Origin of the sequence: Desulfomicrobium baculatum DSM 4028 (genome assembly GCF_000023225.1) — a bacterium.
GTDB classification, from domain to species: domain Bacteria; phylum Desulfobacterota; class Desulfovibrionia; order Desulfovibrionales; family Desulfomicrobiaceae; genus Desulfomicrobium; species Desulfomicrobium baculatum.
Genome location: NC_013173.1, coordinates 708,250 through 764,784 on the forward strand (window position 1 = coordinate 708,250; position 56,535 = coordinate 764,784).

Sequence of the window (56,535 nt, forward strand, 5' to 3'; positions counted from 1 at the left end):
TCGTCTTCCAGCATGATTCCGAGCGTGCTTTGATCGGAGGTGGTGACAGTGTCGCTTACATACAGGACGTCCCCAATCCCGGCCGCAATGACATCACCCGCGCGCAGTATTTGTCCGCTCCCTTCGGTGGTCTTGATGAAGCCCGCCACGTCTGGTTCCGCGTGGGCGGTGCCTGTGTGCAGAATGAAACTCAGGACGAGAAGCATGAAGAGATGCATGTGTTTCCTCCGGGGGTGCAGGGTGTCAACAATTCTTTAAACATATCCTACTCTTTGATATTGTTCAAGCAATGCGTGCAGGAGCGTGCGCGTCGTTGTCGCCGGGCGGTGATGATGACGGCTGATGGCCGATGGCCGTGATGCCGCATTTCGCTGGTGAACGCTTGATTCTTGATCCTGCGCGTGCGCCGATTTTCAAGGCTGCGGGGCCGGCGGGCAGACTCCTTGCATTGATTCCGCGCCGGGTCTAAAAACCTTGATCCGCGCGGGTTCTTGTCGCCGGAATCATCCGGCAGCCCGCAATTATTCCGTGGATGGTCGCGATAAAGCCAGCATAGGCATATTTGGTGGAACGCAGTGCCTATCCGGCGGGATTAAAGAGGATATTCCGCCGCTCAGACCTGCGTACTTTGACAGAAGCTCCACGCTTTGAGTAGGGCAGAGCCCAAATCATCCTTGACCGAGGTCTTCATGCCCAAACCTTGTGATATTCTGCGTACGGTTTTTGGTTACGACGGGTTCGTCGGACCGCAGGAAGCCATTATCAAAACCCTGCTGGCCGGTCGCGACGCCGTGGTGCTCATGCCCACCGGCGGGGGAAAGTCCCTGTGCTACCAGATTCCGGCCCTGATCCGGCCCGGCACCGCAGTGGTCGTGTCGCCGCTCATCGCGCTCATGCGCGACCAGGTGCAGAGCCTGACCCAGAACGGGGTGCGCGCCGCCTATCTCAACTCCTCGCTTTCGGCGGCCGAGGCCCGTAGCGTGGAGGCCGAGCTGCTGGCCGGACGGCTGGACCTGATTTATGTCGCCCCGGAGCGACTGTTCCTGCCCGGTTTTCTGGAACAGCTCGGGCGCATCCCGCTGGCGCTTTTCGCCATTGACGAGGCGCACTGCGTGTCCCAATGGGGCCACGATTTTCGGCCGGAGTACACCCGCCTCGGGATGATTGCCGAGCGTTTTCCGGATGTGCCGCGTCTGGCCCTGACCGCAACGGCGGATGATTTGACCCGGGCGGACATCATCCGGCAGCTGCGTCTGGAATCGGCGCAGGTCTTTGCCTCGGGCTTTGACCGGCCGGGCATCCGCTATCTCGTCGCCCTGAAGGATCACCCGGAGCAGCAGCTCGCGAATTTCCTGCGCTCGCAGTCTCCCGGCGAGGCGGGCATCGTCTACCGCATGTCCCGCAAGAAGGTCGAGGCCACGGCCGCGAGCCTGTGCAAGCAGGGTTTTGCGGCCCTGCCCTATCATGCCGGGCTGGATCCGGCCACGCGCGAGCGCAACCAGGAGCGTTTCATGCGCGAGGACGGGGTGATCATGGTCGCCACCGTGGCTTTCGGCATGGGCGTGGACAAGCCCAACGTGCGTTTCGTGGTCCATCTCGATCCGCCCACCAGCCTTGAGGCCTATCATCAGGAGACGGGCCGCGCCGGGCGCGACGGTTTGCCCGCCGTGGCCCTCATGACCTACGGCCTGGGCGACATCGCCATGCTGCGCCGACTGGTGGCCATGGACGCGGGATCATCCCGTCTCCCCGTCGATATCGGAGAAGGGCGCGGCGAAAGCCGGGCGCGGCACGAGCGGCTCAAGCAGCAAAAACTGACCTCTCTCTTGGGGTACTGCGAGACCACCAACTGCCGGCGGCAGGTGCTGCTGCGCTATTTCGGGGAAGACCTGCCCCGGCCCTGCGGCAACTGCGACATCTGCCTGAATCCCGTTGAATCCTGGGACGGGACGGTAGCGGCCCAGAAGGCTCTGTCCACCATTTACCGGGTCAAGGAAGGTTTTGGCGCAGGGCATCTGGCCGATGTGCTGGTCGGCAAGCAGACGCGGGCCGTTGAGCGCTGGAGCCATGAGACGGTCTCGACGTTCGGCATCGGCACGGAGCTCTCCCGGCCGGAGTGGCTGAGTGTCTACCGCCAACTGGTGGCTGCGGGTCTGGCCGACGTGGACATGGAGGGGTATGGAGCCTTGAAGCTCAATGCCCAAAGCTGGGAAGTCATGAAGGGCGGGCGGACTGTCGCGCTGCGCCGCGACCCGGTCCCGGTGAAGGGGGGACAAAAGTCGCCTGTGTCCAAGGTGGCGGAGGTGTCCTCGCCCGAGGCCCGCGAACTCTGGGAAAGTCTGCGCGCATTGCGGCTGGAGATTTCCCGCGAACAGGGCGTGCCGCCCTACGCGGTTTTTTCGGATCGGACTCTTTTGGAGATGGTGCGCTACAGGCCGCGAGGCGTCGAGGATCTGCTTGGCATCAGCGGGGTGGGGCGGATGAAGCTTACGGCCTATGGGGAGCGTTTTGCCGAGGTTCTGCAACGCCATGAGTCCGAACACGGCCGTCCGAATGACGTGCCGGATGCTCCCGCGCCGCGCGTGCAGAAGACAACGTCCGGGGCGCAGGTCCTGTCTGTCACGGAACAGACCAGCCTGGAGCTGTTTCGGGAAAACGGGACCGTCGAGGCGGTGGCCGGGGCCAGGGGGCTGAAGCCTGCCACCATTTACGGGCATCTGGTCAAGGCCATCGCCCAGGGACATGTCTCGGCGGCGGAGGTTACGGGGCTGACCCGCGGCCAACTCTCCCGCATCGAGGAGAGCATCGGGTCCATGCGGCTGCGCGGCGCGGCCTCTCTTGGCGCGGTGATCGAGGCGCTTGACGGAGAGTTCAGCTTTGAAATCCTGCGTTGCGTCCAGGCCCAGATGCTGCGCGAGCACGCGGAGCAGGCATGAAAATCTATCTTGTCGGCGGGGCCGTGCGTGATCAGGTGCGGGGCCAGGAACCCGTGGATCTTGATTTCGTGGCCATCGGCGGGGACGAAAGGGAACTGCGGCAACGGGTGCCGGGCCTGACCAGGGTCGGCCAGGGCATCCCGGTCTTTGTGCGCGGGTCCCGCCAGTACACCCTTTCGGATTTTTCGAGCATCGAGGACGATCTTTGTTCCCGTGATTTGACCATAAACGCCCTGGCCAGGGACGAGTCCGGCGAGATTGTGGCCCATCCCCGGGCGCTTTCGGACCTGCATGAAAAGATTCTGCGCCCCGTGGCCCCGGCCAATTTTCTGGCCGATCCCCTGCGGGCGATCCGCGCGGCCCGTTTTGCCGCTGCATTTCCCGATTTCGCGGTGCATGCGCAGCTCGTGGAGGCCATGCGCGGCGTCACGGTCGAAGCGCTCGCTCAGGTGGCGGCGGAAAGAGTCGGACAGGAGGTCTTGAAGGCCTGCGCCGCCTCTGTGCCGGGAAATTTTCTGCGCGTGCTGCAGGCCGGGGACAAGCTCGCGCCGTGGCTGGCCGAGTTCAGGGACGCGCACGCGATTCCGGCCGGTCCGCCCCGGTTTCACGATGCGAGCGTGCTGGAGCATACCGCCAGGGTCATGGACCGGTGCGCCGGAGACGGCCTTGGGGTCTGGATGGCGCTGTGCCACGACCTGGGCAAGACCGTGACGGCCCCCGAACTTCTGCCCCATCATCACGGGCACGAGGCGGTCGGTCCGGACATGGCCCAAAGCCTGGCTCGGCGCTTGCGTCTTCCGAACCGCCATGGCGCGGCCGGGCGTCTGGCCGCGCGCTGGCACATGGCCGCCGGATGTTATGACGGCCTAAAACCTTCGACGCGGGTGCGCCTGCTGCTGGAACTCGACAAGGCCGGGATAATGGAGAGTTTTTTTCGGATGGTGGCGGCGGACCAGGGCGGCGAGCAGCTGGAGCGGGCGCGGCGCGAACTGGAGCTGATCACGTCCGTGCGCCTGCCCGAGAAGCATCGTGATCTGGGGCCCAAAAGCGCGGAGATCCTTTTGATGATGCGTTGCGAGGCGCTTTCCGCCGAGTCCTGAAGGGGCTGGGCTGTGACGGGACAGGATGGTCGGACATGCCGGGACGAGTCCCGCAGGAGGTTTTATGAGGCGGTCTGTTTCAAGCGCTGCGGCAGTGCTGGCTCTTGTTTTTTGTCTTTTTGCGCTGACGGCCGGTGCCGCCTCCGATGGACTGTCGAAGGTCCCGCAATCGCGCGGCGCGGCGGATGACGTTCTGATCTATGAGCGTCAGGGCTGGATCTGGAGCTGCGATGGCGAGGGCGGGAATCAGAAGCGGCTGATCCGGGGCGCACGACCCGGGTCATGCGCGGACGGTCGGCTGATCGCCTTTTTCCGGCCGAGCGAGGGCAAAAATCCCGAGGAAATGTCCGATTTGTGGATTTATGATGCAAAGAGCGCAGCTGAGAGGAAGATCGCGTCTGCGCTTTTCGCCGCGTCTTCTCCGGTCTGGTCCGGGCAGGGCGCCTGGGTCGCCTTTTTGGCCCGCGACGCTCGCTCGCTGACCAGAATCGTGGTCCTGGCGGCCGACGGTTCAGGACTGCGCGTCCCTTTGCGCGAAGGCGACGAGGGCGCGGGGTTTCTCTGCGCCCTGTCCATCACGCCGCAGGACTCCCTTTTGGTGCACGACATGAGCAACGCCTACTGGGTGGACCCTGCCGGCGGCGTGCTCAAAAGCGTGCCGCTGGAGAAGATCATGGGTTCACTGGCCACAGGCGTCACCAGTTCGGACACGTTTTCGGTCTGCCCGGCGGACGAGACGGTGCTTGTCTTCAGCCATGCGGTTCGCGGAACAGCCCGTTTCGAGAAGATCATGCACGAGCCAAGCTCCGCTCTGTCCCTGCATGACAGCTGGGTCGGGGTTGGAAAAAACATGCAGATCACGCCGCAGGACGTTACCGCTTTCGATCCGGTCTGGTCCCGGGACGGCAAGCGGATCTATTTTATCGGCTACAAGGATACGCAGGCCGCCGATGCGGAGTTGTTCCGGGTGTTGCGGGTCGATCGTTTCGGTTCGGGACTCAAAGAGCTGGTGCCGGGGGAGGGTGTCGCGGTGGGCGCCGGGTCTGCGGGCGCGCGTTGACGGGGAATCAGGATTTGACCCGTCCCCTGCTGGACGCGAAGCACAAAAGGATTCCCGCCGCCAGCAGGGCGATTTTGCCAAGGTCGAAGGTCGTGTCTTTTTCGAGCGCGTTCACGTAGGGCAGCGCAGGCAGATAGTAGACGCCGCTTTTGCCCTTGGACATGCCCGCGCTCATGGCGCTGCCGATGGTCTTGGTGTTGCCGGCAATGATCCGTCCGTCGGGAAGGGGGAACTCATAGCCGACGGAGTAGCTGTAGCGGTTGGGTCTGGGGTCCTGGCGGTCGCCGAGTTCACGGCGGATGACCGTTATTTCGCCGCTCGCCCGTGCGCCGATGAAAGGCAGAAGGGGAATGACCGTGCCGTAGATCGTCAGGAGCAGCCCCACCGCAAAGACGACGACGCGGGGAAGAAGGGGGCTTTTCTGCTGTGCTTTGGGCATGCCGTTATTTGCCGTACGCAGGTTTATTTCTGGTACGCCCTGGGCATGGGCAGGTTCCATTTTTCATAGATCGGAGCCAGCTTGCCTTGATTTGCCAGGCTGCGCATGCCCTGCTCGAAGGTCGCGCGCAGCTTCTGCCCGCGCTCGGAGGTGGAAAAGACAGGGAAATATTGCCGGAATCCTATGGATTCGATGCTGAAGTCGTTTCGGTCAAGGGGTGTTTTGAGGGACTCTACGCTTTCCAAGATGAGGTTGCGGTCATCGATGTAAAAATCCGCTCCTCCCCGTACGACCCGTTCCAGGGCTTCGACGCCGGTAGTGGTTTCGCCATACTGGAAGGGAACGGGAAAATCTTTTGGGCTGTAATACCCGAGCCGCCACACAGCCCGCCTGTTCGCCATGGAGGTCACGCCATCCCAGTAGGGGAAGGCGGCTTTGCGGAAGAACGCATGGAACTCGCCCTCATACATGGGCTCAGCGGCCAGTTGCAGCCCGTCCACGGGCTCCGAGCTGCATGTGTAGATGTCGACGGTGCCTTCGCGGACCATGATCAGTCCTCGCTTGGCCGGTACTTCCAGATGGCGGACCTTATTTCCACCGGGTTCGTAGATTGCCCGCAGCAGGTCGTGATAGAGACCCTGGCCGTCGAAGCTGGTGAATCCCTGCCAATACGGGGAAGCGCTCAGCACCTCCTCCGCGCGGATGGACACGGGAAGCAGAAGCATAATGAAGCTGGCAAGCAGCACTATATGCGGATTTCGGTGGCTGATCATGGACAATTCACCTATCGCACCCTGTCTTCATGAACAAGCACAATCTTGGGTTTTTCACGGTCAGAAGCCCCGGCGGACTTGCGTCCGTGGCCCGGACGTGTTTTGTCTTGCCTCGGGCCACAAGGAATGCACCGGCCTTTGCGGCCGGGCGAAAGGCAGGATCGCGTATTTTTCATCGTTCAATCCACAGCCAATTCACGGCGGGATGCCATGCAGGATATATTGGATAGATCACGACAAATAGTCTCACTTCTAGATTTGACTTCGCTGACCGGTGTCGAGACCGATGCCGCCATAAGGGCGCTTTGCGCCAGAGCGTCGGGACCCTGCGGCCAGGTCGCGGCGATCTGCGTGTTCGCCCGGCACCTGCCTCTGGCGAAGAGTTGCCTTGCCCGGCTTGGCGCGGAGAGGGTCGCGCTGGCCACGGTGGTGAATTTTCCCGAGGGCGAGCTGGACCCCACAGGCAGTGTGCACGAGATCGAAGCGGCGCTGGCCCTGGGGGCCATGGAAGTGGACCTCGTCTTTCCGTACCGGGCGTTTCTGAGCGGCCTCGAAGAGCGTGTGGGCGCGTACCTGGACGCCTGCCGCCGGGCCTGCCCGGTGCTTCTCAAGATCATTCTTGAAACGGGAGAGCTCGGGACCCGGGAGGCGATCAGGGCGGCCAGCCTGCTGGCCGTGGAGCGGGGAGCGGATTTTCTGAAGACCTCCACAGGCAAATCGGCGGTTCACGCCACCCCGGAGGCGGCGCGGATCATGCTCGACGTCATCGCAGAGCGCGGCGGCACGGTTGGCTTCAAGGCCTCGGGCGGACTGCGCACCATGGATGACGCATTGGTGTATCTGCGGCTGGCGGAGGAGATCATGGGCCGGGACTGGATCAGCCCGCGTACGCTGCGTTTCGGGGCAAGCAGCCTGCTGGACGATGTGCTGGCCAGGGCCGTGGCGGAGCGCCGATGAGGCGGCTCTGCCTGCTGGTGCTTGATTCCCTGGGCGTGGGCGGAGCCCCGGATGCCGAGCTGTTTAATGATCGAGGCGCGGATACGTTGGGGCACATCGCCAAGGCCTGTGTCCAAGGGGTGGCCGACGACGGGCGCAAGGGACCGCTGAGGCTTCCGGTGCTGTCTTCGTTAGGCCTGGGGCTGGCCGCCGGGTTGTCCACGGGAACGGTTCCTCCCGGTCTTGGAATATGCGGGCAGGTTCGTGGCAGATATGGGTGCGCTTCGGAAATAAGCCGGGGCAAGGACACTCCGAGCGGGCATTTCGAAATGACTGGAGCGCCGGTGCTTTTTGACTGGGGCTATTTCGCACCGGACACGAATTCCATCCCCCAGGCTTTGTTGGACGAGTTGGCGGCCCGCGCCGTCCTGCCCGGGGTACTGGGCAACTGCAAGGCTTCGGGCACCGAAATTTTGACGCGGCTTGGCGAGGAGCATCTGCGCAGCGGTCGGCCCATCGTCTATACGTCGGTGGATTCCGTGCTGCAGATCGCGGCGCATGAAGAAGCCTTCGGCTTGGAGCGCCTGCTGGCTGTTTGCGCCATTGCCAGGGAGCTTGCGGACAAATACCGCATCGCCAGGATCATCGCGCGGCCTTTTGTCGGCAAGGACGCGGCCACGTTCGTGCGGACCGGCAACCGTCGAGATTTTTCCATTCCGGCTCCTTCGCCCACGATTCTCGATCTCTTGACGGACGGGGGCGGTACAGTCTTGTGCGTTGGCAAGGTCGGGGATATTTTCGCTCATCGCGGGGTGAGCAGGACTATCCGGGCGCATGGCCACGACCGCCTTCTGGACGCGACTCTGGAAGCCTGGGACAGTGCCGGGGACAGGACTCTGGTCATGACGAATTTCGTTGATTTTGATTCGGTTCATGGTCATCGTCGGGACGTGGCCGGGTATGCACGTGCATTGGAGGCCCTGGATGCCCGTTTGCCCGAGTTGCTGTCGCGGCTGATGCCCGGCGACGTGTGCATCCTGACCGCCGATCACGGCTGCGACCCGACCTGGCCCGGCACGGACCATACGCGGGAGCGGGTCCCGGTTCTGGTTTTTGGTCCGGGCCTTGCCGCCGGATGCATGGGCGTCCGCGATTCGCTGAGCGATATCGGGGCCTCGGTGGCGCATTTTTTTGGCATGACTGGAACCGGACATGGCCGGTCTTTTTTTGCTCAGGATGAGCTCTCAAATCTTCCTTAAGGAATACTCATGACCCCTGATTGCGGCCAAGGACCGACAAATGTAGCCGAACGGATCATGCCCGCGCTGATCAGAATTCTGGTCTGGGGCGGCGTGTTCGCGGTGGTATTCATCCTGCGTTCCTTTTTTCTGCTCCTTTTTTTGACGTTTGTTTTCGGGTATATCCAGAATCGCGGCGTGAACAGGCTGCAGGAGCTGATCCCGAATCGACCGCTCAGGGTCGTGTTGGTGGCGAGCATTTTTTTGGGCGTGCTCATCACCGTGGGCGTGTTTCTGGTGCCTCGGGCCAAGGATCAGACCGTCCTCTTCGTCACGCAGCTTCCTCAGTATGTGGAGCGCCTGGACCAGGAGCTGGGCGCGCTGGGTGAACGTTATCCCATGATTGCCAACGCCATACCCGAGCTTGGGGCTTTTGCGGATCACTCCGCGCCGGGCAACGGCAAATCCAGGGTCGCCGCTCTGGTGCAACAGATTTTCAGCATGGGCGACCCGCCCGACGGGCAGCACAAGGTCAATCAGCTGCTTGATCTGGTGCGCGGCGTGGGAGGCAGGATCGCGGCCATCGCCTCGGCCTTTCTCTTGGCACTGCTTTTCTCTTTTCTCATAGTGCTCGACCTGCCCCGTCTTTCAGCCAGCGTGTGTTCCCTTGAAAATTCAAAGCTTGGTTTCGTTTATCGCGAGGTGGCTGGCAGCATCAGGGATTTCGCCACTGTCCTGGGCAAAGCCCTGGAGGCGCAGTTCGTCATCGCTCTGGTCAACGCCGCTCTCACGGCCATCGGCGTGTCCTTGCTCGGCCTGGGTTCATCCATGGCTTTTTTGACCGTGATCGTCTTCTTGTGCAGCTTCATTCCCGTCCTGGGTGTTTTCATCAGCTCTGTGCCGATCTGCCTCATCGCCTTGCAGGATTCGGGGCTGACGACCATGATACTGGGCATTGTCATGATCACGGTCATTCACCTGCTTGAAGGGTATGTGCTGAACCCGAGGATCTACGGTTCCTACATGCGCATAAACCCCGTCATCGTGCTCGTCATTTTGACTGTCGGAGCCAAACTTTTTCATATCTGGGGGCTGGTGCTGGGCGTGCCCATCTGCACCTATATTTTCGGACACGTCATTCAGCACAAAGAGACGGTGGCGGCGGCGCCCCTTCCGTGCCCCCGTGACGACGATACGGAATGAAGCCCGGTTGTTCCGGCGCAAGCCGTAGGCCGGGATTTTGCCGGAAGTCGCGAATTCACCGCAAGAATGTAAATGTTTTTGATGGAGCCAAGAGTGGAAAATGAACTGAGTATCGTCATTGTCGAGGAGCCCTGCCTGTCGCGCAATGTTCTCGTCAAGGCGCTTGGGGCCTGGGGGTACTCGTGCGAGATCACCGAGGACGAGGATACGGCCTGGAAAGCCGCCCTGGCTGCGTCTGCTCCGGTGCTGATCCTGGCCGACTGGCACGCGGACTTCATGGGATGTGATGAGTTTTTCTGGCGGGTGCGCAGCACGCAGGCCCTGCAAGGAGTCTATCTCCTGGGCGCGGTGCCGCGAGGGGCGGTGGGAGCGATCAGGCAATGCATCTCTTCCGGGGCCGACGATTTCGTGTATCGTCCCTACGACCTCGATGAAGTGCGCGTGCGTCTGCATCTGGCCTCCAAGATCATGGGCCTGACCCCGGGCGGCGGCGTTTTTCCAGACTGAGCCGCCGCCCTTCGCGTTTTTTCCTTGTGGCGGAATCCGCCGGCCCAAGGCCGGCGGGTTCCGCTTCTTTTTTTACAGCGTCGTGGACCAGTAAAGCGCATTTTTCTGGATCGCCATGTTCATCTCGGGTTGCACGAATTCGTTTGGCCCTTCGACAAAGGGCAGATATTCGATGCTCGCCTCTCCTGGGCGCAATGATCCGCCCTGGATTTTGGGAAAGAGGTTCTTGCGGGCCGGGGCCAGGCGGCCAAGGACCACGGGCAGGGCCTGAAAGGCCTCTGTCCTGTGCAGGGTCACGGGATGCAGGGGCGTGCGGGGCAGGACCTCAAGCGTTGGAGCCTCCGGTTGGTACAGACTGACCTGGGCGCTCAGGTTCAGAAAAAGTCCGGGCCTGATCTTGAAGGCCGGTACGCGAAAGGAAAAAGCCGTTGATTCCATCCAGGGCAGGAGTGCCCGCGGCAGGTTGGTCAGCCGGATCAGGTCGGCCCAGGTCTGCAGCCGGAACCCCTTGGCCTGGACGCGCAGGTTCCAGAAGGGCAGGTAGATGTCCGGCTTCTCCTGGGTGTGCAGAAAATGCGGGGTGATGGGCTGTCCGCCCTCGGGGCCGGCCTCCCACGCCGTGTCGCAGTGCGGGCAGGTCTGCACCAGGCTTTGGCGGTCTCCGATCAGGTCCCAGCCGCATTTGGGGCAGAGGGTCGAGGCGAACTTGAGATGGCTGCCGGCCTGTTGCGCGTCCGCCACGTCGATGCAGGCCGGTCCCAGATGCTCGCCGGTGATGGCGTCCACAAGCTCATGGCTTTGAAAGACGGGCTGATAGATCAGCGAGAGACTGTCGCCCACGCAGGCCGTGAGCTTGGGGCCCGGCTGGGCCGGCATGCCGGGGAGGGCGCGCAGGAGAAGCGACCTGAAACCCGAACTGGGTATGGTCGGGGGCAGGAAGAGGCCTTCGCTTTCCGGTTCCACGAAGGACAGGCTCATGGCCTGGGTGCGTAGGCCAAGGGAGGGCGGCAGGGCCGGATTGGTCACGGCCAGGAGGCTCGAATCGAGAATCTTGTGCTGCGTGACGTCTGGCCCGAGCACAAAGGCGTTGCCCCGGAATCTCCAGTACGGGATATGGATGAGCATGCCCGGATGGGCGATGCGAGGCTTCAGGCGATATTCGAACGGTCCGCTGGAGTGGATGAACAGGCGGACCTGACAAAACGGACAGGAAAAAATCCTGTCCGTTTCCTCTAAAGCCACCGGAGCGCCGCATTGCGGGCATTGATGGGAGAGATGCGCGGTCATGGTCAGGCCATGCGCTCCCCGCAATGGTTGCAGAACGTGGACGAGGCCAGGTTTTCCTGGCCGCAGGACGGACATTTCGCCGTCTCGCGTACGCTGCCCGCCTGTCTGCCGCAGCGGGGACAGAAACGCGTGCCCGGAGCCAGATTTTTCCCGCAGCCTTTGCACTGCTCAAAAACGACCAGCTGGTGCCCGCAGGAGGGGCAGAATTTGTCGTCCTGGCGGATCGACTGGCTGCATTCCGGACACGTGAGGGCGTTTGTCTGCGCGGCCGATGCGGGCTGCCCAGTCAGCTGCATGGCCTGAGCCATGAGCGAGGGCATCATGAAGCCCACCCCGAGCCCCATGGACTCGCCCGCGCCGCCAGGGTTCGCGGCCGCCTTTTCCATGGCCGATGCAGCTTTGAGCTGCATCAGCTTGTTCATGTCGTCGAACATGCCGAGCTTGGTCTTGTCGTCCATGGCCTTCTGGACTTCGGGCGGCGGAGTGATGGCATTGATGAAGAGCTGGTTCAGGGACAGCCCGAAATGGCGGAAGTCGTGCTGCAGTCGTTCACGCAGGCCTGCGGACCATGCTTCGTAGCGGCTGGGCAGGTTCAGGATGGTGTCCATGTTTTCGCCCAGGTAATCATTGAACCTGGAGACGATGACCTTGCCCAGATAGTCGCTGAGGTCGGTCACGGAAAAAGAGGCCATGGTGCCCACAAGCGAGTTGATGAAGAGCAGGGGCTGCACGATCTGGATGTTGAACATGCCGTAGGCGCGCAGGCGGATCAGTCCAAGCTCCGAGTCCTTGAAGGCCACCGGCTCCCGGGTGCCCCACTTGAGGTTGGGGAAGACCTTGGTGTTCACCATGTAGGCTTCCGCCCGAAGCGGGCTCTCAAGACCCCAGGGAATGCCCATGATCTTGTTCAGGATGGGAATGTTGGCGGTTTTTAAGGTGTGCCTGCCCGGTCCGAAGACATGCACGGCCTTGCCGTTGTAGAAGAATATGCCGGCCTGGGATTCGCGCACGACCATCTGCGCGCCGTACTTGATCTCGCCGGAGCCTTCCTGGGGGAAGCGCCGGGCGAACTCCTGACCGCTGTCGTCAAACCATTCGATGAGTTCCAGAAAGAAAAGATTGTCGACTCCCATTCGTCCTCCATGGCCCGATAATTTGTCCAAAGGGCTATAGGACGATTCACTTGCAATTACAACTTGGGGCACTTACTGAACATGGCTTGTCACATGAAACGGAGGGATCCCATGCATCGCAGCAAGGAAATCATGGCTGCTCGCGATATCGAGCGCACACTTGACCGTCTCGCCTGCCAGATTCTGGAACAGATCACGGATCACGAGTCCATCGCCCTGGTCGGTATCCAGCGGCGCGGCGCAGACCTCGCCTGCAGGCTGTGCGGCCTTTTGTCGGAGCGCACCCGGCGGGCCATTCCCTGCGGAGAACTGGACATCAATCTGTACCGCGATGACTGGACCTCCTCCACGGCGACTCCGAACATCAACGCCACTCGCATCGATTTTTCCGTGGAAGGCAAGACCATCATCCTCATCGACGACGTGCTGTTCACCGGCCGCACCATCCGCTGCGCGCTGGAGGCCATCCTGGATTTCGGCAGGCCGGAGGCGGTGAAGCTGCTGGTCCTGGTCGACCGTGGCCACCGCGAGCTGCCCATTCAGGCTGATTTTGTCGGCAAGACCGTGGCCACGGAGCGAGATTCGCAGGTCAACGTCTTCCTGCAGGAGCGCGACGGCAAGGACCAGGTCGTGCTGAGCTGATTTTTTTTGCGTCAAAAAGCAAAGGCCGCCTCCCCATTGGGGACAGCGGCCTTTTTTCATGTCGTGCGCTAAAGGATCAGATCAGTTTCTTGTCCGCCAGGAACCCGCGCAGGGTTTCGCTGTTGGCCGGGCTCATGGGGGTCAGCGGGAGGCGCATCTCAAGGTTGATGCGGCCCATGAGGGAGAGGGCCGTCTTGACCGGAATGGGGTTGGTTTCAATGAACATCATGCGGGAGAACGACGCCAGCAGGTAGTGCATCTCCCGCGCTTTGGGCAGATCGGCCGCAAACCAGGCGGAGCAGAGCGCGCTCATCTTGTCGGGCAGAATGTTCGAGACCACCGAGATGACGCCGCAGCCGCCCACGGACAAAAGGGGCAGCACCGTGAAGTCGTCGCCGGAGAGCACCTGGAAGTCGGGTCCGCAGAATTCCAGGACCTGCGACACCTGATTCAGATCGCCTGTGGCTTCCTTGATGCCGACCACGTCAGGGATGTCCTTGTTCAGCCTGGCCACCGTGGGCGGAAGTAGGTTGACACTGGTGCGGCCCGGAACGTTGTACAGGATGAAGGGCATGGACACTTCTTCGGCGATGCGCTTGAAGTGCTGGTAAAGGCCTTCCTGGGTCGGCTTGTTGTAGTAGGGCGTGATGAGCAGCGCGCCGTCGGCTCCCGCTTCCTTGGCGAAGCGGGTCAGTTCCACCGCCTCGGCAGTGTTGTTCGATCCGGCTCCGGCCAGGACCGGCACCCGGCCCTTGACCTGGTCCACGCAAATTCGGATCACCCGTTTGTGTTCGTCGTGGCTCATGGTGGCGGACTCTCCGGTGGTGCCGCAAGGCACTACGCCGTTGATCCCGCTTTGGATCTGCCATTCGATCAGTTTTCGATAGGCTTCTTCGTCAAGCTGGCCGTTTGAAAACGGGGTGACCAGGGCTGTAAACGCTCCTTTGAATTGCATCGTTTCCTCCCGGATTGGGGCTGTGGTTGATACGCTGGCCGTCTGAAGCCTTAGAGGCCCAAGGCGGCGGGGCAGAACTCGCCCTTGTAGACGAGTTGGGCTTTGCCGCGCAGGAAAATATCCGAGCCGTGAACGCTGATCTCAAGCACCTCGCCACCCGAAGTGGTCACTTTGGCCTTGGATTCGCACAGACCCAGCGCGTGGGCCACGGCCACGGAGGCCGCAGCGCCCGTGCCGCAGGCATAGGTTTCGCTCTCCACGCCGCGTTCGTAGGTGCGCAGCAGAAGCTCGCCTCGGCTGACGACCTGGATGAAGTTGGCGTTGGTTCCGGCCGGGGCGAAGTGGTCGTGATAGCGGACCTTGGCTCCAAGCCCTTTCACGTCGATGCTCTTGACGTCGGGCGTGACTATGACCGCGTGCGGGACGCCGGTGTTGGCGAAATGGGCTGCAAAGGTTCGGTCGTCCAGATCAAGGGTGAAGTTCAGGGCCATGTCCCGCGCCGGGGTCAGCTGCACGTCCACTTCGCCTGCCTCGGGGAAGACTTGTGCGTGCACCGTGCCCGCATCGGTGAGCATGAGGTGTTTGGCCGGGGCCATGCCCAGCATGTAGGCCAGGAGGGTGGCGCAGCGCGACCCGTTGCCGCACATCTCGGCCCTGGAGCCGTCGGCATTGAAAAAGTGCCAACGCGTTGCGGCCTGCCCGGAGTCGTCAATTTCCAGAAATATGATGCCGTCGGCGCCGATGCTGAAAGCGTGAGGGCACAGCGTTTTGGCCCAGCGGGGCATGTCCTCGGGGGAGATGGTCTTGGCGCGGTTGTCGATGACGATGAAGTCGTTGCCGCTGCCTTGCATCTTGTAAAAAAACTGGGTCGGGCCGGTGAAAATGGTCATGAGTGTTCCCTGAAAAAATGTATTATGAGTGTCGAATTATGGGGAATTGCGCCAAAATGCAAGAAATTGGCTAGGGGTTGAAGATGGCGTTGATTGTCGGGTCCGCGGCGACCGTTCCGCCAAGGGGCACAGACTCGGTGAAAACCGTCGTTTGCGGTTCCCAGACCATCTTTGTGCCGGGCGCCGGCAGCGTGGGGATGGTCACACTGAGGATGCTTCTGCCTTTGGTGAAGGCCCGCGTCCAGAGCAGCGAGTTGTCGCGCAGGTAGAGCGCTGTATAGCCCGGGCCCTGCCCCGATCCGAGAATGATGTCGAAAGCCGCGCCGTGGCGGTCAATGAAGTCCTGCTCCCGGTTCGCTCCCCAGGTGCTGACCCCGATGATCAGATTGTGCTTGCCGTTCGTGCGCAGCGATTCGGCGAAATCGGCGGCCTTCCTTTCAATGTCCGGGTCGGGCTGGCCGCTGTCCGGGAAAAGGACAAAGGCCAGGCTGCCGTCCGGCACGTTCTTGACGACCAGCTTCGGCTCGCCCAAAGGGCCGCTCCACACCGGCCCGGCTTCCAAGCCTGCATGTTCAAAGACCGTTGCGTCGTTGGGAGCGCGCAGCGCGATGTCGTAGCCGAGCAGGTCGTAGGCTTTCTTGAGCTTGAAAATGATGGAAGGGTGCCTGTCCCTCTCCAGGCCGAAAGGGGAAAACTCGTATCCGCCGCTGACAATGATGGTGTTTGCACCTTCGCGTGCGGCTTTGAAACTGGTGGCCCGCCGGGCCAACCCCCCGTAGGTTTTCCCCCCTCAGCTGGGACAGGGATCGAATTCACCCAGGCTGTTGGCGGTAAAGAGGATGGTTGTTTCAGCCCCGGCCAGGGCCGGCGAAAGGAGGCCAAGGGCCAGGACAAGCCAGAGCGCGGCATGGACGCGTATGTGCACGGGAGCCTCTTCAGATCAGGGGTTTGAGGATTGGGCTGCGGGAGATGAGATCTTTGAGCCGGGTTCGGCGGTCCATGATCTTTTTTGCGATTTCGCGGATGTCCTGGGCAGCCTGACAGCCGGGCGCGAATTTCAGCAGCGGGACCTGATGCCGGACGGACTCCGTGACCATGGGGTCGCGGTGCACCACGCCAAGCAGGCTGATGGGCAGGTTCAGGAAATGCCCGCAGGCCTGGGCCAGGCGCTCGTAGGCGTTTTTGGCCTCTTTGTGCGATTCGGCCATGTTTACGATGACCTGGAAATTCTTGATCTGATGCTGGGTGAAAAGCACCTTGATCAGGGCATAGCTGTCGGTCAGGGACGTGGGTTCAGGGGTGATGACCACGATCCGCTCCTGAGGCATGGCCGCGAATGAAAGCACCGTCGGGCTGATGCCGGCGCCCAGATCAAGGACCAGGAAGTTGTAGCGTCTGAACAGGGCGTCGAGCTTGCCCAGCAGCAAACTCTGCACGTCCTCGTCCATCTCCACCAGCTCGGCCACTCCGGAGGCGGAAGGCAGCAGGACGAGTCCGTCTCCGGCCAGGGGGATGACCACGTTTTCGGCCGAGGCATCACCGAGCAGATCCTGCAGGTTTTTTTCAGGGGAGAGGCCAAGGAGCACGTCCAGGTTGGCCAGTCCCAGGTCGGCGTCCAGCAGGATAAGGGAATTGCCGAGGTCATGCAGGGCAAAGCAGAGGTTCAGGGCGAGATTGGTCTTGCCTACGCCGCCTTTGCCGCTGGCAACGGCGATGCTGAGTGTCGTATTGGCTTCTGTCATATCGGTCCTTGTTCTACTCCGCGCCTGAAGAAGGGTCGGAGAATGAGGAAAAAAGAAAGCGTTTTTCGTTCTGGTGCACCAGTGACTGTTCCTCGCCATAGCCGAGGTCCAGGATGGGCGAGGTCTCGATCCTGTTCTTTCCGGTCCGCTTGGCGCGGTACAAGGCCTTGTCCGCCTCGGCCAGCAGCTTGACCGGATCAGGGGTCAGTTTGCCCCGATAGCTTGCCACACCCATGGACATGGTCATGGTGAGCCGTGCGTCGCCGCACGTGATTCTGGTCGCCTGAATGATCGACTGGATGCGCTGCAGCAGCTTCAAGGCCCGGGCCAGTCCCGTGCCGGGCAGCAGCAGGGCGAACTCCTCGCCACCGATGCGGGCCGCCGTGTCGATCATTCTCATTTCGTTAAGCAAGATTGACGCCACGGTTTTGATGACATCGTCTCCGCAGGGGTGTCCGTAGGTGTCGTTGACGGCCTTGAAGTTGTCCAGGTCCATGATGCACAGCGTCAGTGGCGTCTTGAAGCGCGAAGAGCGTTCGACCTCCATGACCATGGTCTGGTCGAATCCCCGGCGGTTGGCCAGGCCGGTCAATGGATCCAGGCCCTGCAAGACGGTCAGGTGCTCGATGTGTTCCTTGAGCCGCACCAGCGCCGGAAATTTGTCGCCGTGCAGGGGCACGACGACCCAATTCCCCAGATTCTTCTGGCGCAGCCGTTCGGGCCAGGACGGATCGGAGCGGATCAATCGAACCAGGGCGGCCACCCCGGAAATGACCGGGGAAAGCCGCAATTCCTGTTCCAGGACCTCAAGTTCGCCCAGCAGCGCCTCGTCAGGAGGAAGATTATGATTTGCCATGCAGGTACAAAAGATAATTGTGTATGAATGCGTCAATGTTGCCGTCGAGCACCGAGTCGACGTTGCTGGTGTCCGTGCCTGTGCGGTGGTCCTTGACCAGACGGTAGGGCTGCAGGGTGTAGGTCCTGATCTGGGAACCGAACGCGATGGCTCCCTTGGCAACATATTCGGCCTGCCGTTCGCTTGCGATTTTTTGCAGCTCGAGTTCGTAAAGGCGGGCTTTCAGGACTTTCATGGCCGCCTCCTTGTTCTTGTGCTGGGATTTTTCGTTCTGGCACTGGGCCACCAGCCCGGTGGGAATGTGCGTCACGCGCACCGCCGAGTCTGTCGTGTTCACGGACTGTCCTCCTGGTCCGCTGGAGCGGAAGATGTCGACGCGGACGTCCTCGTCCCGGATCTCGATTTCGATGTCCTGGCCTGCGTCGGGATATACGTCGACGGAGGCGAAGGAGGTGTGTCGCCGTCCGCTGGAGTCGAAGGGCGAAATGCGGATCAGGCGATGGGTCCCTTTTTCGCCTTTGAGCTGGCCGTAGGCATAGGGTCCGTGGATGTGCAGGGTCACGCTCTTGATGCCCGCCTCGTCGCCAGGCAGCAGGTCCAGAAGCTCGACCTTGAAGCCCACGCGTTCGGCGAACCGGCGGTACATGCGCAGCAGCATTTCGGCCCAGTCCTGGGACTCGGTGCCTCCGGCGCCGGGATGAATTTCGAGGATGGCCTCGCTCACATCCTCCGGATCGCTGAGCAGGGTCCGCATCTGGGCGGCTTCGAGCTTGGCGCTCATTTCCTCCAGGGCTTCCTCCAGGGCCTGCAGCATCTCCTGGGTCTGTTCGGTGGAGGCCATCTCGACCCATTCCAGCGCGTTGTCCCTGGCTTGCAGGAGGGCTTCCCACTCATCGACCCGGCTTTCAAGCTGGGTCTTCTCCTGCAGCACCGGGGTCAGCAGTTCGGGCTTGTCCCATGCTCCGGGCGATGAGATCTGCTTTTCGATCTCATTCAGGCGTTCCTTGTTCCTGCGCAGGTCAAAGCCGCCTCCAGAAGTCGGTGAAGCGTTCGTCCAGTTGCGCGGCCTGGGCCTTAAGTTCTGAATATTGCAGCATGATGTTCTCGGTTACGTGTGATTTTTTCGACCTGTCCGCCAAAGAATCCCGAGGAGGGCAGACGCCAGCATGGGAAAGGTCATGTGAATGAAAAAGAAATGTTCGTGGTAAAAGGTCGTCTCTGTCAAGAGCGGTATGGCTGGGTCGTGCGCGATCTTGGTCGTGAAGAGGGCTGTTGGCCCGCGCAGGCTGCCATCGGGTCCGATAAAGGCGCTCACCCCGGAGTTGGTGGCGCGGATAATGGCCCGGTTCTGTTCCACGGCGCGCAGAATGGAGAGATGCAGGTGCTGCCACGGCGCCGACGAGCGGCCGAACCATGCGTCGTTGCTGATATTGACGAGCACGTTGGCACCGAGTTCGACTTGCTTCTGGGCCAGTTCCGGAAAGATTGCTTCATAGCAGATAAGAAGGCCCATGGCCAGCGGGCCGGTTTTGAGCGGCTCGGTGTTGCGGCCGGGCTTGAATTCGAATTGTCCGGGCACCAGCTTGGTGATGAAGGGCAGCCATTTGCCCAAGGGCACGTATTCGCCGAACGGGACAAGGTGCTCCTTGTCATAAAAGGCCAGGGACTCCCCGTTTGCGCTCAGCAGGTAGGCGCGGTTGTGTAGGACATACTGGGGCGCTCCGGGTCCGTCGGGAATGGAGTAGGCGGGCGCTCCGGCCAGGACCGGCACCTGCATCCGCGACACGCCCAGGCGCATGCCCGTGGTCAGGTCGGAAGGGTCCTGAAAATAGAAGGGCATGGCTGTTTCCGGCCAGACGACAAGGTCCGGCGCGTTTTCGGCGACGGCCTTGAACGAAAGGTCAAGGTACGTCCCGAGGATGCCCGCCTGCATGCCCTCATCCCATTTGAGGCTTTGATCGATATTGCCTTGGATCATGGATACCGAGGCCGTGGCCGCCGGGATCTGGGGGGAGCGCGTCAGCGCGGGCAGCAGGCACAGGCCGGCCAGGGGCAGCACGGCCAGACGCGTAAAACCCCTGCCAAGGACAAGGCAATGGCTCATGCCGACCAGCAGCGCGGACAGCCCGAAGCCGCCGATCCAGGCTGCCAGGCCCAGGGTTTGAGGCCAGGGCGCCATGGCCTGGGCCAGGGTCAACCATGAGAAGCCGGTCAGAAAGTGGTTGCGGAGCAGTTCCAGGCTGGCCCACAAGAGGCCCGAGGCGAGCATGGCCAAAAGATGGGAGATCCGGTGCCTGATCAGGTGCATGCCCATGCAGAACAGGCCGGCGTAGGCGGCGAGCAGGGCGCCGACCAGGACCGGGCAAGGCAGGGCCAGCGCCCAGGGCAGCCCACCGTGATCGTGGACGGGGATTGCCAGCCAGTAAAGGCTGGCGGCATAGCCGGGCAGCGCGGTCAGAAATCCGTTTTTGAAGGCCTGGGCAAAGCTTTGAGCCCGCAGCGTCGTCAGGATAAGCGCCGCGGGCAGAAGCAGGATGGCCAAGGGAAAGTGCAGAAGCGGGTTGGCGAAGCCGAACCAGGCCCCAACCAGGGCCATGCCCATGGGGCCGAAACGGTGCAAAGAATCAGGACGCTGGTTTGGAGACAATAACCCATTGGATCTGTTTGACATCGGCTTCCTTGATGAGAAACGTGTAGCCCTGCAGTTCCAGGGATTCGTCGGTCTCGGGAACACGGCCGAGCTGTTCGCTGATATACCCGCCCACGGTTTCGACCTGCTCAGATTCCAGCAGGATGCCGCATTCCTCGTGCAGGTCCTCGAGGATGGTCCGTCCGGAAACGAGGAACGAACCTTCGTCTATGGGCTGGATGTCCTCGGGGCGTATGGGATCGTATTCGTCCTCGATGTCGCCGACGATTTCTTCCAGAACGTCTTCCAGCGTGACCAGGCCCGCCGTTCCACCATACTCGTCCAGTACAATGGCCATGTGCTGTTTGTTGCTCTGGAAATCAAGCAGGATGTTTTTGACGTTCTTGGTTTCCGGGATGAAATATGGCGGCCGCAGGACGGAAGCCAGGTCCGTCGGGGCCTCTTCGTCGCCGACAAAAAAGCGCAGCAATTCTTTGCAGTGCAGTACGCCTACTATCTGATCCTTGGTTTCCTTGTAGATGGGCAGTCGTGAGTGCCCGCTTTCAAAGAATTTTCTGGCGACTTCCGTGATTGTTTCGTCGATTTCGGCACAGACGATGTCCGTGCGTGGAACCATGATTTCGTATGCTTGTTTGTCATCAAGCTGCAGAACGTTTAAAAGCATGGACATTTCGTCGTTCTGCAGTTCACCGCCGTCCTTGGCCTCTTGTATGGCTTCTTCCAGATGGCATTCGCCTCTGCGTGAAAAAAAGCGTCGAAGTGTGGTCCAAAGTCGACTGTCAGGGCCCTCGTCCATAGATACGTTGTCCTCCAAGGGAAGGTTTACAGGTTAAAAACGCATGCTCGTCTAAACAATTTCCCGTTCCCGGTAAAGCTCCAGGTGGCGCTTGAAAACCCAGGTCACCAGATCGTCGATGCCGCGTTCGGGATCGATCTTGACCCAGTCGATGGTTTCCGAGCCGTCGGTCGAGCAGCACTCCACGAACTCATAGCCAAGCATCATGACCCCCAGGGCAGGGTCCTGGAGCTTGGTGCGCAGCCTGGCCGCCATGAAGTACGGCGGAAATTCCATGTCGTCTGTCTGTTCAAGCTCCAGGCGCATGAACAGGACCGGATTTCTGGCCACGAAATCATCCAGCCCGTCATAGAGGTGCGGGTCGAAGGAGAGTTTGATGCCTCCGCCGGAAAGGTCAAGCACCTTTAATTTGCTGGGGTCTTCACGGATGTAGACGGCCAGGGGTTCGGGCCAGTTTTTCGGGTCGGTTTCGAAATGAAAGCTCCCGTCCTCGGTTGCCGGCCAGATGCGAAAATCTTTAATGTCCTTGGGGGGCAGTTCCAGCCTGAGATGCTTGCGTTTCTGGCCCAGTTCGACCTTGGCGGGGATGCCGAGGATAACATAGGAGATGTCTCCTTTTTTCCACACGCCGGTCACCTGGGAAACGAAAGTATAGTAGTAGGGTTGCTTGTTTTCCCGGGGGATGCGGAAATAGCAGACCATGAGTTTGCCTACCCAGGCATCGGAGGGATTCACGCCGATGGGCATCTCCAGGGTGATGCCCGTGTCCGCCAGCTCGAAAAGCGTGCACGAGATGGTCTGGCGGGAGGTGGTTATGGGGTGAAAGCTCATGTCGATGCGGCTACGCAGGACCATGGCCTGTTCCAGAATGGAGGAGATGTCCCTCGGCACGACGGTGGCTCCGGACTGCCGGTTCCAGGGCGCGCCCCCCCCAAAGCGTTTCCAGATGAGGTAGGCAAGGATGACCGCCCCGACCAGGACCGCCGTGGTCACGATGCGGCTTTCTTCAGGCTGGTGTCCGCCGGAATTGAAGAAGGCCAGGGATATCTGCCGTAGCGGATTATCAGAGGCCTGAAATGAAAACAGGTCGATCATCTTCTGTCTCGCTCAAGGTTGTTCCGGTCGGGTGAATGACTGCCGCCTCGCATGCGGGATTGTCCGCTGAGTGCTTCGCAGAGGCGAAAAAGGGGCCGTGTTCCGGCGCATTGCCGCGCGGCCCTTTTTTACGGTTGCGCAGGCCTTTTTGCATGTCCGGATATGCGAAAAAAAGCAAGAATTGAAGCAAACCGGTTCAGGAATCAAAGGGTTGTGCGCGGTCCGCCACGAAAAAACGCATGGGTTCAGGAGCAGCCTAGAGCAGGGCAGGCATTGCTCCGGGGGTGTTTTGGTCCAGCGCCCCGCACTCAAGCAGCTCGTCCAGTTCTTTGAGAAGCCTGCCTTTGTCCCGGGGCAGCCTGCCGGAAAGGGGCAGGATATTGGAGCTGTGATCGGCCCGGAACACCGTTCTGACAAGATCAAGGTCCAGCAGGATGTCGCGCAGTTCGCGCACGGACTGCTCCTCCGTGAGCTGCCTGAAACGTTTGTCCGCGATGCTGCGTGCAAGCGCGGTGTCCCTGATGGGAACCAGACGCAGGCAGGACAGGAGGGCGGGCTGCATGGCGTTCAGCGCTTCCGCGGTCTGCCGGGCATGCAGCGCGGACAGTTCCTGCCCGCCGATGCCGATGAGCACCATGACCGACACGGACAGGCCCGCGCTTTGGGCGCGGATGCAGCCCGCGATCATTTCGCGGACCGTGCCGCCTTTGGCCATGCGGCGAAGAACCTCCTCCGAGCCGCTCTCAAGGCCGAGATACAGCGTGTGCAGGCCGTTCTTGCGCAGCCGCGCCAGGTCCGCATCGCTTTTTCCCGCCAGGGCCTGCCCGGAGGCATAGCAGTTGACCCGTGCGAGTCTCGGAAAGGCCGTGCGCGCCTGCGTCAGGATCATTTCCAGCAGCTGGGCGGGAAGGGCCAGCGCATCACCGTCGGCCAGGAAAATCCGCCGTGCCTCGGGGTGCTGCGCGGCAGCCAGGGCGACGCGCCGGCTTATGGTCTCCTGGTCGTGCACGCGGTAGGGAATGCCCCTGTACATGGCGCAAAAAGCGCAGGAATTGTGCGGGCACCCATCGGCCACCCGGATGAGCACGCTGCCGGCTTCCGCCGGAGGGCGGAACATGGTGTGCGCGCCGGTCATGTCTGCCGCGGTCCGGGTAGTGAGCGCAGAAACCGTTCCAGGTCCCGGCGGGAGATGGGCTTGGGCAGGTGCCCGTTCATGCCGGCGGCCATGAAGCGATCGCTGTCGGAGGAGAATGCGTGGGCGGTCATGGCCACGATGGGAGTCTTTCCGCCCTCGGATTCGGGCCAGGAGCGGATGATGCGGGTCGCTTCCAATCCGTCCATTTCAGGCATCTGGATGTCCATGAGCACCAGGTCGAAAGATTCGCTGCGCATGAATTCAAGCACTTCCTGTCCGGTTGTGGCCAGGGTGGGCTCGTGGTTCATGGCTTCCAGAAATTTCATGGCGATGAGGCTGTTGACGGGGTTGTCTTCGGCCACGAGCACCTTCAAGGCAGACATGGGCGGCTCTGTTTCGGATTGGATTGGCGGCTCGTGCCGGGGCGGCTGCTGCGTCGCGGGGTGCAAGGGCAGGCAAACGGCAAAGAGCGATCCGTGCGGGCTCGATTCAAAGGCGAGGGACCCGCCCAGCAGTACGACAAGCTGCTGCGTGATGCTGAGGCCCAGGCCCGAGCCCTCGAATTTTCGGGTCTGGGTCGAGTCGGCCTGCGCAAAGGGCGCGAACAGGCCGGTCTGGGCCTGGTCGGGAATGCCTACGCCCGTGTCTTCCACCTCGATGTAGATGCGGTGCGCGCCGGATCTGGCCGGAGTCAGGCTGGAAACGCGGATCTCGACCTTGCCCCGCAGGGTGAATTTGACCGCGTTGCCGATGAGGTTGGTCAGGATCTGCCGGATGCGCACGCTGTCTCCGAGCAGGAATGGGGGAACATTCTCATCGACCGTGCTGCGCAGTGCAAGGCCCCGGTCCAGGACCACGGCCTGGAAGCTGTCCGTCAATTCTTCCATGAGCTCACGAATGTTGAAAGGCTCTTCCACCACGGGCATGCGAGAGGCTTCGAGCCGGGAGAGGTCGAGAATGTCGTTCAGAAGACGCAGCAGGCTGCGCGAGGAGCGCATGGCCGTCTGCAGATATTTTTGCATGACTGCCGGGTCGGAGTTGTCCATGGCCAGCTCGAGCATGCCCATGATTCCGTTCATGGGCGTGCGGATTTCATGGCTCATGTTGGCCAGGAATTGGGTCTTTGCCTGGGTCGCGCTTTCGGCCTGCTCTTTGGCCTGGGACAGCCGCGATTCGGCGATGCGCCTTTCTTCGACTTCCTCGCTCAGCTTGGTGAACGCATCCAGGAGTCCGCGCCGCATTTTTTCCAGTGACGCGGTGACCTGATCCAGCTCGTCGTCACGGTATCTTTTGCAAAGCGCGATGGGTTGTTCCAGGTTGGCGGGGGAGATGTCGCGGACCCGGGCGGCCAGGGCGTGCAGATGCATGCCCACCTGGCGGTGGAAAAGAAAAAGCAGGGCCGAGGCCATGAGCAGCGCGACAATGGCCTCGCCAAAGAGAATTTCCAGGAATTCGCGGCCGACCTGATCCCTGATCCCATCCAGCGAGGCCACAAGCACCAGTTTGCCCAGTTCATACGGCTGATCGTTGAAGGAAAAGGTGAGGTCGAATTCGCGTCGTATGGATCTTTTGGCGTCGACACGGCCCGCAGCGGCGATGGTCTTGCCGGATTGGACAATGGTTGCGTGCACGAAGTTCGGCCGCGCGACGAGTCCGTGCAGCTGGATGTCCAGCAAGGTGGTGTCGAGTTGCCACAGGCTCGCGGAGATGCTTTTGAGGTCGCCGGAGGCCACCAGGTCAAGGGATTCGTGTACGGCGGCAATGTTGCTCTTGTATTTGAAATGGAGCTGGACGGCGGCCAGGATTGTGCTGGCCGCCAGACTCAAAAGTCCCATTGAGATGATCAGGCGCAGGCTGAGGCTGCGGCGGGTAGAAAACATTCGAATCCTTGAAGTAGTGCTCCAACAGGTGGAAACGTCGGCCTGGCCGGGATGCGTCTCTTCAGAGACGGTGCACGCTAGCGTTTCATGTTTTTTTTGACAAGAGCGCAATTTTTGCCCTGCTCTCTCTTTTGCCAACAGGCCTGCGTGCTGGTAAGGCTGCTGGTCATGAAACACGGCATGCGGCTTGGCGACTATCTCGACCTTGAATGGTTCCTGGAAAAGGACAGGATTCTGGCTCCCGGAGAAATCCTGGACCGGGATCGAAAAATCGGCCTGGCGGCCAAAGCCGAGGCCGTGCCTTTGAAGCTGCACGCCGCATACTGGCTGGAACATCGCCGGCGCGCGGACGCCGGGGGGCTGCCTTCGCGTTCGCTACGCTCGGTCCTGGTCGTACTGCGCCTTGTGTTCGGGTTTGGCGGCCTGCTGGCGGGCATATCCCTGGTGCGTGCGCTGCTCCTGTATTCGGGCGTTCAGCCGGTCAATGTCTCCGTTTTTCTGCTGCTGGCGGTCTTTCCCCAGGCCGGGCTCAGCCTCCTTGCCGCAGGGCTCCTGGCATTGAGAAGGCTGCGCCGGAACGAATTTCACATTCCGCTTCACTTCGTGTTCGATTTTATTTGGCGCAGACCAGGCAAACTTTCGCCCCAGGCCGGATTTATCCGCGCTCTTTTTCTGCAGCGGGGCTGGCCGGCGCGGATGCTGGGTTGGGAGAGCCTGCGAATCATGCATCTGGGCGGCGTTTGCGTGGCTTTCGGCTCTGCGTCGGGGCTTGCGCTCAGTGTCGCGGTCACGGATCTGGCATTCGGCTGGCAGTCGACCCTGCAGGTCGGGGCGCAGGGCATGCATAGCCTCGTCTCGACTCTGTCCGCGCCGTGGTCCTGGCTGCCTGCGACGTGGGGGTTGGTGCCGACCCTGGTCCAGATCGAGGGCAGCCGCATCATCTTGAAGGATGGCATCGAGGCCCTGGCCAGCGCGGACCTTATCGCCTGGTGGCCATTTTTGTGCATGTGTCTGATGGTTTACGCCCTGCTGCCCAGATTTCTCTTGCTGGTGTCGGCCCACTGGATGCTGCGTCGCGCGGAGCAGCGGTTTGTCCATCCTGACCTTGGGCGCATCCTTGATCGCATGCAGGCGCCGCTGCTCGGCTCGGCCAGGGCAGGAGAGACCCCGTCCGCGCCCTTGCCCCTTGGCGTCAAGCCGGCCGCGGGCGCGGAGCAATCCGGCCTGCAGCCCCAGGGCAATGTCGGCTGCGTGCTGGTTTTGCCGCCGGAGCTTGTGGGCCGGATCGGAGATGATCTTCTCTTTGACCTGACCCGGCGGGTCTGTGGGTATCCCGCTGGGCGCATCATTTCCGCTACCCTTGATCCGGATGATGTCCGGCAGGTGCTGGAAGACTGCGCCGGGCTGGACTGGGCCGGCGGGTTTGAGCGTTTCGTGGTGCTTGTCGAGGCCTGGCAGCCGCCCATCCGGGAGAACCTGCAGGCCCTCACGCTGCTTGGGCAGGCGGACGGGCGGCGCCTGATTCTTGTTTTTTGCGGCCGCCCGTCCGGCGGAAACTGGCTGACCGCCCCCGATGACGCCGAGCGGGAGGTCTGGACCGATGCCATCGCGCGTCTGGCACCGCTGCGCGTCGATATTTTTGGAGCAACCACATGAAGTCCATGCCCGTTTTTGCCGTTATCGGTCATCCCAACGAAGGAAAATCCTCCGTGGTGGCCACCCTGGTCGAGAACGACCAGATCCGCATCAGCCCTCGGCCGGGCGAGACCGTGGAGTCCATGACCTACCCGGTCAGCATCGACGGACAGGACGTCATCGCCTTCGTGGACACCCCCGGTTTTCAGAACCCCGTGCAGACCCTGGGCTGGATGCGAAAATTCCGGGGGCCGGAAAGCGAGGTTTTCGCGGCGTTTCTGGCGGAATTCAGGGACGATCCGGGCATGGCTCACGAGTGCGAATTGCTGACTCCGGTGCGGGACGGGGCCGGGATCATCTATGTGCTCGACGCCTCACGGCCTCTGCGCCAGGTCGACAAGGCCGAGATGGAGATTCTGCGCCTGACCGGCAGGCCGCGCATGGCCATCCTCAACTGCAAGACCGGCGAGGAGCAGTTTCTGGAGGAATGGAAGACCGAGCTGCGCAAGCATTTCAACATGGTGCGGACCTTCAACGCCTTGCGTGCGACCTTTGCCGAGCGCATGCGCCTGCTCGAAAGCCTGCGCGCGCTGGAACAGGACTGGGAGGACGCGCTGGGGCTGGTGGTGGATGCCTTTGTGCGCGATTGGCAGCGCAGGAACGCGGAGTGCGCTGCCCTGGTCTGTGATTTCCTGCGGCGGGTGCTCGGCATGGTCGAGACGGCGCAGCTTGCCGATCCGGAGCGCAGGGCCGAAGTGGAGGCCCGCCTGGTCACGCGTCTGGAGGAGAGGATCCGGCGGGAGGAGGAGCTGCTGCTCGAGCGGGTCTGCCAGCAGTTTCGCCATGACAGCCGTTCCTTTGTGCTGCCGCAGCAGTCGGTCCTGCGTCAGGATCTTTTTTCCCGCACCACCTGGACTGTTTTTGGCCTGAGCAAGGGCAAACTCGTGGCTGCGGCCGTAGCCGCCGGAGGAGCGGCGGGAGTTGCGCTGGATCTGGCCACGCTGGGCAGCAGCCTGGGGCTTTTTGCCGCAGTGGGCGGAGCCACCGCCGGCCTCGCGGCCCTGCTTCAGGGAGAGCGGCTGGTGCGTGGCAAGGTGCTGGGGCTGGGCATCGGACGACGCAGCGTGCAGGTCGGTCCGCTGGACACCGTGCAGTGGATCTTTGTTCTGCTGGACCGCTTTCTGCTGCATTATTGGTACGTGATCCACTGGTCCCATGCCTGGCGGGGTGAGGATTTCGTGCCGGCGACCATCGACGAGGGTGGCAAGCAGGGCTTCAGCAGCATCTGGAGCCGGGAGGCGCGGGGCCTTTGCGCAGAATTCTTCAAGGTCAGCACCGCAGGCGATGACTCCAGGGCCATGACTCTTGAAATGGACCTGCGCCGCTTTCTGGAAGAGGAGCTGGAACGGATGTCCAGGCTTTAGGGGGCTTGCCTGTGCTGCTGGGCGGCCCAGAGGTGCAGGGACAGGACCAGGACGGCGGCGGTCTCGAAGCGCAGGATGTTCGGACCAAGCCCCACCGGGGCAAAGCCGTGCTCCCGGAAAAGATCGGCTTCCTTTCGTTCCAGGCCGCCTTCCGGCCCCAGTACCGCGATGCTGCCCCGGCGATGGGCCAGCAGCGTGGGGTCGACGAACCCGTTCTCTTCCTGTTCCCAGCACAGCACCTTGGATCCGAGATCAACGGCGGCGCTGATGACGTCGGCGGGTCCTGCAAAGGTCCGGATTTGGGGCAGCCGGCTCGCGCCGCACTGCTTGGCCGCAGCCGTGAGCTGCCTTTCCCATCCGTCCTTGCCTTCTTGGGGCACCTCGCCCTGGGAGCGGGCCGCCTGCCATAGCCAGACCTCCGCCGCGCCGAGTTCCACCGCTTTTTCCAGCAAAAAACCCCGCCGCAGCCCCTTGGACCAGCCCACGGCCAGGATCAGCGGGCAGGCCGGGGCGGGGGCTGTCTGCTCCGACAGGCGCTGGAGACTGGCGCTTTTCTTGGACAGATCCCGGATGCAAAAAATACCCCATCGGCCCCGGCCGTCAAAAAGGCGAACCGATTCCCCTGCCTTGGCGCGCAGTACGCGGGTCAGGTGGTGGAACTCTTCCCCTTCGAGGGAAAAAGGCTCCCGCCACAGGGCGGGAGCCAGATAAAAGGAATTGAGACGCGCCACCTAGGCCAGCTTCCTGCGGGCCGTGCCCGCGGTGTAGAAGGGCATGTCCACGCGGACGGCTTCAAGGGTGGTCCGGGGCCCCTTGATCGTAAACGACTCCGTGTCGGCCATGTCCGCGCGCACAAAGGCCATGGCCACGCAATAGCCGAGGCTGGGCGCGATGGAGCCGCTGGTGACCATGCCGACCTTCTCCTCGCCGGCATAAACCTCGTCGTAATGGCGGGCGCTGCGGCGGCCGTCGATACACAGGCCGATCAGCTTCTCGCGCACGCTGCCAAGGCCTGATTTGCCGATGTAATCGGCCTCGCTCTTGAGCATGCCTCCGTAGCCTGCCTCCACCGGGGTGTGGTCCATGTCCAGGTCCTGGCCGTAGAGGGGCAGCCCCACCTCAAGGCGCAGGGTGTCGCGCGCGCCAAGGCCTGCCGGGCGGACAGCTTCATCGGCCATCAGCTTCTCCCACAGCACCTCGGCCTTGCCCCAGGGCAGGTAGAATTCGCAGCCCAGTTCGCCCGTGTAGCCCGTGCGGCTGACAATGACCTTGAATCCTTCGAATTCCACTTCACGGAATCCGAAATAGCCAAGGCTGTTCCAGTCCGCGGGCATGATGCGGGCCAGCACGTCAAATGATTCCGGTCCCTGCAGGTCGATCTTGGCGATGTCGAAGCTCTGGTTGACCAGGGTCAGGTTTGCCGGGAGGTGACTTTTGATCCAGGCGAAATCGGAATCGATGCATGCGCCATTGACCACGAGCATGTATTTTTCCGTGTCCAGCCGGTAGACGATGAGGTCGTCGAGCACGCCGCCCTTTTCGTTCAGGAGGAAGCCGTAGCGGCACTTCCCCGGAGCAAGCGTGGCCAGGTTGTGGGTCACGACAGAGGCCAGGGCTTCGGTCGCGCCGTGCCCTTCGAGCAGGAACTCTCCCATGTGGGAGATGTCGAAGATGGACGCCTGACTTCTGGTGTGTTTGTGCTCTTCAAGGATGCCGACATATTGGACAGGCATGTCCCAGCCCGCGAAAGGGACCATTCTGGCCCCGTTGTTCTTGTGCCAGGCATGAAGAGGGGTGGTCAGCAATTCGGACATAGGTGTTTCCCGCTGTTAAATGGTGATGAGTTACGCTTCGGCTTTTGTCTTGCGTATGGCTTTGAGTTCGTCAACCAGAGAGACCAGCCTGCGGTACAGTTTTCTGATCATCATCCCGTTTTTGGTCAGTTGATCTTCTTTTGGGGTCATGTAGGCCTTGATCAGATAGCGGTCGTTGAGCATGGACTCGGAAAAAAAGATGGCCTTTGTGACCAGCGGCTCGAAATAATGGGCGAATTCAAATCTGAGGTCGGCCAGGACCGCGGTGCTCAGGCGCAGCATTTCCAGGTAGGAGATTTTTTTTCCTTTGTAGATACGGTCCTTCAAGTCTTCGAATTCTTTGATTTTTCTGGCCTGCTTGATGTAGCTGAACGTGGTCCAGACCTCGTGGTAGAGTTCGTGGTGCTCGCTGAATTCTTCGGCAAGGCTTGGGTCGCCCAGGTACCCGTCCAGCACGCGCACGATCTCGGCATAGAATTCATCCGAATATCCGATCATGCGCCGCTGATGTTTGCCGAGCCACGAGTGCAGGAACTTGAGGCGCTTTTCGTGGGTCTCGGTGTTCTCGACGATGTCGTTTTTCTTGTAGACCACCCGGCCGACAAACTCCCCGCGCACGATATCGTTGAGTTTGAGGCTCATGGTGTAGGTGTCTTTGAGCAGGTTGACGGAGGTGCAGACCTCCCCGGTCAGGGGGTGGATGATCTCTTGCCTCCAGACGGACAGGGCGCGGTCCTGGCGGACGTTGTTGGCGTCGAACTTGTGCTGGCGGTAGACCACCCGCAGGATGACGGTGCGCCGCTTGCGGTCGAAGAAGTAGCCCCCTTTGTCCAGATAATCGAGGACGTCCATGCCGCGAATTTCCACGGGAACCAGGGCGACTTTCTCCACCCGCGGATAGGCGTGTCCGGATTGAGTACTGAAAATGGAGGTCAGGGTCCGGTCCGATTGGCCAAGAGCCTTGACCAGGAATTTTTCTCCCATCTTGTGCAGGCGCCTGGCAAAAATGGCGGCCGAGGTCTTGCGTTCCGAAGAGATGGGGTAGCCGTACAATTCCATGAGAAACTGGTACACGAATTCGCGGTTGTTTTCGTAAACGAGATTGTCGTTGGGCTTGAATTTGCGGCTCCTGAGCCCGAAACGCTTCAGTTCCGTGTCCAGGTCCGAGGGCAGGGACGCATAGATTCCGGAGAGGTAGAACTGTCCGTCGCAGTCCAGCGAAAGGACATGGGCGCGGTCCATGCGGCTTAAAAAACCGATGAGCAAGGAATAGGAGGAGATGTCTGAGATCTGGTGATCCCTGGTCGCCTCCTTGAATTCCTCGCGCATTTCCTTGGACATGTGGGCCAGAAAACAGGCCAGGTTCTTGCTGTGCAACGAGGCTTCCAGCACGCAGCTGTTCCCCAGCACCCGGCAATCAGGGTCGCGGCAGGTATGCAGCAGGTCGAACTGGAAAATCTCATTGAAGTAGTCCAGGGATCGCCCGAGGGCGACCATGGAAAACCCCGGAAGCTCCGGGAATTCAGTCAAGGAGGGCTCAAACGAGGGCAAAAGGTCTCTGGCGTCGACCATGGGATAGCCCTTGATCTCGGTGTAAGGCTTGAGCAGGCAGAATTTGATATGGATGAAATCCAGCAGACGACGAAGGTCATCCAGGTCACGCAATGGCGATTTCGGCAGCAGATGCCCGTTTTTCAGGGCTTTGAAGGCCGGGATTTTGGAGAACGCGTTTTGCCATTTCATGCGGATGCCAACTATCTCATTGTGTTTGTTACGGTAGTGTGTAGACTATTTTTCATGTTTTGCGTTGCCAGTAAACAGGATTTTCAGCTTGAGCTGCCGGCCCTTCCGGAGGTTGAAGAGCTTTCCCCTTGCCTGTATGTTGGAGTCTTTGCGATGAAGCGTGTTGTAAACCATAGGCACGCCGTGCGAGCGTTTATCCCATGACCATGAAATATCCTTCCCTGGACAGATTGCTGGAGAGCATCGGTAGCGTTTTTGACGCCTATTCGGTGGTTCTCTTTTGCCGCAATTCCGCCGGGACCTTTGATCTGACCACCTCGTTCAGTCTCGGGGATTCCATCCGCAAGGGCACGAAGATCGAGCAGGGCCAGGGCCTGGTGGGCTGGATTCTCAAGAACAACTCGCCGCTTGTCGTCGAAAAATTCGACGAGAAGAACACTTTTCTGGGCTACTATGGCGCAGAACAGGACGAGCAGATCAAGGTTTTCGTGGGCTGCCCCCTGCCCGGCGGGAGGGGTGCCCTGTGCATGGACAGCAAGAAGACCTACGCCTTCACCTCCAAGGATCAGCGTCTGTTATCCCTCTTTGCCGTGGTCGTGGCCGCCATCATCGAAGATGTGGGCGAGGGCGGGGTCTCCAGCCGCGAACAGGCCCTGTATCGTGTGCTGCAGCAGGTGTACGCCTTGCGTGAGGCGCATCCCAAATGGACGGACTTTTTGAACCGCTATCTGGCGCTTCTGGCCGGGGCCAGCGGTTACGAATACGCCTTCCTCGTGGTCAGCGACGAATGGGGAAACAACTACCTCCTTGAAGGCAGCAACAAGCCCTTCATGCCCGAAAACGTCTCCGCGCGGCAGTCATTCAGCACGGGCAGCGGACTTTTGGGCTGGGTATTCAAGAAGAACCAGTCGGTCTTTTTCGGCGACGGCAAGAGCGAGCTGGGGCGCACGCCTCTTTTTGGCCGCGATATCCCGGGCCCGGTCTTGAACACGCTCATGGCCTTCCCCTTGAAAGTGCATACCCGTTGCCGGGGCGTTCTGGTCTTCGGGGATCGCGAAAGCCGCGTCATCAGCGCTGAAATCAAGGATTTTGCCAACATGGCCGCGGATTATCTGGCTCTTTTTCTGGAGAATCTGTATCTGAGGAACAAGGTCAGGCGTTTTGCTCCTCCAAGCGTTACCGACCCGGGCGACGCCCCCGATTTCGACAATTCCGATTACCACCCTTAAGTCAGGCAGGGCGAATATGTTTTTCAGCAAGCTTTTCGGTTTTCTGGGCAAAAATCTGGCCATGGACCTCGGCACGGCCAACACGCTCCTGTACTCTCCCAAGGACGGGATCGTGCTCAATGAGCCTTCGGTGGTGGCCCTCGACATCCGCAACGACGCCATTCTGGCCGTGGGCCGGGAAGCCAAGGAATATCTCGGCCGCACCCCGGAACGCATCCGCGCCGTGCGCCCCCTGAAGGATGGAGTCATCGCCGATTTCGAGGTCACCAAGGTCATGATCGCCTATTTCATCAAGAAGGTCATAACCGGCATGCGCATCGTCAAGCCGCGCATGGTCATCTGCGTGCCTGCGGGGATAACCCAAGTGGAGAAGAGGGCGGTCATCGAGTCGGCGCTGCAGGCCGGCGCGCGGGAGGTCAAACTCATTGAAGAGCCCATGGCGGCGGCCATCGGCGCGGGTCTGCCCATCCACGAGCCCAGGGGGAACATGGTGGTCGACATCGGCGGCGGCACCACCGAGGTGGCGGTCATTTCGCTTTCCGCCGTGGCCTATTCCGAATCCGTGCGCATTGCCGGGGATGAGCTCAACGACGCCATCCAGCGTTACGTGCAGGATGAATTCCAGCTTCTGATCGGCGAGAACATGGCCGAGGCGGCCAAGATCCATATCGCCTCCGCCGTGCCCCTGCCCGAACCCCTGCAGTACCGGGTGGCGGGCAAGAACCTGGTCGACGGCAACCCCAAATCCATCATCCTGAACGACTCCCATGTGCGCGAGGCCATCAAGGAGCCTGTGGCGGCCATCGTCGCGGCCGTGCGCAGGGCCCTGGAAAAGACTCCGCCCGAGCTGGTCGCGGACATCGCCACCAACGGCCTGCTCCTGGCCGGCGGCGGGGCGCTTTTAAAAGGCCTGGACAAGCTCATCACGCAGCAGAGTTCGCTCATGGTGCATATCGACGACGATCCCTTGACCACCGTGGTGCGTGGGACAGGGCGGTCTCTTGAGGACGAGGCGTGTTTTTCGAAGGTCTACATCAACTAGCTTCGGTCCGGGTGATGCAGGCGGGCGTTCCATACGGTCAGAAGCGCCGGGGAGAGCTGGTCCGGGTAGGATGCGGCCAAGGCGCCAAGTTCGTCCGGGTCCACGGCCAAAAAAGAGAGGTCCTGCAGCAGGAGCCGGGTGTCTTGGCTTGAAAGCCCGGCGGAAAAGACCTCCACGATTTCGTTGCCCGTTCCCGCCCCTTCGGTCAGGGTCAGCGCATGCCGCAGATTTCCGGTCAGGTCGGCCGCAACGGGGGGCAGATGCCGTTCGGCGGCCTCCTCTGCGGCCTCTTTGGCCCCGATGTGCCCGCAGCCCACGATGTCCCAGCGCCCCGGGTACAGGGGATGGCTTTTGCTCAACCTGCGCAGCATGAGGCGGCCTTTGACATCCGTCAGCATGAGCAGAAAACCCCTGTGCTTTAGTCCCTGCAGATGGACCTGCTCCGAAGCCATGATGGCCAGGGGCAGGTTGTTTTCGTCCACGACGTAGATTTTTTCCAGGCCTGTTTCCAATGACATGAATTTCCGCTGTTACGAGGTGTGAATGGTTGAGCCGGGTCTTGAGCTGCGTCTCTTGGGTCCGAAAGATGCTTCGGCGCTGGCCGCCCTGGAAGCCCAGGTCTTTGCCGACGCCTGGGACGCGGAGCATTTCCGGGCGCTGCTGGGGCAGGACCGTTTTGTGGCCGTGGGGGCTTTTGACCATGCCGGGTTGTGCGCGTATCTGACAGCGTACAGTGTGGCGGGTGAGCTTGAAATAGTCAACGTGGCGGTGGCCGCCGAGCTGCGCGGGCAAGGAATCGGCCGGTCGCTGCTGCTTTTTTTTCTGGAGCAGGGGCGATTGCGCGGCGCAGCCCGCGCTGTTCTTGAGGTCCGCAGCGGCAACGCTGCTGCCAGGGCTCTTTACGCGAGCTGCGGTTTTGTGCAGGTGGGGGTGCGCAGGGCGTATTACGCCGACAGTGGCGAGGATGCCCTGGTGCTGGAGTGGACGCCGTGCCCAGACTGATTAAAGATCCGCAGGCGTATTTTCGCGCCCTGGTCCCGGACCGGCCGCAAGGCGATCTGCTGCTGGCAGCGGCGGCCGCCCAGCGCGGGGTGCCGGTCATCGGGCCGGTCATGGGCAGCCTGCTTGCGCTTTTGTGCCGGGTCATGGGCGCGGTGCGCGTGCTCGAGCTGGGCTCGGCCGTGGGGTATTCCACGGCCTTTCTGGCCCGGGCCATGCGGGACACGGGCGGCTTTGCCTTGAGCGTGGACATGCACGAGGCACACTGCCGGGAGGCCCGCGCCAACCTTGCGTCTTTCGGGCTTGGCGAGCGTTGCGCCGTGCTGTGCGCCGACGCCCGTGCTCTGCCTTTTGGGCGCGCAGGCTTTGATCTGGTTTTTCTGGATGTGGACCAGCGTTACTATGCAGAGCTTGAGTCCGTCTGTTATCGCCTGCTGCGGCCCGGTGGGCTGCTGGTCGCGGACAACACCGCCTTTGCCGACGCCGATGCCTTCAACATGCTGATTCAGGACGGCGGGCGCTGGGACGCGGTCAATATTTACGCATTTTTACCGAATCATGCGCCGGAACAGGACGGAATCTGTCTGGCGCGCAAGAAACAAACAGGAGAAGCAAAAAATGATAGTCATGGAAACTTCCAAAGGGACGATGAAGATTGAACTTTTCGCGGACAAGGCCCCTGTGACCTGCGAGAACTTCCTTCATTACGTGCGCGAAGGCTTTTACGACGGCACGATCTTTCATCGCGTCATCCCCAACTTCATGATCCAGGGCGGCGGGATGACCGAGACCATGAGTGAGAAAAAGACGGGCAAGCCGATCAAGAACGAAGCCGACAATGGACTCAAAAACCAGCGCGGCACCCTGGCCATGGCCCGCACCCAGGCTGTGGACAGCGCGACCTCCCAGTTCTTCATCAATCTGCGCGACAACGTGTTTCTGGATCACGGTTCGCGGGATTTCGGCTATTGCGTGTTCGCCCAGGTGGTCGAAGGGATCGAGGTCATGGACGAGATCGCGGGCGTGCCCACGGGCAGCTTCGGATTTCACCAGGACGTGCCCAAGGAGCCGGTTATCATCACCCGCGTCAGCGTAGAGGAATAACAGGTGGTGCGGCTTGCGACCGCGTTTCCCTTTTCCTCGGGACATGTGCAGACCCTTTTTCCGCCTTTCTTCCGCCCCATGGCGGACGCGTGCTACGAGCGGGAGCGCTTTGAGACATCGGACGGCGATTTCGTGGATCTGGACTGGTCCCGGGGAGACGGGAGCGAAGGCCTTGCGTTCATCTTGCACGGCCTGGAAGGACACTCCAGGCGCAAGTACGTGCTCGGAATGGTCAAGGCTGCGCGCGAGCACGGACTTGACGCCGTGGCCATGAACTTCAGGGGCTGCAGCGGGGAGCCGAATCGCAAGGTGGCCATGTACCATTCGGGTTGGACCCGCGACCTGCATGAGGTCCTGCTCATGATTGCGTCCATGGGATGCTACCGGAGCGTGGACCTAGTCGGATTCAGCCTCGGGGGAAACGTCGTTCTCAAGTATCTCGGGGAGGATGCATTGATCATTCCCCAAATTGTGCGCGGGGCCGCGGCCATATCCGTGCCGTGCGACCTGGAGGATTCGGCCCGGGCTCTGGCGCGTCCCCAGTGCGCACTCTATACCCGCTATCTGCTTGACCAGTTGCGAAAGAAGATTATTGAAAAGAGTCGGCTTTTTCCGGGAGCGCTTGACGTGAAGGGCGTGGAGAAACTGCGCACCTTTCGCCAGTTTGACGACCGCTTCACGGCTCCCCTGCACGGATTCCGCGACGCGCTGGACTACTGGCGCCGCTCCAGTTCGCGGCAATATCTGTCCGGGATCGATCGGCGGACCTGTATCATCAATGCCGCCAACGATCCTTTCCTGGGGCCGGGCTGCTTTCCTCATGACGAGGTCCGCGCCAACGAAAGCCTCACCCTGTTTACTCCCCCGACCGGCGGGCATGTGGGTTTCGTGGGTTCGGGCCGGGGCGGGATGTACTGGTCGGAATGGATGACCATGCGATTTTTGCTGCAACGGCCCGCCGCGCGCGTGCAGGAATGAGGCTCCGGTTGCACCTGCGTGGACAGATGTGCAGCCTCTTGCGCGTCGCCGTTCTGTGCAAGATTTTTTTCCTTTCCGATCAGGGGATTGGCTCTGGCATGATCGATGCTTTTTTCAAGCTGTCACTACGATACGGAGGTCTCTCATGAAATATGCACTTCGACTCTTTACCATTATGTTCGTGTTTCTGGCCTCGGCCTCCATGGCTGCGCAGTTGCCGGATTTCACGGAGCTCGCGGAAAAGTCGGGCCAGGCGGTGGTTAACATCAGTACGGTCAAGCTCGTGAAAAATCAGGGCAACATGCAGCAGTTTTTCCCGAGGGGGCCACAGGGACAGCACCCGTTCGGAGATTTTTTCGACCAGTTCGAGCGTTTTTTCGGAGAGCAGGGGCAAGGAACTCCGCGTGAACAGCGTTCTCTGGGATCGGGTTTCGTCTTCTCCGCCGACGGGTACATCGTCACCAACAATCACGTCATCGAGGGCGCGGATTCCATCAAGGTCAACCTCCAGGTCGACAAGAACGGAGACCGTTCCTACGACGCCGAGGTCATCGGGACGGACAAGGAGACGGATCTGGCGCTGCTGAAGATCAAGGCCGACAAGCCGTTGCCGTACCTCGCCTTTGGTGACTCCGACGTGCTCAAGGTCGGGCAATGGGTCATGGCCATCGGCAACCCCTTTGGCCTTGATCATACCGTCACGGCCGGAATTGTCAGCGCCAAGGGGCGCACCATCGGCGCCGGTCCCTACGACAACTTCATCCAGACCGACGCCTCCATCAACCCCGGCAACAGCGGTGGTCCGCTCATCGACCTGGACGGAAAGGTCATCGGCATCAATACGGCCATCGTTGCTTCGGGTCAGGGCATCGGTTTTGCCATCCCCAGCGATCTGGCCAGACAGGTCATTGAGCAGCTCAAGGAATACAAGAGCGTGAAGCGCGGCTGGCTCGGCGTGTCCATCCAGAATGTGGACGAGAACTCCGCCAAGGCCTTGGGCCTTGACCAGGCCAGCGGCGCCCTGGTCTCGTCCGTGACTGTCGGAGACCCGGCGGAAAAGGCCGGAATCAAGGCAGGAGACGTCATTGTCGCGGTGGATGGAGTGTCGGTGGCCGACGCCGGCGATCTGACCCGCAAGATCGGCGACCTCTTGCCCGGCGTGAAGATCACGCTTTCGGTCTGGCGCGAAGGCAAGACCGTCACGATCCCTCTGGTTCTGGGTGAGCGCAGCGCGGAGAAGGTCGCTCAGGGCCGGCCCGGCGCTCCTGGCAGCCAGGGCGAGGATGTCCTGGGCCTGAGCGTTCGGCCCGTGGCCGAGGCCGAGGCGAAGGCGCTGGAACTCGACCGGGCCCAGGGGCTTCTGGTGGTTGAAGTGAGCGAGGGATCCCCGGCTGCGCAAAACGACTTGAGCGCAGGGGATGTCATCCTTGAAGCCAACGGCAAGGCCGTGAACACGGTCAAGGCCCTCAAGGACGTGATCGAAGGCGATGGCAAGGAAAAGGGCGTCGTCATGCTGCTGGTCAAGCGCCAGGGTCGCAACGTGTTCCGCACCGTGCCCCTTTCCTAGTTCGGACGCGCAGGGAGTTTTGCTACGATGAGCACGGTCTGGAAGCTGCACGCCGGGTGCAAGGTCAACCTCTATCTGGACATCGTCGGGGTGCGGGAAGATGGCTATCATGAGATTGAGAGCCTCTTCTATCCGCTCCCCGCTCCCTGCGACATCCTGAATGTGGGGCTGACTCGCGGCCAGGGTCTGCGCCTGACCTGCACGGCCGCGGTACTGGAAACCGAGGAGAACATCCTGGCCAGGGCATACTCCGGATTTGCCGGGGCCACGGGCTTTGCTCCGGGCGTGTCGGTGCACCTCGATAAGAATATCCCCATGGGCGCAGGGCTTGGCGGCGGCAGCAGCGATGCGGCCGCTTTCCTGTCCTGGCTCAATGCCCGGGCCGGCGAGCTGGCCCTGTCCACGACCGAGCTGGCCAGGCTCGCGTTGACCCTGGGGGCCGATGTGCCCTTTTTTTTAGGCAAGGAGCCGGCCTGGGTCACGGGAATCGGCGAAAAGATCACGCCGGTGTCCTGCGATTTGGCGGACTACACGATGCTGGTGGTCAGCCCCGGGGTGCACGTCGACACGAGATGGGCCTACAGGCGCTGGGACGAGATGTTTGAAAGCGCAAGGGTGCGTCCAAGAAAAGAGTTGACACCCGAAAACAGCCCTATTATGAGTCTTTGCTTCACGAAACCGCCCAAGCTTTGGAATGGATTTGAAGAAGTTGTTTTTCATGAATTTCCAACGCTTTACGAGGTTAAAAAACACATACTGAATCACTTTCCGGACGCCTGCGTCATGAGTGGAAGCGGTTCGAGTTTTGTGGCTCTTTTTTCTTCTCCGCAGAGTGCTGTCCGATGTGCCGGCGACATGCGGGCCAGGGGACACGCCTGCTTCGCGAGCAGATCTGGAGAGCCGCTTGTCATGGACTCGTGAAGGGTGAAGGTCGGGCTGCGGGTCTGAAAACCCGGCGCTCTTTTTCTTTTACTTGAGGAAGCCGCGGGCCGAACAGGCCGGGCGACCTATGTTGGGGCGTCGCCAAGCTGGCAAGGCAACGGATTTTGGTTCCGTCATCCGGAGGTTCGAATCCTCCCGCCCCAGCCATTTTTTATCAAAGGACAGATTATGCCACGCATGGGCGAGCTGAAAATCGTCACGGGAACCGCCAATCCGGCTTTGGCTGCCCGCATTTGTGACCATCTGGGCTGCAAGTTGACTCATTCTCTGGTCGACAAGTTCAGCGACGGAGAGATCCGCGTCGAGATGGGCGATAACGTTCGGGGTGACGATGTGTACGTGGTGCAATCCACCTGCGCTCCGGTCAATCACAACCTCATGGAACTCTGTCTGATGCTCGACGCTTTGAAGCGTGCTAGCGCAGGCCGGGTCACGGCGGTGGTGCCGTATTTCGGCTACGCGCGTCAGGACCGGAAAGTCGTGCCCAGGGCGCCGATCAGCGCCAAGCTGGTGGCCGATTTCATCACCGTTGCCGGTGTCGATCGCGTGTTGACCATTGATCTGCATTCAGGACAGATCCAGGGCTTTTTCAACAAGCCCGTGGACAACCTGTACGCGGCCCAGGTACTGCTTGAATATATCCGCAAGCTCGGCGACAACCTGATCATCGTTTCGCCCGATGCGGGCGGCACGGAGCGCGCCAGGGCTTATGCCAAGCGACTTGGCGTGGGACTGGCCATCGTGGACAAGCGCCGCGAAGGTCCCAACAAGGCCCACGCCATGCAGCTCATCGGCGACGTCAAAGGCAAGATCGCGGTTGTCCTCGACGACATGATCGATACCGCCGGCACCATGACCGAAGCCGGCAACATGCTGGCGGAAAACGGCGCCGAGGATGTCGTGGCTTGCGCTTCCCATGCGGTCCTGTCCGGACCCGCCGTGGAGCGGCTGAACAATTCGGCTTTTTCGCAGGTCATCGTGACCGACACCATTCCGCTCAACGCCCAGGCTCTGAGCAGTGACAAATTCAAGGTAATTTCCGTTGGCAGTCTTATTGCCAAGGCTATACATAATATCCATTCCGAATCTTCCGTCAGTGTCCTGTTCAGCTAAGTCCGAACAGAACACGTGATTGATTTTTTAGTTGATGAATAAAGGAGAAAAGCATGTCTGAAGTCACAAGTTTGCAGTTAACGCCTCGTGAAGAAAGGGGAAAAGGCCCTTGCTCCCGTTTGCGTTCCAATGGTTTGGTTCCCGGCGTGTTCTACAATGCCAAGGGTGAAAACATCTCCTTTGTTGTAGAGAACCTGGCTTTGGGCAAGGCTTTCGAGAAGGTCCGCTACTCAAAGATGATTGAGTTGCAAATCGAAGTCGATGGTCAGTTGCAGACGCGCAACGCCCTGTTCAAGAAGCTTGTGAAGCACCCGGTCAAGCGTCGCTATGACCACGTGGACTTCATCGGCATCGATCTTGACAAGGAAGTGCAGGTCACCATTCCCGTCGAGACCGTCGGCCGCGCCAAGGGCGTCGTGCTGGGCGGCAAGCTCGAAATTCTGGAGGAGCGGGTCATGGTGCGTTGTCTGCCTACCGCCATTCCCGATTCCGTCGTTGTCGAGGTGACCGAGCTCGAGATCGGTGGCAAGGTGCTTGTCGATCAGCTCGTTCTGCCCGAAGGGGTCAAGGCCGTTTACGATCGCAACTTCCCCGTCATCGCGATTCAGACCGCTCGTGGCGCCAAGACCGGCGAAGAAGAATAGTCTGACATTCCTGGGGGCCTTGCCTAGGCAGGGCCCTCTTTTCTTTTTCGTCCATCCTCTTTTCTGACGGTTCCCCATGACATATGAAGGCCTGATAGTAGGTCTGGGCAATCCGGGCACAAAGTACGCCCGGACCCGGCACAATTTCGGTTTCATGCTCGCGGATCATCTGCTCGAGCACTGGGCCGGTCAGCCCGGGACTGCCTGTACCGCCCGTAGCGGGCGCTTGAACGCACAGCTGTGGGACGTCAGCGAAGACTACGGGGCGCGGCGCTGGATCGTCGCCAAGCCGTTGACCTTCATGAACCTGAGCGGTCAGGTCGTGGGGGAACTCAGCAGAAAAAACGAGATTCCCGCGGACCGCATTCTCGTCGCCCACGACGAACTCGATCTCGCGCTCGGCACGGTGCGTCTCAAGTTTTCAGGCGGACTGGCCGGTCACAATGGACTCAAATCCGTGGCCGCGCATCTGGGTACCCGGGATTTCGCCCGGATTCGTCTGGGGATCGGGCGCCCGGAGGGCAGCGAGGCCATGGCCGATTACGTGCTGCGCTCCTTTATGCCGGCCGAATGGGAGCAGGTCGCCCAGGCTCTGGGCATCGCGCGCGACGCGGTACTGCATTATTGCAGTGAAGGTTTGACAGCGGCCACAAGCCGTCTTCACTCTCGCTGACGCTTGGATCCATCACAGGTCCTAGTGGACGCCGTCTTGATTTTGATCTATAGTCATCTTCCTTTGCAGCTCGATTACGTATTTCTGGAGGTCACTTGTGTTTTCAGTTGATGAACTTGTCGTCTATCCCGCTCAGGGGGTCGGTAAGGTCGAAAGGATTGAGACCCAGGAGATCGGCGGCGTTGCCACTGAACTGATCATCGTGCGTATATTAAGCAATAACGTCACCTTGATGGTTCCCGTGAAAAACGCCCGCAATGTCGGACTGCGTGGTGTCTATACTCCTGAGCAGGCAGATGAGATTCGCGTCTACCTCCAAGACAGAACCGATTTTACAGGTTATTCCGGCCAGAACTGGAATCGTCGCTATCGCGAGTATTCCGAAAAACTTAAAAGCAGCGATTTGCGTGATGTCGCATACGTGCTTAAAGAACTCATCCTCATCGGCAAGGACAAGGAACTGTCCTTTGGCGAACGACGTTTGCTGGAGCAGGCCATGGGGCTCATCTCCCTTGAGCTGTCCTTTGCCTTGAAGCAGGATCAGGCCGAGGTGAAGAAGTCCATTGAAGACTTGTTTGCCGATATTCTGCATGCCAAGGACGCAGAAAATGAAGCCGAGGTTGATTAGGGGGCCCTTGGCCCCTTGTTTTTTATTCTGTGATCAGCTAAATATTCAATTCATTCCTGCCTGACACTACAAGTCCGTAAGCAGATGATCATATTTTCCTTTTGATCCCTTGAAGGGCTTCATATTCATACCAGAGTATTCCAATATTCCATTATTTTTTTTGAATTTTGCATTGTAGATGCTTTTTCCTTTTTGTCTGCTCCATTCCAGCGGTCTCAGGTCCCAGCCATTTCATTGTTATGAGGGTTTGTTATGAATCTTTCTGAGTTGAAAACCAAGTCCATGTCCGAACTTATGGACATTGCCGGCGAGTATCAGATTGAAAATATGAGCGGTCTGCGCAAGCAGGAGCTTATTTTCGCCCTGCTTCAGGCCTGCGCTTCCCAAAACGGTTCCATTTTCGGCGAGGGCGTACTCGAAATCCTGCCCGACGGCTTTGGTTTTCTGCGCTCGCCCATGTACAGCTACATGCCGGGCCCGGACGATATTTACGTCTCGCCCTCGCAGATCAGGCGTTTCGGACTGCGCACCGGTGACGTCATCTCCGGCCAGATCCGTCCGCCCAAGGAAGGGGAGCGTTACTTCGCGCTGCTGCGGGTCAAGGAGATCTGCTTCCGCGAACCCGAGGAAGCCAAGCGCATTGTTCTTTTCGACAACCTCACCCCCATCTATCCCGACGAGCAGTTCCGGCTGGAAAACGGTGACAAGAACTACTCCGCCCGCATCCTCGACCTCATGACCCCCATAGGCAAGGGCCAGCGCGCTCTGATTGTTGCCCCGCCGCGCACCGGCAAGACCATGCTGATGCAGTCCATCGCCAACTCCATCAGCGTCAACCACCCCGACGCCTATCTCATCGTGCTGCTGATCGACGAGCGACCCGAGGAAGTCACGGACATGGAGCGCACGGTCAGGGCCGAGGTTATCAGCTCCACCTTTGACGAACCGCCGCAGCGGCATGTGCAGGTGGCCGAGATGGTGCTCGAAAAGGCCAAGCGCCTGGTTGAGCGCAAGGTCGACGTGGTGGTTCTGCTTGACTCCATCACCCGTTTGGGCCGTGCCTACAATGCGACCACCCCTTCTTCGGGCCGGGTTCTGTCCGGCGGTCTGGACGCCAACGCCCTGCAGCGGCCCAAACGCTTTTTCGGCGCGGCCCGCAACATCGAAGAGGGCGGCAGCCTGACCATCATCTCCACCGCCCTGGTCGATACCGGCTCGCGCATGGACGAGGTCATCTTCGAGGAATTCAAGGGCACGGGCAACTCGGACATCTATCTTGATCGTCATCTGTCCGACAAGCGCGTCTTCCCGGCCATCGATCTCAATCGTTCCGGCACCCGCAAGGAAGAGCTGCTGCTTGCGCCCGATGTTTTGAACAAGGTTTGGATCCTGCGCCGTATCATGGCCTCCATGAATTCCGTGGACAGCATGGATTTTCTGTTGGACAAAATGCGCGGCACCAAGAGCAACAAGGATTTTCTGGACATGATGAATTCCTGAAGAGGAGGTTGAATGGCTGCCTTGCCCCGCATGGAATGTCCGCGCGACGCTGATTTTGATTTGTGGCTTGAGCTGCTTGCCATCAAGCCGTCGGAACAGCTTCTGGATGCCTTGGGCGATTTTTTGCAAGAATACCTGAATGCTTCAGGTCTGAAGGCGTATGTCATGGGACTGTCCGGTGGGATCGATTCATCCTTCCTCGCGGCCTTGCTCTATCATCGACGCATTCCATACCTTGGCTTTTGTCTGCCCATCGCCACCAACACCCCCGAAGAGACCGCCCGGGGACTGAGCGTGGCCCGGGCCTACGGCAACCCTCCCCAGGGCGCTTCGTTTGCGCATCTTCAGGATTTCACCGCGCTCTATCAAAAGATCTCAAGCACCTTCGCAGGCATCTGTCCCAATTCCACCCCGGTGGCCGAAGGCAATCTGAAAGCCCGCACCCGCATGCTCTTTCTCTATCATATGGCCCAGATTCATGGCGGATGTGTCCTCTCCACGGACCAGCTTGACGAACTGCTGACAGGCTTCTGGACCCTGCATGGCGATGTGGGAGATGTCAGCCCCATTCAGCTTATACCCAAGAGCGTCGAATACGACCTAGCCCGCATGCTCTGCGCGCGGCTGTCCGATCCCGCGCCCCTGCAGGCGGCCATAGAGGCCGTGCCCACGGATGGGCTCGGCATCAGCCGGTCCGATCTGGACCAGCTTGGGGCCGAGTCCTATGCCCAGGTCGAAGACCTCTTCCGGGAATATTTTCAGTTGCGTCTGAGGGAGCACGATTCCGCGCTTTCCGAGGCCGAAGCGCTGCGCCGGGCGGAGCTTGAACAGACCGGGCCAGTGCGGCGTTTCCTGCTCAGCGGCTTCAAGAGGGGCGGAGCGGTGCTGGTGGATCCACGGAGGGCCGTGTCGTGATTTGTGTCCGGGGCATGCGCGTGCGGGCGATAGTCCTTGCCTGCCTGATCGCCCTGGTGTTTCCCGGTTCGACCTTTTCAAGTTTTGGCGAATTCACCATTCGCGACGAACTGGAGCTTGCGCGCAAGTTCGATCTGGTCATCGAGACCCGCTTTCCCGTGATCCAGGACACCCGGATCACCGGTTACGTGGAGTCTCTGGTCGATCGTCTCGTCGCCGCCATGCCTCCTCAGCCCTTTCCCATCAAGACGACTGTTGTCCGAAATGTCGCCCTGAATGCTTTTGCCTCGGCGGCAGGGCATATCACGATTTTCACGGGACTGATCGCCAACATGGACAGCGAGGACGAACTTGCCAGCGTCATCGCCCATGAGCTGGCCCATGTCTCCGAGCGGCACATCGCCAAATCCATTGAAAAGAGCCAGTTGGTCGGGGCCGGGTCCCTGCTCGGGATTCTGGCGGGCGTGCTGGTCGGCTCCCAGGGAGGCGGCGATGGCGCCGGAGCCCTGGTGCTTGGGTCCGTGGCCGGGGCAAGGGCCATGCAACTGAAATACACCCGCGAAAACGAGAAGGACGCGGACCAATACGGGCTCGGCTACCTCGTCGATGCGGGCTTTTCTCCGTCGGGCATGACCAGCGCCTTCAACAAAATCCGGAAATTGCAGTGGCTTGGCGGCGGGGGGGATGTCCCCTCGTATCTGTCCACGCATCCGGGCATGGATGACCGCGTGGTCTATATGCAGGAGCGCATCGCCCGCTTGCCGGAGAACGTGCGGGATCGCTCTTCCGACAATGCGTCTTTCGAGCGTGTCAAGCTGCTGGTACAGGCCTGGTATACGGATCCGAGCACCGCCAAAGCCATATTCACGTCCGCTGAAAAATCCGCATGCCCGGTTGTGCTGGGTGAAGCCATCGCCCTCAGCAGGCTGCACCAGATTGAGGCGGCCAAGGCCCGCTTTGAAGATGCGCTGGCCTGCAATCCCCGTGAGCCGTTATGGATGCGTGAATATGGGCGATTCGCTTTCGAGTACGGAAACCTCGAAACCGCAGTCAAATATTTGCAGGAAGTTGTGCTGCGCGACCCGGACGATCTTTTTGCGCTCTTTTTTTATGCGCGGGCCGTGGCCGAGCAGGGGAATCATGCCGCCAGCGTTTCAGCCATGGAGAGAGTGCTGAGGGCCGTCCCCCGCGATGCCGAAGTTCTGGAGTACCTGGCCCGCTATCAGGCGGCCACTGGTCGCGCTTTCGAGGCGCACTTGAATTTCGCCAAGTCCTTTGCGTATAAGAGAAAATTCAGCAAATACGACTTTCATATGCAAAAATCCGAAGTGTTGGCCCAATCTGCCCCGCAGCAGGAGCAACTGCGCGCGGTGCGCGAGGAAATAGCCGAGTTTCGGGAGATTTTGGGGATCTAGTCCGCTTTGACCTTGTATTTCAGGTCGTGCCAGTGTAGCAAAACCGCGAGTTTTCGCGACAATTCGTAATGGAGGAACACCATGTTTTTTGAAAATCTCGCCCATGCCATGGGACAGGCCCCCGCGGCCGGAGGTCAGCCCGGCAATCCGCTGATGACCTTTATGCCCCTTATCTTGATGTTCGTGATCTTTTATTTTCTGCTTATCCGTCCGCAGCAGAAAAAACAGAAAGAGCACAAGCAGATGCTTGAGAACCTGACCCGTGGCGACCGCGTGGTCACCGCCGGTGGACTTTACGGCCGCGTGGTCGAGGCCAAGGAAGATGTCCTGACCATTGACCTCGGCAACGACATGCACGTGCAGGTCGGTCGTGGTTTCATTTCCGGTCTTGTCCCCGCCGACGGTGGCGTCAGCAAGGCCAAGGACAAGAAAAAGTAGCCTTTTCATACGGCATACGATAAGGCAGGCCTGTTTCCGTAACCGGGAACAGGCCTTGTTTTGTGTGCGCGCCCGGGGCTTTGGGCGCCGGACGTCATTGTGATTTTGGCAACATTCAACCTGTTTGATTTGGATAAGGATGATGCTCATGGGTAGTTTACGCTGGAGGGCATTGCTTGCCGCGTTCGTGATTTTTTTGGCCTTGATACATGTCCTGCCCTCAATACCTTCGGTTCGGAATTCCTCGCTGGGGGCGCTGCTGCCGGGCGATGAAATCGGCCTTGGTCTTGACCTCAAAGGCGGGATCCATCTGACTCTGGGCGTCGACCTTGATGCCGCCCTGTCCAATGCCGTCACCAGCATTGGACAGGATCTGCGTCTTGAAGCCAGGGAAAAGAAAATTCTGGTCCTGCGTCCGCGTCTGCTGGACAGCCGCAGGCTTGAATTCACGCTGCTCAAGCAGGAACAGCGCGCAGAACTCGATGAGCTGCTTGGCAGCCGGTTTGCCACCATGCAGATCATATCCGCCGAGGATGGCGGAAATGGGCAGCTGCGCTACGTGCTCGGCGTCACCCCGGACTATGTGAAGTATCTCCAGGATCTGACCATGGATCAGGCCCTCAAAACCATCCGCAACCGCATCGACCAGTTCGGCGTGGCCGAACCCGATATCCGCAAGCAGCAGGGCAACCGCATCATCGTGCAGTTGCCTGGTCTTGACGATCCCAAGCGGGCCATCAACATCATCGGCCGCACCGCGCATCTGGAATTCAAGCTGGTCGACGACGGCGCCGATGTCCAGGCCGCCGTGGCCGGAACGGTTCCGGCGGAGAGCGAGCTGGCCTACATGCAGGACAAGCGGGGCGTCTCCGAAGTCAAAACGCCCATCGTGCTCAAATCCGAGGTCGTGCTGACCGGCGAGTACATCACCGACGCCAACGTGCAGTTCGATTCCTACGGACAGGCGTACGTGGGCATGAATTTCAATGCACGCGGCTCCCGTATTTTCGAAGAAGTGACCGGCGCGAATATCAAAAAGCGTCTGGCCATCGTCCTTGACGGCACGGTGCACTCGGCCCCCGTCATCCAGGACCGCATCGGCGGCGGCCGCGCATCCATCACCGGCCAGTTCACCACCGAAGAGGCGCATGACCTGGCCGTGGTGCTCAGGGCCGGTTCCCTGCCCGCTCCGGTGAACATTCTCGAAGAACGCTCGGTCGGTCCTTCCCTCGGACAGGAATCCATCGATAAAGGCATGATGGCCGCATTGATCGGCGGCCTGATGGTGGTGGTCTTCATGTCGATTTATTATCGCCGGGCCGGCCTCATTGCGGCTTTTGAGATCATCCTCGACGTTTTTCTCATCCTGGCCGGCCTTGCGGCATTTGGCGCCACGCTGACCCTGCCCGGCATCGCGGGCATTATCCTGACGCTCGGCATGGCGGTTGATGCCAACGTGCTCATCTACGAACGCATCCGTGAAGAACTCCGGCACGGCGAATCCGTGGCCGCAGCGATCAACAACGGCTTCAGCCGGGCGACCCAGACCATTATCGACTCCAACGTGACCACGATCATCGCCGCAGTCATCCTGTACCAGTTTGGCACGGGCCCGGTGCGCGGCTTCGCCGTCACCCTGACGCTCGGTATTCTGGCCTCCATGTTCACGGCCATCTTCGTGTCCCGTATCTTCTTCGACTCCTGGCTGGCCAGACGGCAGCCCGGCACCCAACCGAGCATTTAAGGAGCAGATCATGTCCTTTGAAATTATCAAACGCGACACAAACATCGACTTTGTCGGGATGCGTAAGTACGCGTATGTCCTTTCCGCCGCGCTGCTTCTGGCCGGGTTTCTGTCCCTTCTCGTCAAGGGCGGTCCACAATACGGCATCGATTTCGCCGGCGGCTTCAATGTTCAGGTCAAATTCAGTCAGTCCGTCGAACTGGACAAAATCCGCATGGCTCTCGACAGCCCTGCCCTGACGGGTCTTGTGGTCCAGGATTTCGGCGATGTCGGGGACAATGAGGTCCTGTTGCGCGCGTCCTTTTCCGAGCAGAGCGCCAATGAGGTCCGTGAAGCCGTTGAAAGCGGGCTTGAATCCGCCTTTCCCGGGGTGACCCATGAAATTCAGCGCCTGGAAATGGTCGGCCCCAAGGTGGGCGCAGATCTGCGGGAGAAAGCCCTGGAGGCTATCTTCTATGCGGTTCTGCTCATTGCCACCTACATATCCGGTCGTTTCGAGCAGAAGTGGATGGTCGCAGGCCTCATGGCCGCAGGCCTGGCTTCGGTCGTCTACGTTCTTGATCTGCTCAATGCGCCCACAAGCCTGTCCGTGATCGTGGCGACCATCGCCGCCCTGGTATTGTGTGTTGTGTTGCGGCTCAAATATGCTCTTGGGGCCATCGTAGCCCTCATCCATGACGTCATGATCCCGCTGGGGCTTTTCTCCTTGCTCAACAAGGATGTCGACCTGACCATCATCGCGGCACTCTTGACCATTGTCGGCTACTCCCTGAACGACACCATCATCATCTACGACCGCATCCGCGAAAATATCCGGGCCAAGGTTTCGCCGTCCCTTGACGTCGTCATCAACAAGTCGGTCAACCAGACCATGTCCCGCACGCTCATCACTGCCGGCACGACCTTTGTGGCGGTGTTTTCCCTGTATATCTTCGGTGGCGGGGTCATTCATGATTTTGCCTTGACCATGCTGGTCGGCGTGGTCGCCGGAACCTATTCGTCCGTTTTCGTGGGCGCTCCGATCCTGGCCTTCTTCAAGCCCCGCATCGATCTCGAAGAGCGTGTGGAACAGGCTGCGGCTTAATTGGGTTCTTATCCTTTTGGCTCGTAACAGGCGCTCTTCGGAGCGCCTTTTTTTTATATCGTAATTTCGGGTTGTTGTGATTTATCTTAAGCAAGCTGTCGGCAGGGGCGTGGTTTGCGAGCGTATCGTTTGTGAAATTATGAACATAATGACGGGGTTTGGGAGGGGGATTTACGAGAAAATCAGGTGAAAAATGTGACAAAAGGAGCAAAGCCGGCGCTGAAAATTCTAGATTTGCCTTTTTCCTCGAAACAGTGATAGGCGAAGCGATCTTTAGAAACGAGCTTTGTCTGGGGTTGAAATCCGATAACTACTCGGAAAATTTCAGTTTAGTGTCATTTTTTTACAATGGGAGAAAGGGAGGATTTATGTCAAAACGTTTTCGTGTCCTGGTCTTGTCCGCTCTGTTTGTACTCGTGAGCGTTGTCGGCCCCCTCTGGGCTCAGGAAGCCGCCGCGCCGGCCGCGACGCAGACAGAAGTAGCCGCACAGGCCGCTGCAGCTCCTGAAGCGCCCAAGGCTGCCGCCACCGGTTCCAAGTTGGAGAAGGCTATCGCCATGGCTCCCGTTGGCACTGAAGCCGGCCAGATCGATCCGGCCAAGCCCGCAGGATTTCTCGGCATCCCCGGGGCTCCCCAGATCAATCCCATCATTGCGCTGCTGTGGGCGGTGTGGGTAGGCTGGATTTTCTCCACTGTCGGCGCTTTCGGCGGCGTCATGGCCGGTGTCGGCCATGTGACGGTTTTCGGCCTGGGTGCCTACGCCAAGGGCTTCAAGTCCACCGCGCCCGACCTGAACAAGACCGTGACCGACTCCATCCGCGCTTCCAACCAGTTCCTGGTAGGTCTGTCCGCACTTATTTCTTCCATCAACTATGGGAAGATGGGACGCCTTGTGTTGCCGCTGGGCCTGGCTCTGGGCGCAGGCTCCCTGCTCGGCGCCTGGGGTTCCGCGACCCTGTCCGCCGGCAAGGTGTCTTTCTCCGCATACCAGGGATGGTTCGGTTTCTTCGTTCTGGCTCTGGGCTGCTACCTGTTCTGGGAGACCTCTCCTGCCGGTCAGGCCAAAAAGGTCAAGGCCAAGCAGGCCGCCCAGGCTTTTGAAGCCGCTGTGAAGGCCCAGAAGACCGGCGGCGGCCCCGCCCCGACCGGCGTCAAGATTCTCGGTATCACCTTTTCCAAGGTTCAGTTCACGTTCTGCGGCGTCGAGTTCAGCTTCAATCCCGTTCTGCCCGTGGTCGGCGGCGTCGTCATCTCCGCTCTGGCGGCCTTCCTGGGTGTCGGCGGCGGCTTTCTGCTGGTGCCCTTCCTGACCAGCATCACCCAGCTGCCCATGTACCTGGCTGCCGGCACCTCCGCCCTGGCCGTTCTGGTCAGCATGATCACCAGTATCCTGACCCTCATGACCAAGGGTACCCCCGTTGATTGGGTCCTGATCGGTACGGAAATGGTTGGCGTCGCCATCGGCTCCATTGTCGGCCCGCATACGTCCAAGTATTTTTCCGACAAGCTGCTGAAGCGTCTGTTCATCGTCCTTGCCTTCTATGTGGGCATTGACTATGTTTTGAAGGGTTTCTTTAACATCCGTGTTATCGAAATGCTGTTCGGCTAGGCGCCACATACTCAAAACGAACTCACCCAATGGCCCCGGCTTTGTCGGGGCCATTTTTGTTGCATGGAAACATTACGTAATATTCTCTTGATGATGGACCCCCTGTTCATTTGGGGATTTCGCCTGTTCGACCACCCCTGGGGCGGCTTTATGGCCGGCCTGGCCGTGCTGAGTCTGCTCTGCGTGGTCACGGGGGATTTCACATCGCATCTGGCCCGCAGGCTCAACCGCAAGGTGTACGGCAAATACCGTGATGAGATGGTCCGCCAGCACAACCTCTCCGTGGAGGCTTTGAAGCATTCCGACAAGGATGCATACAAGGCCGTCAACAGACAGGCGCACGAGGCCTTCGGAAAGTATTTTTTCAGCCAGGCCGGGGCGTTTACCCTGTCCATCTGGCCGCTGCCTTTCGCCATGGCCTGGCTGGACATCCGTTTCGGGGGCATTCCGATAACGTTGCCTTTCTCGGTGCCGGGCGTCGGAGACAGCGTTTTTTATCCGTTTTTCTTTTTTCCCATATACATTGCCTTGCGGATTCTCTACGGGAGAATAATGTGCCGTTTTCCATTCTATCAGCGCATCCTGGGCTGGAGCAAGCACGGTAACGACACGCAGATGGTTCCCTTCATGGATTTGCTCAAGCCTTCGGCTGGCGAATCCCCCGGGAAAGCGGAAGGGGATCTGCCGCCCGCGAGCGAGCACAAGGATGCACCGCGAACATGATCGCGCCGCGTCGCGGCAGCGCTCCGGCATGGGCCGCGTTCTCGCGGAAACGCCGCCTGGTGGATGTGGCGAAGGGAGATAGATGATGCGACAGTCAGGACTTTTTTCGCACTGGAGTTTCGAGTCGTTCGCACCCGGATCGATCCCCCGGCCCAAATACAATGCCTTTTGCCGGATACATCGTCAGGCCGGCATCTGTTTCGAGCTCCTGGCCCACTTCGAGGACTTGTCCATGGGCGGCTCCGTGGTCGACTGGTGCCGGGTTTCGGGATTGGCGAATCAACTGAGCGCCGCCATCCGCGATCTTGTGGACCAGTTGCAGGTCATGAACCCGGTGGAATTCATGGACGCCCACGACTGGGTCGCGAAACTCAGTTTTTATACCCGCCTGTCCACCGAACACGCGCCCACGCCCGCCAACCCTCCGTATCTGCTGCCGCTGGATTCGCCGGAGGGCAGCGCCTCCTTTTCCTGGATTTCAAAGCATATTGGCCCTTCGCAAGCCGGTCCGGTTCTCGTGCTCACGCCATCGCTGTACCAGTATTTCATCGAAGCCAACGACATGCGTCACGGGCTTGACGAATTGCTGCGCCTGTTGGACCTGACAAACGTTGACGCCACCGACGAGCTTGGCGGCCGTGCACGCGATCTGATTCGCGGGGGATCGCTGCCGCAACGGCTGCTCACCGAAATGGAGATTGCGGCTGTGGAGCTTGCCCCGGGCGGGAAGTTTCTGGAGATTAGGGTTTTTGCCGGCAACGGGGCCGATGCCGTCATGATTGGCGAGTACGGGGGAGTGCGCCCCCTGGAGTTCATCGCGGCGTGGCTCGAAGCCGTGGCCTGCAAATTTTCGCCCTCTGCGCTGGCCTTGCGCCTTTCCCAGGGGCTCGCCGACGAGGAACACCTGTTGACCGTGGCCGTCTTTCCTGCGGCCACGGTCTCGGACACAAAAAACTGCGCCCTGTGGGAAGGCGTCCCCGATGCCACGGCTCTGGTAGCGCGACTGGATCAGATTCTGCCCCGCGTCACCACGCTGCATGTCTTCAAGGCGCAGGGCGAGGCCTTGCGTCCAGAGCATTGCCGCTCCCTGCACGATCTGATCTGCTTGTGCATGGAACGCGGGCTGGCCCAGATTTTCGCCTTTGCCGGGGAACCCGCCCGCGGCCTGGCCGGGATCAAGCAGTTGCGCCTGGAGATTCCCGTGGTCATCAACATCTTCAATCTGGGCGGGGGGCTTTTCCCGTCGGCGGCGGAACGGGCCGTGATCTCCATGGAGGACGTCCGTTCCATTCCCGCCTGGTCCCTGCTCCTGGGGCTGGTCTGTCCGGCCGTGTCCTGGTCGGGCGCACGGCACGAAGAGACGCCGCTGGTTCCTCATTACAGCAGCTACGCGGTTCTTTCCCAGTTTTTCATGCATTGTACCCTGCGCCTTGAGCAGAATTTGTATGTGGCGGAATGCTCGTGCGAGGATGGCGTGGAGAAGTACGTCCAGTTCCGGTTCAAGGGCGGGACCGGAACCAAGGTGCAACGGCGGAGCAGGCTGGAGATCATGCGGCTGATTCTTGAAGGAGAGGGCTTCGCGGTCGATTCCTGCGGGGATTATCTGGAGGCCGTGCGCAGCGGCGAGGAAGACGTCTTCCTGCAACGCAATCTGGTTTGTCTGGGGCTGCTCATGGCCTGGGTGCAGGCGTCCGGAGTGGAAGCCCTGGGGAGCATGACCCCCGTGCAGGGACGCGACCTTTTCCGCGACGTGTTTGCCGACTCCCTCTCCGATCCGAATTAGCCCCGGGTTCAGATCCGGTCCTTTCCCGGGACCGGCCGAATTCCGTTTGGACCTCCCGGGGGGAGGGCTAGTCCTTGCGGAAGTGGCAGCCGCGGCTGGTCTTGTTGCGCAGTGCCGCCGTAGTCACGATATAGGCGGTCTGGCAGCCATGAAAGAGGTCCACCGACTCCTTGCAGACGCGGATGGATTTGTAGAAGGAGTGCAGCCTCTTGTTCAGGTTGCGCAGATCCTCGAAGGCCCGTTCCAGGCGCGGGGTGGTGCGCATGATGCCCATGTAGTTCCACATGGTGTGGCGGATGGTCGCCCAGTCCTGATTGATGAGAGCCGGGTCCTCCATCTCGGTCCTGCCTGAGGTGATCCAGTCTGCGATGGAATCCTGCAGGCGCCGGCAGAGCTGAGTCGATCCCTCATAGCGTTCATGGATGTCTTTAGCCGCGTTCATGCCCCATAACAATCCTTCCAAAAGCGATGTCGATGCCAGCCGGTTGGCTCCGTGCACGCCCGTGCAGGCGATCTCGCCGGCCGCATAGAGCCCGTCGAGGGTGCTTCGCCCTCTGTTGTCGACCAGCACTCCCCCGCAGGAATAATGCGCCGCAGGCACCACCGGGATGGGGTTCTTGCTCATGTCCACCCCGACTTCCTTGCACTTTTGGTGGATGGTCGGAAAGCGTTTGTCCAGATCCTGGTCCACGTAGTTGGCCGCGTCCAGAAACACGCAATCCTCTCCGGTTTTCAGCAATTCGTCGACGATGGCCCTGGTCACGATGTCGCGGGGGGCCAGTTCCATGCGCTCGTCGTAGCGGGCCATGAAGCGCTCGCCCTTGGCGTTGAAGAGGCGGGCGCCCTCGCCGCGAACGGCTTCGGAGATGAGAAATTTGCGGTCCGCGCGGTGAAAAAGGGAGGTGGGGTGAAACTGGATGTATTCCAGGTTCATGACCGTTGCCCCGGCACGGTGGGCCATGGCCATGCCCGAGCCGATGGAGGCCGAGGTGTTGGTCGTGTGCAGGAATATCTGTCCCAGGCCACCGGTGCACAGGACCGTGTAATCGGCCAGGATGGTATTGGGTTCGTTTGTCTCCGCATTGAAAACGTAGGCGCCGACGCACTGGTTATTGAGCTGGTAGCGGAATTCGAGTTTGGTGGAGTGGTGGCGCGTGGCCAAAAGGTCGATGGCGGTCCGGTTGTAGAGGATGCGGATATTGGGATGGATCAGCACCTCCTTGACCAGGCTGTCCTGGATGGCCCGTCCGGTGTAGTCCGCGCAGGTCAGGATGCGATGCACAGCATGGCCACCCTCTTTGGTCAGATACCAGTCCCCCTGCTCCGTGCGGTCAAAAGGCACCTGCACGCGCTCGAAGAGGATCTTCTCCACCGCCCTCGGGCCGTCTTCGCACAGATGGCGCACCGCCGGTTCGTAGTTGTATTCCCAGCCGGCAGTGCCGATATCCTTGGCCAGTTTTTCCGGAGAGTCCTCGTTGCTGGTGTAGACGATGCCGCCCTGGGCCAGGGCGGTGTTGCCGTTGTCCAGAGAGGCTCCCGAAGAGAGCAGGGTCACTTCGTGTCCCTTGTCGGCCAGACAAATGGCTGCGGTGCAGCCGGCGATTCCGGAACCGATGACCAGGACTTCGGTCTTCATGCGGGTGGGGGTCATGATGAATTTCCTAACTGCAGGCGGTCAACATGCGCTCAAGGGCGAGGCGCGCGGGCCGGGCTATGTGTTCCTCGACCCGAACCGGCTGGGCGGTGCCGAGTTCCTGCAACATGCGGGAAAGGTTTGCTTCGGTGACCTTGGCCATGTTCGAGCACAGCGCCGTGCGCAGGGGCCGGATGGTCTTGTCGGGATGTCTGGCTGCCAGGCGGTTGACCAGGCTGAACTCCGTTCCGACATACACAGTGCTGCCGCTTGGAGCCTCGGCCACGGCCTTGATCAGGTAGGTGGTCGATCCCGCTCCGTCGGCCATGCCGACGACTTCCGGGTCGCATTCGGGATGGACGTAGATCAATGCGTGCGGATCTTCCGCGCGGATGGCGCTGATCTGTCCGGGGTGAAATTTGGCATGGACGGCGCACAGTCCCGGCCACAGGTACAGCTGGCGCGAGGGGTCGGCCGCGGGAACGAAGCGGCCCTGGCCGCGAATGTCGAGCCGCTCGATCCGGTTCTCGTCCAGGCCGAGGATGCGGGCTGTGTTGCGGCCAAGGTTGGCGTCGGGCAGAAAGAGGACTCCGTCCCCCTGCCTAAGCGCCCAGCGCAGCATGGTCGGGGCGTTGGCCGAGGTGCATACGCTGCCGCCATGATTGCCGCAAACGGCCTTCACCGCGGCGGAGGAGTTGACGTAGGTCAGGGGGATGATGCGCGCGCCGCCCCTGTTCAGCCGCGCGAGGACCTCCTCGGCCAGGGGGGCGGGAACCATATTGGCCATGACGCAGCTTGCTCCAAGGTCGGGTATGTGCACTTTTTGTTCCGGCCGGGCCAGGATGGCTGCCGTTTCAGCCATGAAATGCACCCCGCAGAACACAATATGCTGCGCCTCAAGG

General features: G+C 60.6%; 53 protein-coding genes and 1 tRNA gene (2 of these 54 cut by a window edge). 32 read left to right on the forward strand and 22 right to left on the reverse strand.

Translation table 11 applies throughout. The annotated features are described in order from the left end of the window. A protein-coding gene (locus tag DBAC_RS03260; RefSeq protein WP_015772857.1) for a FecR family protein crosses the window boundary here: on the reverse strand, window positions 1-218 show its 5' portion. Its footprint begins 223 nt before the window's first position; 218 of the gene's 441 nt are visible here — the first part of the coding sequence; the start codon lies at window positions 216-218; its stop codon lies off the left edge, out of view. Between the two features lie 471 nt (window positions 219-689). On the opposite strand from DBAC_RS03260, the gene recQ reads away from it, so the two are divergent. The 3 genes from recQ to DBAC_RS03275 all read left to right on the forward strand — a co-directional run bounded on the left by recQ (window position 690) and on the right by DBAC_RS03275 (window position 5,096). Further along, entirely contained in the window at window positions 690-2,936 is a 2,247-nt protein-coding gene (recQ, locus tag DBAC_RS03265; protein WP_015772858.1) for a DNA helicase RecQ, read from the forward strand. Beyond that, the gene (locus DBAC_RS03270) at window positions 2,933-4,036 is read left to right on the forward strand and encodes a tRNA adenylyltransferase (protein WP_015772859.1); all 1,104 of its coding nucleotides are present in this window, start codon (window positions 2,933-2,935) and stop codon (window positions 4,034-4,036) included. The genes recQ and DBAC_RS03270 overlap by 4 nt, the downstream gene beginning before the upstream one ends. 64 nt (window positions 4,037-4,100) lie before the next feature. Continuing rightward, entirely contained in the window at window positions 4,101-5,096 is a 996-nt protein-coding gene (locus DBAC_RS03275; RefSeq protein ID WP_015772860.1) for a TolB-like translocation protein, read from the forward strand. A gap of 7 nt (window positions 5,097-5,103) precedes the next feature. Here DBAC_RS03275 and DBAC_RS03280 read toward each other — a convergent pair whose 3' ends face one another. Both DBAC_RS03280 and DBAC_RS03285 read right to left on the reverse strand, forming a co-directional pair. Further along, window positions 5,104-5,535, reverse strand: a complete 432-nt coding sequence (locus DBAC_RS03280) for a hypothetical protein (RefSeq protein ID WP_043810285.1) — start codon at window positions 5,533-5,535, stop codon at window positions 5,104-5,106. A gap of 23 nt (window positions 5,536-5,558) precedes the next feature. Further along, on the reverse strand, window positions 5,559-6,308 hold the full coding sequence (locus DBAC_RS03285; RefSeq protein ID WP_015772862.1) for a type 2 periplasmic-binding domain-containing protein: 750 nt from the start codon (window positions 6,306-6,308) through the stop codon (window positions 5,559-5,561). A 210-nt stretch (window positions 6,309-6,518) separates the two neighbouring features. Between DBAC_RS03285 and deoC the strand changes: the two genes are divergently transcribed. The 4 genes from deoC (at window position 6,519) to DBAC_RS03305 (ending at window position 10,192) form a co-directional block, all read left to right on the forward strand. Beyond that, complete coding sequence (deoC, locus tag DBAC_RS03290; RefSeq protein ID WP_015772863.1) at window positions 6,519-7,265, forward strand: deoxyribose-phosphate aldolase; 747 nt, start codon at window positions 6,519-6,521, stop codon at window positions 7,263-7,265. Then, entirely contained in the window at window positions 7,262-8,503 is a 1,242-nt protein-coding gene (locus DBAC_RS03295) for a phosphopentomutase (protein ID WP_015772864.1), read from the forward strand. Before deoC ends, DBAC_RS03295 begins: the two co-directional genes overlap by 4 nt. 9 nt (window positions 8,504-8,512) lie before the next feature. Then, window positions 8,513-9,685, forward strand: a complete 1,173-nt coding sequence (locus DBAC_RS17585; RefSeq protein WP_015772865.1) for an AI-2E family transporter — start codon at window positions 8,513-8,515, stop codon at window positions 9,683-9,685. Window positions 9,686-9,778: 93 nt separating this feature from the next. After that, the gene (locus DBAC_RS03305; protein WP_015772866.1) at window positions 9,779-10,192 is read left to right on the forward strand and encodes a PleD family two-component system response regulator; all 414 of its coding nucleotides are present in this window, start codon (window positions 9,779-9,781) and stop codon (window positions 10,190-10,192) included. Window positions 10,193-10,264: 72 nt separating this feature from the next. Here DBAC_RS03305 and DBAC_RS03310 read toward each other — a convergent pair whose 3' ends face one another. Further along, window positions 10,265-11,479, reverse strand: a complete 1,215-nt coding sequence (locus DBAC_RS03310) for a TFIIB-type zinc ribbon-containing protein (RefSeq protein ID WP_015772867.1) — start codon at window positions 11,477-11,479, stop codon at window positions 10,265-10,267. A gap of 2 nt (window positions 11,480-11,481) precedes the next feature. After that, entirely contained in the window at window positions 11,482-12,612 is a 1,131-nt protein-coding gene (locus DBAC_RS03315; protein WP_015772868.1) for an SPFH domain-containing protein, read from the reverse strand. A gap of 111 nt (window positions 12,613-12,723) precedes the next feature. On the opposite strand from DBAC_RS03315, the gene pyrR reads away from it, so the two are divergent. Next, the gene (gene pyrR / locus DBAC_RS03320) at window positions 12,724-13,254 is read left to right on the forward strand and encodes a bifunctional pyr operon transcriptional regulator/uracil phosphoribosyltransferase PyrR (RefSeq protein ID WP_015772869.1); all 531 of its coding nucleotides are present in this window, start codon (window positions 12,724-12,726) and stop codon (window positions 13,252-13,254) included. Window positions 13,255-13,330: 76 nt separating this feature from the next. On the opposite strand, the gene dapA is transcribed toward pyrR, so the two are convergent. From dapA to DBAC_RS17590, 11 genes are all read right to left on the reverse strand, one after another. After that, the gene (gene dapA / locus DBAC_RS03325; RefSeq protein ID WP_015772870.1) at window positions 13,331-14,209 is read right to left on the reverse strand and encodes a 4-hydroxy-tetrahydrodipicolinate synthase; all 879 of its coding nucleotides are present in this window, start codon (window positions 14,207-14,209) and stop codon (window positions 13,331-13,333) included. 50 nt (window positions 14,210-14,259) lie between these two features. Beyond that, window positions 14,260-15,099 carry a diaminopimelate epimerase gene (gene dapF, locus DBAC_RS03330; RefSeq protein ID WP_015772871.1) on the reverse strand — a complete coding sequence of 280 codons (840 nt, stop codon included), beginning with the start codon at window positions 15,097-15,099 and terminating at the stop codon, window positions 14,260-14,262. 70 nt (window positions 15,100-15,169) lie between these two features. Next, window positions 15,170-16,024, reverse strand: a complete 855-nt coding sequence (locus DBAC_RS03335) for a UshA-like (seleno)protein family 2 (protein WP_435050780.1) — start codon at window positions 16,022-16,024, stop codon at window positions 15,170-15,172. A gap of 10 nt (window positions 16,025-16,034) precedes the next feature. Beyond that, window positions 16,035-16,841: a MinD/ParA family protein gene (locus DBAC_RS03340; RefSeq protein ID WP_015772874.1), complete on the reverse strand. Its 807-nt coding sequence runs from the start codon at window positions 16,839-16,841 to the stop codon at window positions 16,035-16,037. A 13-nt stretch (window positions 16,842-16,854) separates the two neighbouring features. After that, entirely contained in the window at window positions 16,855-17,697 is an 843-nt protein-coding gene (locus DBAC_RS03345) for a GGDEF domain-containing protein (protein ID WP_015772875.1), read from the reverse strand. Next, window positions 17,684-18,794, reverse strand: a protein-coding gene (prfB, locus tag DBAC_RS03350; protein ID WP_015772876.1) for a peptide chain release factor 2 whose coding sequence is annotated in 2 segments (ribosomal slippage) — window positions 17,684-18,718 and window positions 18,720-18,794 — 1,110 coding nt in all. Because the reading frame shifts where the segments join, the coding sequence is not laid out codon by codon here. Before prfB ends, DBAC_RS03345 begins: the two co-directional genes overlap by 14 nt. A gap of 11 nt (window positions 18,795-18,805) precedes the next feature. Beyond that, window positions 18,806-20,368, reverse strand: coding sequence for an apolipoprotein N-acyltransferase (lnt, locus tag DBAC_RS03355; RefSeq protein ID WP_015772877.1), 1,563 nt, complete (start codon window positions 20,366-20,368; stop codon window positions 18,806-18,808). Next, entirely contained in the window at window positions 20,322-21,143 is an 822-nt protein-coding gene (locus DBAC_RS03360; RefSeq protein WP_015772878.1) for a hemolysin family protein, read from the reverse strand. The genes lnt and DBAC_RS03360 overlap by 47 nt, the downstream gene beginning before the upstream one ends. A 51-nt stretch (window positions 21,144-21,194) precedes the next feature. Further along, the gene (locus tag DBAC_RS03365; protein WP_015772879.1) at window positions 21,195-22,238 is read right to left on the reverse strand and encodes a PilZ domain-containing protein; all 1,044 of its coding nucleotides are present in this window, start codon (window positions 22,236-22,238) and stop codon (window positions 21,195-21,197) included. Between the two features lie 256 nt (window positions 22,239-22,494). Beyond that, window positions 22,495-23,373, reverse strand: coding sequence for a radical SAM protein (locus tag DBAC_RS03370; protein WP_015772880.1), 879 nt, complete (start codon window positions 23,371-23,373; stop codon window positions 22,495-22,497). Beyond that, window positions 23,370-25,253 (reverse strand): ATP-binding protein, encoded by a 1,884-nt coding sequence (locus DBAC_RS17590; protein WP_015772881.1) that lies wholly within the window; start codon window positions 25,251-25,253, stop codon window positions 23,370-23,372. Before DBAC_RS17590 ends, DBAC_RS03370 begins: the two co-directional genes overlap by 4 nt. Before the next feature lie 147 nt (window positions 25,254-25,400). Between DBAC_RS17590 and DBAC_RS03380 the strand changes: the two genes are divergently transcribed. Next, window positions 25,401-26,909 (forward strand): DUF2868 domain-containing protein, encoded by a 1,509-nt coding sequence (locus tag DBAC_RS03380; RefSeq protein ID WP_015772882.1) that lies wholly within the window; start codon window positions 25,401-25,403, stop codon window positions 26,907-26,909. Next, complete coding sequence (locus DBAC_RS03385; protein WP_015772883.1) at window positions 26,906-28,312, forward strand: GTPase/DUF3482 domain-containing protein; 1,407 nt, start codon at window positions 26,906-26,908, stop codon at window positions 28,310-28,312. Before DBAC_RS03380 ends, DBAC_RS03385 begins: the two co-directional genes overlap by 4 nt. Here the strand turns inward: DBAC_RS03385 and DBAC_RS03390 are convergent. From DBAC_RS03390 to DBAC_RS03400, 3 genes are read right to left on the reverse strand one after another with little or no spacing between them, the layout of a single operon-like run. Further along, the gene (locus DBAC_RS03390) at window positions 28,309-29,043 is read right to left on the reverse strand and encodes a 16S rRNA (uracil(1498)-N(3))-methyltransferase (protein ID WP_015772884.1); all 735 of its coding nucleotides are present in this window, start codon (window positions 29,041-29,043) and stop codon (window positions 28,309-28,311) included. The two genes, DBAC_RS03385 and DBAC_RS03390, sit on opposite strands and share 4 nt — an antisense overlap. Continuing rightward, the gene (gene gcvT / locus DBAC_RS03395) at window positions 29,044-30,126 is read right to left on the reverse strand and encodes a glycine cleavage system aminomethyltransferase GcvT (RefSeq protein WP_015772885.1); all 1,083 of its coding nucleotides are present in this window, start codon (window positions 30,124-30,126) and stop codon (window positions 29,044-29,046) included. It abuts the gene before it with no gap. 30 nt (window positions 30,127-30,156) lie between these two features. Then, window positions 30,157-31,869, reverse strand: coding sequence for a hypothetical protein (locus DBAC_RS03400; protein ID WP_015772886.1), 1,713 nt, complete (start codon window positions 31,867-31,869; stop codon window positions 30,157-30,159). 200 nt (window positions 31,870-32,069) lie between these two features. Here DBAC_RS03400 and DBAC_RS03405 point away from each other — a divergent pair, with 200 nt between their 5' ends. Then, complete coding sequence (locus DBAC_RS03405) at window positions 32,070-33,098, forward strand: GAF domain-containing protein (protein WP_015772887.1); 1,029 nt, start codon at window positions 32,070-32,072, stop codon at window positions 33,096-33,098. A 16-nt stretch (window positions 33,099-33,114) separates the two neighbouring features. Next, window positions 33,115-34,140, forward strand: a complete 1,026-nt coding sequence (locus DBAC_RS03410) for a rod shape-determining protein (protein WP_015772888.1) — start codon at window positions 33,115-33,117, stop codon at window positions 34,138-34,140. On the opposite strand, the gene DBAC_RS17595 is transcribed toward DBAC_RS03410, so the two are convergent. Next, window positions 34,137-34,658: an NUDIX hydrolase gene (locus tag DBAC_RS17595; RefSeq protein WP_015772889.1), complete on the reverse strand. Its 522-nt coding sequence runs from the start codon at window positions 34,656-34,658 to the stop codon at window positions 34,137-34,139. The genes DBAC_RS03410 and DBAC_RS17595 overlap by 4 nt on opposite strands. 25 nt (window positions 34,659-34,683) lie before the next feature. On the opposite strand from DBAC_RS17595, the gene rimI reads away from it, so the two are divergent. From rimI to DBAC_RS03515, 20 genes are all read left to right on the forward strand, one after another. Continuing rightward, on the forward strand, window positions 34,684-35,142 hold the full coding sequence (gene rimI / locus DBAC_RS03420) for a ribosomal protein S18-alanine N-acetyltransferase (RefSeq protein ID WP_015772890.1): 459 nt from the start codon (window positions 34,684-34,686) through the stop codon (window positions 35,140-35,142). Then, a complete protein-coding gene (locus DBAC_RS03425; RefSeq protein WP_015772891.1) occupies window positions 35,130-35,798 on the forward strand; it encodes an O-methyltransferase in 669 nt (222 codons plus the stop codon). Before rimI ends, DBAC_RS03425 begins: the two co-directional genes overlap by 13 nt. Beyond that, window positions 35,758-36,243: a peptidylprolyl isomerase gene (locus DBAC_RS03430; protein WP_015772892.1), complete on the forward strand. Its 486-nt coding sequence runs from the start codon at window positions 35,758-35,760 to the stop codon at window positions 36,241-36,243. The genes DBAC_RS03425 and DBAC_RS03430 overlap by 41 nt, the downstream gene beginning before the upstream one ends. A 3-nt stretch (window positions 36,244-36,246) precedes the next feature. Then, the gene (locus DBAC_RS03435) at window positions 36,247-37,221 is read left to right on the forward strand and encodes a YheT family hydrolase (RefSeq protein ID WP_015772893.1); all 975 of its coding nucleotides are present in this window, start codon (window positions 36,247-36,249) and stop codon (window positions 37,219-37,221) included. 145 nt (window positions 37,222-37,366) lie between these two features. Beyond that, the gene (locus DBAC_RS03440; RefSeq protein ID WP_015772894.1) at window positions 37,367-38,788 is read left to right on the forward strand and encodes a DegQ family serine endoprotease; all 1,422 of its coding nucleotides are present in this window, start codon (window positions 37,367-37,369) and stop codon (window positions 38,786-38,788) included. A gap of 27 nt (window positions 38,789-38,815) precedes the next feature. Next, window positions 38,816-39,709, forward strand: a complete 894-nt coding sequence (ispE, locus tag DBAC_RS03445; protein ID WP_015772895.1) for a 4-(cytidine 5'-diphospho)-2-C-methyl-D-erythritol kinase — start codon at window positions 38,816-38,818, stop codon at window positions 39,707-39,709. A gap of 92 nt (window positions 39,710-39,801) precedes the next feature. Continuing rightward, window positions 39,802-39,877, forward strand: a tRNA-Gln gene (locus DBAC_RS03450). Window positions 39,878-39,898: 21 nt separating this feature from the next. Continuing rightward, window positions 39,899-40,843 (forward strand): ribose-phosphate diphosphokinase, encoded by a 945-nt coding sequence (locus DBAC_RS03455; protein WP_015772896.1) that lies wholly within the window; start codon window positions 39,899-39,901, stop codon window positions 40,841-40,843. A gap of 53 nt (window positions 40,844-40,896) precedes the next feature. Further along, on the forward strand, window positions 40,897-41,487 hold the full coding sequence (locus tag DBAC_RS03460) for a 50S ribosomal protein L25 (RefSeq protein ID WP_015772897.1): 591 nt from the start codon (window positions 40,897-40,899) through the stop codon (window positions 41,485-41,487). 76 nt (window positions 41,488-41,563) lie between these two features. Next, window positions 41,564-42,160, forward strand: a complete 597-nt coding sequence (gene pth / locus DBAC_RS03465) for an aminoacyl-tRNA hydrolase (protein ID WP_015772898.1) — start codon at window positions 41,564-41,566, stop codon at window positions 42,158-42,160. Between the two features lie 97 nt (window positions 42,161-42,257). Beyond that, on the forward strand, window positions 42,258-42,788 hold the full coding sequence (locus DBAC_RS03470; protein ID WP_015772899.1) for a CarD family transcriptional regulator: 531 nt from the start codon (window positions 42,258-42,260) through the stop codon (window positions 42,786-42,788). A 252-nt stretch (window positions 42,789-43,040) separates the two neighbouring features. Then, complete coding sequence (rho, locus tag DBAC_RS03475) at window positions 43,041-44,288, forward strand: transcription termination factor Rho (RefSeq protein WP_015772900.1); 1,248 nt, start codon at window positions 43,041-43,043, stop codon at window positions 44,286-44,288. 12 nt (window positions 44,289-44,300) lie between these two features. Beyond that, window positions 44,301-45,203 carry an NAD(+) synthase gene (gene nadE, locus DBAC_RS03480; RefSeq protein ID WP_015772901.1) on the forward strand — a complete coding sequence of 301 codons (903 nt, stop codon included), beginning with the start codon at window positions 44,301-44,303 and terminating at the stop codon, window positions 45,201-45,203. After that, on the forward strand, window positions 45,200-46,618 hold the full coding sequence (locus DBAC_RS03485) for a beta-barrel assembly-enhancing protease (RefSeq protein ID WP_015772902.1): 1,419 nt from the start codon (window positions 45,200-45,202) through the stop codon (window positions 46,616-46,618). The genes nadE and DBAC_RS03485 overlap by 4 nt, the downstream gene beginning before the upstream one ends. An 81-nt stretch (window positions 46,619-46,699) precedes the next feature. Then, a complete protein-coding gene (gene yajC, locus DBAC_RS03490; protein WP_015772903.1) occupies window positions 46,700-47,056 on the forward strand; it encodes a preprotein translocase subunit YajC in 357 nt (118 codons plus the stop codon). Between the two features lie 148 nt (window positions 47,057-47,204). After that, entirely contained in the window at window positions 47,205-48,800 is a 1,596-nt protein-coding gene (gene secD, locus DBAC_RS03495; protein WP_015772904.1) for a protein translocase subunit SecD, read from the forward strand. Window positions 48,801-48,810: 10 nt separating this feature from the next. Then, window positions 48,811-49,884, forward strand: coding sequence for a protein translocase subunit SecF (gene secF, locus DBAC_RS03500; protein ID WP_015772905.1), 1,074 nt, complete (start codon window positions 48,811-48,813; stop codon window positions 49,882-49,884). Window positions 49,885-50,252: 368 nt separating this feature from the next. After that, window positions 50,253-51,494 (forward strand): sulfite exporter TauE/SafE family protein, encoded by a 1,242-nt coding sequence (locus DBAC_RS03505; RefSeq protein WP_015772906.1) that lies wholly within the window; start codon window positions 50,253-50,255, stop codon window positions 51,492-51,494. Between the two features lie 63 nt (window positions 51,495-51,557). Next, entirely contained in the window at window positions 51,558-52,217 is a 660-nt protein-coding gene (locus DBAC_RS03510; RefSeq protein WP_015772907.1) for a hypothetical protein, read from the forward strand. A gap of 82 nt (window positions 52,218-52,299) precedes the next feature. Beyond that, a complete protein-coding gene (locus tag DBAC_RS03515; protein WP_043810305.1) occupies window positions 52,300-54,000 on the forward strand; it encodes a hypothetical protein in 1,701 nt (566 codons plus the stop codon). Between the two features lie 67 nt (window positions 54,001-54,067). Here DBAC_RS03515 and nadB read toward each other — a convergent pair whose 3' ends face one another. Further along, a complete protein-coding gene (nadB, locus tag DBAC_RS03520; protein ID WP_015772909.1) occupies window positions 54,068-55,651 on the reverse strand; it encodes an L-aspartate oxidase in 1,584 nt (527 codons plus the stop codon). 10 nt (window positions 55,652-55,661) lie between these two features. Further along, window positions 55,662-56,535, reverse strand: the 3' portion of a protein-coding gene (nadA, locus tag DBAC_RS03525; protein WP_015772910.1) for a quinolinate synthase NadA. Its footprint extends 140 nt past the window's final position; 874 of the gene's 1,014 nt are visible here — the last part of the coding sequence; its start codon lies beyond the right edge, outside the window — the gene reads right to left on this strand; it ends in the stop codon at window positions 55,662-55,664.

What these genes read in the sequence shown, in the direction of transcription:
- recQ (WP_015772858.1), top strand. Translation starts at nt 690, where the DNA reads ATGCCCAAACCTTGTGATATTCTGCGTACGGTTTTTGGTTACGACGGG.
- DBAC_RS03270 (WP_015772859.1), top strand. Translation starts at nt 2,933, where the DNA reads ATGAAAATCTATCTTGTCGGCGGGGCCGTGCGTGATCAGGTGCGGGGC.
- DBAC_RS03275 (WP_015772860.1), top strand. Translation starts at nt 4,101, where the DNA reads ATGAGGCGGTCTGTTTCAAGCGCTGCGGCAGTGCTGGCTCTTGTTTTT.
- DBAC_RS03280 (WP_043810285.1), bottom strand. Translation starts at nt 5,535, where the DNA reads ATGCCCAAAGCACAGCAGAAAAGCCCCCTTCTTCCCCGCGTCGTCGTC.
- DBAC_RS03285 (WP_015772862.1), bottom strand. Translation starts at nt 6,308, where the DNA reads ATGATCAGCCACCGAAATCCGCATATAGTGCTGCTTGCCAGCTTCATT.
- deoC (WP_015772863.1), top strand. Translation starts at nt 6,519, where the DNA reads ATGCAGGATATATTGGATAGATCACGACAAATAGTCTCACTTCTAGAT.
- DBAC_RS03295 (WP_015772864.1), top strand. Translation starts at nt 7,262, where the DNA reads ATGAGGCGGCTCTGCCTGCTGGTGCTTGATTCCCTGGGCGTGGGCGGA.
- DBAC_RS17585 (WP_015772865.1), top strand. Translation starts at nt 8,513, where the DNA reads ATGACCCCTGATTGCGGCCAAGGACCGACAAATGTAGCCGAACGGATC.
- DBAC_RS03310 (WP_015772867.1), bottom strand. Translation starts at nt 11,479, where the DNA reads ATGACCGCGCATCTCTCCCATCAATGCCCGCAATGCGGCGCTCCGGTG.
- DBAC_RS03315 (WP_015772868.1), bottom strand. Translation starts at nt 12,612, where the DNA reads ATGGGAGTCGACAATCTTTTCTTTCTGGAACTCATCGAATGGTTTGAC.
- pyrR (WP_015772869.1), top strand. Translation starts at nt 12,724, where the DNA reads ATGCATCGCAGCAAGGAAATCATGGCTGCTCGCGATATCGAGCGCACA.
- dapA (WP_015772870.1), bottom strand. Translation starts at nt 14,209, where the DNA reads ATGCAATTCAAAGGAGCGTTTACAGCCCTGGTCACCCCGTTTTCAAAC.
- dapF (WP_015772871.1), bottom strand. Translation starts at nt 15,099, where the DNA reads ATGACCATTTTCACCGGCCCGACCCAGTTTTTTTACAAGATGCAAGGC.
- DBAC_RS03340 (WP_015772874.1), bottom strand. Translation starts at nt 16,841, where the DNA reads ATGACAGAAGCCAATACGACACTCAGCATCGCCGTTGCCAGCGGCAAA.
- DBAC_RS03345 (WP_015772875.1), bottom strand. Translation starts at nt 17,697, where the DNA reads ATGGCAAATCATAATCTTCCTCCTGACGAGGCGCTGCTGGGCGAACTT.
- lnt (WP_015772877.1), bottom strand. Translation starts at nt 20,368, where the DNA reads ATGTCAAACAGATCCAATGGGTTATTGTCTCCAAACCAGCGTCCTGAT.
- DBAC_RS03360 (WP_015772878.1), bottom strand. Translation starts at nt 21,143, where the DNA reads ATGGACGAGGGCCCTGACAGTCGACTTTGGACCACACTTCGACGCTTT.
- DBAC_RS03365 (WP_015772879.1), bottom strand. Translation starts at nt 22,238, where the DNA reads ATGATCGACCTGTTTTCATTTCAGGCCTCTGATAATCCGCTACGGCAG.
- DBAC_RS03370 (WP_015772880.1), bottom strand. Translation starts at nt 23,373, where the DNA reads ATGACCGGCGCGCACACCATGTTCCGCCCTCCGGCGGAAGCCGGCAGC.
- DBAC_RS17590 (WP_015772881.1), bottom strand. Translation starts at nt 25,253, where the DNA reads ATGTTTTCTACCCGCCGCAGCCTCAGCCTGCGCCTGATCATCTCAATG.
- DBAC_RS03385 (WP_015772883.1), top strand. Translation starts at nt 26,906, where the DNA reads ATGAAGTCCATGCCCGTTTTTGCCGTTATCGGTCATCCCAACGAAGGA.
- gcvT (WP_015772885.1), bottom strand. Translation starts at nt 30,126, where the DNA reads ATGTCCGAATTGCTGACCACCCCTCTTCATGCCTGGCACAAGAACAAC.
- DBAC_RS03400 (WP_015772886.1), bottom strand. Translation starts at nt 31,869, where the DNA reads ATGAAATGGCAAAACGCGTTCTCCAAAATCCCGGCCTTCAAAGCCCTG.
- DBAC_RS03405 (WP_015772887.1), top strand. Translation starts at nt 32,070, where the DNA reads ATGACCATGAAATATCCTTCCCTGGACAGATTGCTGGAGAGCATCGGT.
- DBAC_RS03410 (WP_015772888.1), top strand. Translation starts at nt 33,115, where the DNA reads ATGTTTTTCAGCAAGCTTTTCGGTTTTCTGGGCAAAAATCTGGCCATG.
- DBAC_RS17595 (WP_015772889.1), bottom strand. Translation starts at nt 34,658, where the DNA reads ATGTCATTGGAAACAGGCCTGGAAAAAATCTACGTCGTGGACGAAAAC.
- rimI (WP_015772890.1), top strand. Translation starts at nt 34,684, where the DNA reads ATGGTTGAGCCGGGTCTTGAGCTGCGTCTCTTGGGTCCGAAAGATGCT.
- DBAC_RS03430 (WP_015772892.1), top strand. Translation starts at nt 35,758, where the DNA reads ATGATAGTCATGGAAACTTCCAAAGGGACGATGAAGATTGAACTTTTC.
- DBAC_RS03440 (WP_015772894.1), top strand. Translation starts at nt 37,367, where the DNA reads ATGAAATATGCACTTCGACTCTTTACCATTATGTTCGTGTTTCTGGCC.
- ispE (WP_015772895.1), top strand. Translation starts at nt 38,816, where the DNA reads ATGAGCACGGTCTGGAAGCTGCACGCCGGGTGCAAGGTCAACCTCTAT.
- DBAC_RS03455 (WP_015772896.1), top strand. Translation starts at nt 39,899, where the DNA reads ATGCCACGCATGGGCGAGCTGAAAATCGTCACGGGAACCGCCAATCCG.
- DBAC_RS03460 (WP_015772897.1), top strand. Translation starts at nt 40,897, where the DNA reads ATGTCTGAAGTCACAAGTTTGCAGTTAACGCCTCGTGAAGAAAGGGGA.
- pth (WP_015772898.1), top strand. Translation starts at nt 41,564, where the DNA reads ATGACATATGAAGGCCTGATAGTAGGTCTGGGCAATCCGGGCACAAAG.
- rho (WP_015772900.1), top strand. Translation starts at nt 43,041, where the DNA reads ATGAATCTTTCTGAGTTGAAAACCAAGTCCATGTCCGAACTTATGGAC.
- nadE (WP_015772901.1), top strand. Translation starts at nt 44,301, where the DNA reads ATGGCTGCCTTGCCCCGCATGGAATGTCCGCGCGACGCTGATTTTGAT.
- yajC (WP_015772903.1), top strand. Translation starts at nt 46,700, where the DNA reads ATGTTTTTTGAAAATCTCGCCCATGCCATGGGACAGGCCCCCGCGGCC.
- secD (WP_015772904.1), top strand. Translation starts at nt 47,205, where the DNA reads ATGGGTAGTTTACGCTGGAGGGCATTGCTTGCCGCGTTCGTGATTTTT.
- secF (WP_015772905.1), top strand. Translation starts at nt 48,811, where the DNA reads ATGTCCTTTGAAATTATCAAACGCGACACAAACATCGACTTTGTCGGG.
- DBAC_RS03505 (WP_015772906.1), top strand. Translation starts at nt 50,253, where the DNA reads ATGTCAAAACGTTTTCGTGTCCTGGTCTTGTCCGCTCTGTTTGTACTC.
- DBAC_RS03510 (WP_015772907.1), top strand. Translation starts at nt 51,558, where the DNA reads ATGGAAACATTACGTAATATTCTCTTGATGATGGACCCCCTGTTCATT.
- DBAC_RS03515 (WP_043810305.1), top strand. Translation starts at nt 52,300, where the DNA reads ATGATGCGACAGTCAGGACTTTTTTCGCACTGGAGTTTCGAGTCGTTC.
- nadB (WP_015772909.1), bottom strand. Translation starts at nt 55,651, where the DNA reads ATGACCCCCACCCGCATGAAGACCGAAGTCCTGGTCATCGGTTCCGGA.